56 protein-coding genes and 1 pseudogene are annotated in these 57671 nt (G+C 41.4%); 25 read left to right on the top strand and 32 right to left on the bottom strand.

What is annotated here, in order from left to right; genetic code table 11:
* Window positions 1-205: 205 nt before the first annotated feature.
* The 5 genes from ENH88_RS12265 to ENH88_RS12245 are packed head-to-tail and all read left to right on the top strand — an operon-like array spanning window position 206 to window position 6340.
* Window positions 206-1396, top strand: coding sequence for an amidase family protein (locus tag ENH88_RS12265; protein WP_304182536.1), 1191 nt, complete (start codon window positions 206-208; stop codon window positions 1394-1396).
* Between the two features lie 14 nt (window positions 1397-1410).
* On the top strand, window positions 1411-2994 hold the full coding sequence (locus tag ENH88_RS12260) for a gamma-glutamyltransferase family protein (protein WP_304182535.1): 1584 nt from the start codon (window positions 1411-1413) through the stop codon (window positions 2992-2994).
* A complete protein-coding gene (locus tag ENH88_RS12255) occupies window positions 2982-3806 on the top strand; it encodes a sulfite exporter TauE/SafE family protein (RefSeq protein ID WP_304182534.1) in 825 nt (274 codons plus the stop codon). Before ENH88_RS12260 ends, ENH88_RS12255 begins: the two co-directional genes overlap by 13 nt.
* Before the next feature lie 2 nt (window positions 3807-3808).
* Window positions 3809-5038 (top strand): pyridoxal-phosphate-dependent aminotransferase family protein, encoded by a 1230-nt coding sequence (locus ENH88_RS12250; RefSeq protein ID WP_304182533.1) that lies wholly within the window; start codon window positions 3809-3811, stop codon window positions 5036-5038.
* Between the two features lie 15 nt (window positions 5039-5053).
* Window positions 5054-6340, top strand: a complete 1287-nt coding sequence (locus tag ENH88_RS12245) for an allantoate amidohydrolase (RefSeq protein ID WP_304182532.1) — start codon at window positions 5054-5056, stop codon at window positions 6338-6340.
* 129 nt (window positions 6341-6469) lie between these two features.
* Here the strand turns inward: ENH88_RS12245 and ENH88_RS12240 are convergent, their stop codons facing one another.
* The 3 genes from ENH88_RS12240 to ENH88_RS12230 all read right to left on the bottom strand — a co-directional run bounded on the left by ENH88_RS12240 (window position 6470) and on the right by ENH88_RS12230 (window position 8809).
* Window positions 6470-7204, bottom strand: coding sequence for a DUF5020 domain-containing protein (locus ENH88_RS12240; protein ID WP_304182531.1), 735 nt, complete (start codon window positions 7202-7204; stop codon window positions 6470-6472).
* Between the two features lie 29 nt (window positions 7205-7233).
* Complete coding sequence (locus ENH88_RS12235) at window positions 7234-8610, bottom strand: uracil-xanthine permease family protein (RefSeq protein ID WP_304182530.1); 1377 nt, start codon at window positions 8608-8610, stop codon at window positions 7234-7236.
* Between the two features lie 76 nt (window positions 8611-8686).
* Entirely contained in the window at window positions 8687-8809 is a 123-nt protein-coding gene (locus ENH88_RS12230) for a hypothetical protein (protein ID WP_304182529.1), read from the bottom strand.
* 417 nt (window positions 8810-9226) lie between these two features.
* Here ENH88_RS12230 and xdhA point away from each other — a divergent pair, with 417 nt between their 5' ends.
* Genes xdhA through puuE form a run of 8 tightly spaced genes read left to right on the top strand, consistent with a single transcriptional unit; the run spans window position 9227 to window position 18278 of the window.
* A complete protein-coding gene (gene xdhA / locus ENH88_RS12225; protein WP_304182528.1) occupies window positions 9227-10729 on the top strand; it encodes a xanthine dehydrogenase small subunit in 1503 nt (500 codons plus the stop codon).
* A complete protein-coding gene (xdhB, locus tag ENH88_RS12220) occupies window positions 10716-13055 on the top strand; it encodes a xanthine dehydrogenase molybdopterin binding subunit (protein ID WP_304182527.1) in 2340 nt (779 codons plus the stop codon). Before xdhA ends, xdhB begins: the two co-directional genes overlap by 14 nt.
* Window positions 13048-13938 carry a xanthine dehydrogenase accessory protein XdhC gene (gene xdhC, locus ENH88_RS12215; RefSeq protein ID WP_304182526.1) on the top strand — a complete coding sequence of 297 codons (891 nt, stop codon included), beginning with the start codon at window positions 13048-13050 and terminating at the stop codon, window positions 13936-13938. The genes xdhB and xdhC overlap by 8 nt, the downstream gene beginning before the upstream one ends.
* Window positions 13935-14435 carry a 2-oxo-4-hydroxy-4-carboxy-5-ureidoimidazoline decarboxylase gene (gene uraD, locus ENH88_RS12210; RefSeq protein ID WP_304182525.1) on the top strand — a complete coding sequence of 167 codons (501 nt, stop codon included), beginning with the start codon at window positions 13935-13937 and terminating at the stop codon, window positions 14433-14435. The genes xdhC and uraD overlap by 4 nt, the downstream gene beginning before the upstream one ends.
* Window positions 14432-14770, top strand: a complete 339-nt coding sequence (gene uraH, locus ENH88_RS12205) for a hydroxyisourate hydrolase (RefSeq protein WP_304182524.1) — start codon at window positions 14432-14434, stop codon at window positions 14768-14770. Before uraD ends, uraH begins: the two co-directional genes overlap by 4 nt.
* 2 nt (window positions 14771-14772) lie before the next feature.
* Window positions 14773-16137, top strand: coding sequence for a guanine deaminase (gene guaD, locus ENH88_RS12200; RefSeq protein WP_304182523.1), 1365 nt, complete (start codon window positions 14773-14775; stop codon window positions 16135-16137).
* A 4-nt stretch (window positions 16138-16141) separates the two neighbouring features.
* On the top strand, window positions 16142-17341 hold the full coding sequence (locus ENH88_RS12195) for a urate hydroxylase PuuD (RefSeq protein WP_304182522.1): 1200 nt from the start codon (window positions 16142-16144) through the stop codon (window positions 17339-17341).
* 1 nt (window position 17342) lies between these two features.
* Complete coding sequence (gene puuE, locus ENH88_RS12190) at window positions 17343-18278, top strand: allantoinase PuuE (RefSeq protein WP_304182521.1); 936 nt, start codon at window positions 17343-17345, stop codon at window positions 18276-18278.
* Between the two features lie 48 nt (window positions 18279-18326).
* Here puuE and ENH88_RS12185 read toward each other — a convergent pair whose 3' ends face one another.
* The gene (locus tag ENH88_RS12185; RefSeq protein ID WP_304182520.1) at window positions 18327-20828 is read right to left on the bottom strand and encodes a S8 family serine peptidase; all 2502 of its coding nucleotides are present in this window, start codon (window positions 20826-20828) and stop codon (window positions 18327-18329) included.
* A gap of 599 nt (window positions 20829-21427) precedes the next feature.
* Between ENH88_RS12185 and ENH88_RS12180 the strand changes: the two genes are divergently transcribed.
* The 5 genes from ENH88_RS12180 to ENH88_RS12160 all read left to right on the top strand — a co-directional run bounded on the left by ENH88_RS12180 (window position 21428) and on the right by ENH88_RS12160 (window position 25049).
* Window positions 21428-22942: a curlin gene (locus ENH88_RS12180; RefSeq protein ID WP_304182519.1), complete on the top strand. Its 1515-nt coding sequence runs from the start codon at window positions 21428-21430 to the stop codon at window positions 22940-22942.
* 72 nt (window positions 22943-23014) lie between these two features.
* Complete coding sequence (locus tag ENH88_RS12175) at window positions 23015-23380, top strand: curli production assembly/transport protein CsgE (protein WP_304182573.1); 366 nt, start codon at window positions 23015-23017, stop codon at window positions 23378-23380.
* Window positions 23370-23810 (top strand): curli assembly protein CsgF, encoded by a 441-nt coding sequence (locus tag ENH88_RS12170; RefSeq protein WP_304182518.1) that lies wholly within the window; start codon window positions 23370-23372, stop codon window positions 23808-23810. The genes ENH88_RS12175 and ENH88_RS12170 overlap by 11 nt, the downstream gene beginning before the upstream one ends.
* Complete coding sequence (locus ENH88_RS12165; RefSeq protein ID WP_304182517.1) at window positions 23811-24584, top strand: CsgG/HfaB family protein; 774 nt, start codon at window positions 23811-23813, stop codon at window positions 24582-24584.
* A gap of 78 nt (window positions 24585-24662) precedes the next feature.
* Window positions 24663-25049: a DoxX-like family protein gene (locus ENH88_RS12160; RefSeq protein ID WP_304182516.1), complete on the top strand. Its 387-nt coding sequence runs from the start codon at window positions 24663-24665 to the stop codon at window positions 25047-25049.
* Here ENH88_RS12160 and ENH88_RS12155 read toward each other — a convergent pair.
* The 6 genes from ENH88_RS12155 to ENH88_RS12130 all read right to left on the bottom strand — a co-directional run bounded on the left by ENH88_RS12155 (window position 25046) and on the right by ENH88_RS12130 (window position 30816).
* The gene (locus tag ENH88_RS12155) at window positions 25046-25417 is read right to left on the bottom strand and encodes a hypothetical protein (RefSeq protein WP_304182515.1); all 372 of its coding nucleotides are present in this window, start codon (window positions 25415-25417) and stop codon (window positions 25046-25048) included. The genes ENH88_RS12160 and ENH88_RS12155 overlap by 4 nt on opposite strands.
* A gap of 44 nt (window positions 25418-25461) precedes the next feature.
* Complete coding sequence (locus ENH88_RS12150) at window positions 25462-25923, bottom strand: HIT family protein (RefSeq protein ID WP_304182514.1); 462 nt, start codon at window positions 25921-25923, stop codon at window positions 25462-25464.
* A gap of 139 nt (window positions 25924-26062) precedes the next feature.
* A complete protein-coding gene (locus tag ENH88_RS12145; RefSeq protein WP_304182513.1) occupies window positions 26063-26755 on the bottom strand; it encodes a response regulator transcription factor in 693 nt (230 codons plus the stop codon).
* A 195-nt stretch (window positions 26756-26950) separates the two neighbouring features.
* Complete coding sequence (locus ENH88_RS12140; RefSeq protein WP_304182512.1) at window positions 26951-28450, bottom strand: trehalase family glycosidase; 1500 nt, start codon at window positions 28448-28450, stop codon at window positions 26951-26953.
* The gene (locus ENH88_RS12135) at window positions 28447-29697 is read right to left on the bottom strand and encodes an MFS transporter (protein ID WP_304182511.1); all 1251 of its coding nucleotides are present in this window, start codon (window positions 29695-29697) and stop codon (window positions 28447-28449) included. The genes ENH88_RS12140 and ENH88_RS12135 overlap by 4 nt, the downstream gene beginning before the upstream one ends.
* Before the next feature lie 111 nt (window positions 29698-29808).
* Window positions 29809-30816, bottom strand: coding sequence for a LacI family DNA-binding transcriptional regulator (locus ENH88_RS12130; protein ID WP_304182510.1), 1008 nt, complete (start codon window positions 30814-30816; stop codon window positions 29809-29811).
* A 256-nt stretch (window positions 30817-31072) separates the two neighbouring features.
* Here ENH88_RS12130 and ENH88_RS12125 point away from each other — a divergent pair, with 256 nt between their 5' ends.
* Window positions 31073-33340, top strand: a complete 2268-nt coding sequence (locus ENH88_RS12125; protein WP_304182509.1) for a TonB-dependent receptor — start codon at window positions 31073-31075, stop codon at window positions 33338-33340.
* A gap of 56 nt (window positions 33341-33396) precedes the next feature.
* Here ENH88_RS12125 and ENH88_RS12120 read toward each other — a convergent pair whose 3' ends face one another.
* The 3 genes from ENH88_RS12120 to ENH88_RS12110 all read right to left on the bottom strand — a co-directional run bounded on the left by ENH88_RS12120 (window position 33397) and on the right by ENH88_RS12110 (window position 38800).
* Window positions 33397-34602 (bottom strand): sugar efflux transporter, encoded by a 1206-nt coding sequence (locus ENH88_RS12120; RefSeq protein WP_304182508.1) that lies wholly within the window; start codon window positions 34600-34602, stop codon window positions 33397-33399.
* A 176-nt stretch (window positions 34603-34778) separates the two neighbouring features.
* Window positions 34779-37937, bottom strand: coding sequence for a M1 family aminopeptidase (locus ENH88_RS12115; protein ID WP_304182507.1), 3159 nt, complete (start codon window positions 37935-37937; stop codon window positions 34779-34781).
* Window positions 37928-38800: an ABC transporter ATP-binding protein gene (locus ENH88_RS12110; RefSeq protein WP_304182506.1), complete on the bottom strand. Its 873-nt coding sequence runs from the start codon at window positions 38798-38800 to the stop codon at window positions 37928-37930. The genes ENH88_RS12115 and ENH88_RS12110 overlap by 10 nt, the downstream gene beginning before the upstream one ends.
* 517 nt (window positions 38801-39317) lie before the next feature.
* On the opposite strand from ENH88_RS12110, the gene ENH88_RS12105 reads away from it, so the two are divergent.
* Window positions 39318-40598 carry a sensor histidine kinase gene (locus tag ENH88_RS12105; RefSeq protein WP_304182505.1) on the top strand — a complete coding sequence of 427 codons (1281 nt, stop codon included), beginning with the start codon at window positions 39318-39320 and terminating at the stop codon, window positions 40596-40598.
* Window positions 40595-41269 (top strand): LytR/AlgR family response regulator transcription factor, encoded by a 675-nt coding sequence (locus ENH88_RS12100; RefSeq protein WP_064664580.1) that lies wholly within the window; start codon window positions 40595-40597, stop codon window positions 41267-41269. The genes ENH88_RS12105 and ENH88_RS12100 overlap by 4 nt, the downstream gene beginning before the upstream one ends.
* On the opposite strand, the gene ENH88_RS12095 is transcribed toward ENH88_RS12100, so the two are convergent.
* The 3 genes from ENH88_RS12095 to ENH88_RS12085 are packed head-to-tail and all read right to left on the bottom strand — an operon-like array spanning window position 41266 to window position 42902.
* On the bottom strand, window positions 41266-41865 hold the full coding sequence (locus ENH88_RS12095; RefSeq protein ID WP_304182503.1) for an SGNH/GDSL hydrolase family protein: 600 nt from the start codon (window positions 41863-41865) through the stop codon (window positions 41266-41268). The two genes, ENH88_RS12100 and ENH88_RS12095, sit on opposite strands and share 4 nt — an antisense overlap.
* Window positions 41865-42389: a DsrE family protein gene (locus tag ENH88_RS12090; RefSeq protein ID WP_304182502.1), complete on the bottom strand. Its 525-nt coding sequence runs from the start codon at window positions 42387-42389 to the stop codon at window positions 41865-41867. The genes ENH88_RS12095 and ENH88_RS12090 overlap by 1 nt, the downstream gene beginning before the upstream one ends.
* 48 nt (window positions 42390-42437) lie before the next feature.
* Window positions 42438-42902, bottom strand: coding sequence for a flavodoxin family protein (locus ENH88_RS12085; RefSeq protein ID WP_064664583.1), 465 nt, complete (start codon window positions 42900-42902; stop codon window positions 42438-42440).
* A 99-nt stretch (window positions 42903-43001) separates the two neighbouring features.
* Between ENH88_RS12085 and soxR the strand changes: the two genes are divergently transcribed.
* Window positions 43002-43484, top strand: coding sequence for a redox-sensitive transcriptional activator SoxR (gene soxR / locus ENH88_RS12080; RefSeq protein WP_304182501.1), 483 nt, complete (start codon window positions 43002-43004; stop codon window positions 43482-43484).
* Window positions 43485-43721: 237 nt separating this feature from the next.
* Here soxR and ENH88_RS12075 read toward each other — a convergent pair whose 3' ends face one another.
* Entirely contained in the window at window positions 43722-44165 is a 444-nt protein-coding gene (locus ENH88_RS12075; protein ID WP_304182500.1) for a GNAT family N-acetyltransferase, read from the bottom strand.
* Window positions 44166-44174: 9 nt separating this feature from the next.
* Window positions 44175-44762 (bottom strand): LysE family translocator, encoded by a 588-nt coding sequence (locus tag ENH88_RS12070; RefSeq protein WP_304182571.1) that lies wholly within the window; start codon window positions 44760-44762, stop codon window positions 44175-44177.
* Window positions 44763-44889: 127 nt separating this feature from the next.
* Between ENH88_RS12070 and ENH88_RS12065 the strand changes: the two genes are divergently transcribed.
* Together ENH88_RS12065 and ENH88_RS12060 are read left to right on the top strand one after the other, a co-directional pair.
* Window positions 44890-46284, top strand: coding sequence for a PLP-dependent aminotransferase family protein (locus ENH88_RS12065; protein ID WP_304182499.1), 1395 nt, complete (start codon window positions 44890-44892; stop codon window positions 46282-46284).
* A gap of 334 nt (window positions 46285-46618) precedes the next feature.
* Complete coding sequence (locus tag ENH88_RS12060) at window positions 46619-47704, top strand: rhomboid family intramembrane serine protease (protein WP_304182497.1); 1086 nt, start codon at window positions 46619-46621, stop codon at window positions 47702-47704.
* Window positions 47705-47744: 40 nt separating this feature from the next.
* On the opposite strand, the gene ENH88_RS12055 is transcribed toward ENH88_RS12060, so the two are convergent.
* Both ENH88_RS12055 and ENH88_RS12050 read right to left on the bottom strand, forming a co-directional pair.
* A complete protein-coding gene (locus tag ENH88_RS12055) occupies window positions 47745-48941 on the bottom strand; it encodes an iron-containing alcohol dehydrogenase (RefSeq protein ID WP_304182496.1) in 1197 nt (398 codons plus the stop codon).
* 44 nt (window positions 48942-48985) lie between these two features.
* Window positions 48986-49345: a DUF1294 domain-containing protein gene (locus tag ENH88_RS12050; protein ID WP_304182495.1), complete on the bottom strand. Its 360-nt coding sequence runs from the start codon at window positions 49343-49345 to the stop codon at window positions 48986-48988.
* A 51-nt stretch (window positions 49346-49396) separates the two neighbouring features.
* On the opposite strand from ENH88_RS12050, the gene ENH88_RS12045 reads away from it, so the two are divergent.
* Window positions 49397-49924, top strand: a complete 528-nt coding sequence (locus tag ENH88_RS12045) for a hypothetical protein (protein WP_283708945.1) — start codon at window positions 49397-49399, stop codon at window positions 49922-49924.
* Window positions 49925-50023: 99 nt separating this feature from the next.
* On the opposite strand, the gene ENH88_RS12040 is transcribed toward ENH88_RS12045, so the two are convergent.
* The 12 genes and pseudogenes from ENH88_RS12040 to ENH88_RS11985 form a co-directional block, all read right to left on the bottom strand.
* Window positions 50024-51190, bottom strand: a complete 1167-nt coding sequence (locus ENH88_RS12040; RefSeq protein WP_304182494.1) for a lipase family protein — start codon at window positions 51188-51190, stop codon at window positions 50024-50026.
* A gap of 32 nt (window positions 51191-51222) precedes the next feature.
* Complete coding sequence (locus ENH88_RS12035) at window positions 51223-51738, bottom strand: DUF6795 domain-containing protein (protein WP_304182493.1); 516 nt, start codon at window positions 51736-51738, stop codon at window positions 51223-51225.
* Window positions 51739-51923: 185 nt separating this feature from the next.
* Entirely contained in the window at window positions 51924-52712 is a 789-nt protein-coding gene (locus ENH88_RS12030) for a hypothetical protein (RefSeq protein ID WP_304182492.1), read from the bottom strand.
* 60 nt (window positions 52713-52772) lie between these two features.
* Window positions 52773-53039, bottom strand: coding sequence for a hypothetical protein (locus ENH88_RS12025; protein WP_304182491.1), 267 nt, complete (start codon window positions 53037-53039; stop codon window positions 52773-52775).
* Window positions 53040-53112: 73 nt separating this feature from the next.
* A complete protein-coding gene (locus ENH88_RS12020; RefSeq protein WP_304182490.1) occupies window positions 53113-53715 on the bottom strand; it encodes a hypothetical protein in 603 nt (200 codons plus the stop codon).
* On the bottom strand, window positions 53712-54479 hold the full coding sequence (locus ENH88_RS12015; RefSeq protein ID WP_304182489.1) for a ChaN family lipoprotein: 768 nt from the start codon (window positions 54477-54479) through the stop codon (window positions 53712-53714). The genes ENH88_RS12020 and ENH88_RS12015 overlap by 4 nt, the downstream gene beginning before the upstream one ends.
* 47 nt (window positions 54480-54526) lie before the next feature.
* Window positions 54527-54973 (bottom strand): hypothetical protein, encoded by a 447-nt coding sequence (locus ENH88_RS12010; RefSeq protein WP_304182488.1) that lies wholly within the window; start codon window positions 54971-54973, stop codon window positions 54527-54529.
* Window positions 54970-55788, bottom strand: coding sequence for a TIGR02594 family protein (locus ENH88_RS12005; RefSeq protein ID WP_304182487.1), 819 nt, complete (start codon window positions 55786-55788; stop codon window positions 54970-54972). The genes ENH88_RS12010 and ENH88_RS12005 overlap by 4 nt, the downstream gene beginning before the upstream one ends.
* Before the next feature lie 284 nt (window positions 55789-56072).
* On the bottom strand, window positions 56073-56429 hold the full coding sequence (locus ENH88_RS12000; protein WP_304182486.1) for a hypothetical protein: 357 nt from the start codon (window positions 56427-56429) through the stop codon (window positions 56073-56075).
* A gap of 51 nt (window positions 56430-56480) precedes the next feature.
* Window positions 56481-56900 (bottom strand): tetratricopeptide repeat protein, encoded by a 420-nt coding sequence (locus ENH88_RS11995; protein ID WP_304182485.1) that lies wholly within the window; start codon window positions 56898-56900, stop codon window positions 56481-56483.
* The gene (locus ENH88_RS11990; protein WP_304182484.1) at window positions 56900-57322 is read right to left on the bottom strand and encodes a hypothetical protein; all 423 of its coding nucleotides are present in this window, start codon (window positions 57320-57322) and stop codon (window positions 56900-56902) included. Before ENH88_RS11990 ends, ENH88_RS11995 begins: the two co-directional genes overlap by 1 nt.
* Window positions 57323-57324: 2 nt before the next feature.
* Window positions 57325-57671: pseudogene (locus ENH88_RS11985) on the bottom strand (GH-E family nuclease); the annotation flags it as partial.

The raw sequence follows: 57671 nt of genomic DNA, 5'->3' as shown, positions 1-57671 counted from the left end.
CTTTATTGTTTTTGGCATCGCTCTTGCTTAGCCTTTAGTCAACACGATAAACAAACCGATTAAAAAGCGAACTTAAGCTCTGTTAAATAAAAAATAATAATACTACGCAGTAGGCTAAAAAATAAGAATAGGTCGCCTTTTTAATCACCCCCTAAATCTGGTCGAATAACCATTTGGTCAGATTTATTTCATAACGAGTGGTGACATGAGTACCAAAAAAAACAACAAACAGAGCGGTATTTTTTGCGACCATGGCCCTAAGGCATGGCAAACACATAGCCAAGGGCAACTTAAAAATAAGCGCCTTGTTGTAAAAGATGTTTTTGCAATAAAAGGCGAGCTTAATAGTGCCGGTAATCCAAGTTGGTTTAAAACGGCAAAACCTGCACAACACACAGCAAGCGCCGTTGCAAAACTGATGCATGCAGGCTGTAATTTTATAAGCTTTACGCATACTGATGAACTGGCCTATAGCCTAGAAGGCAATAACACTCACTATGGCGCTGCACAAAATCCAAAGCTTGCAGGCCATTCTTGTGGTGGCTCTAGTATGGGATCGGCCGCTGCTGTGGCTGCGAACTTAGCGGACATAGGCCTTGGTACTGATACTGGCGGTTCGATTAGAATACCGGCGAGTTATTGTGGCTTATTTGGGATTAGACCCAGTCATGATGTAATTGCAAAAGACGCGCTAATACCGCTAGCTCCTGAGTTCGATACAATAGGCTGGCTTACACAAGATGCTGAGCTATTAAGTGAGGTTGGCGATACCCTATTACCACAACAAGCTATTCAGCCTGTAACTACATTAGTTATTTGTGAGCCATTATTTGAGCTTATTGAGCCCGGTTTGCAAGCGCCCCTTGAGCAGTTACTTGCCACAGCAAAACCTCACTTTCGTGATCATAAAGACTTTGTCTTACCAAATAAAACTTTGCTAAGCGAGCTGGCCGACACCTTTAGAATATTACAAGGGCGTGCTATTGCAAAAACCCACCGAGACTGGCTTGAGCAATCAGAGCAAACGCTTCAATTTGCGCCAGCTATTGCTGCGCGTTTTAACATGGCGCTCGCTTTAACGGCAAAAGAAGAACAAGAAGCAAGGCAAATACAAACTCAGTGGCAAACTATAATTGCTAAAAACTTAAATTCAAACGCCTGTTTGTTTTTGCCATCAAGCCCCACAACCGCACCTAAATTAGGCGCCGACACCAGCGCTTTACGTATGCAAATAATGACGTTAACGGCAATTGCAGGCTTGAGCCGATCGGCACAAGTGCATTTGCCATTGGCCAATTTAGAGAATGGTCACCCTTATGGATTTTCATTAATGATGAGCCATGGTAACGATAAAAGTTTACTTGCCTGCGTTAAATATTTAGCCGCACAATTTTAACAGGACCCACTTGCATGAGCACACACAATATTGCATTCACCGCGCCGCATTTTGCCGCTACAGAGGCTGGCACATTAATTTTAAAACAAGGCGGTACAGCAACCGAAGCAATGGTAGCCGCGGCCGCCGCAATTAGCGTTGTTTACCCCCATATGAATTCGATTGGCGGCGACAGCTTTTGGCTAATCGATAACCCCAATCAACGGATCCCCACTGCCATTGATGCGTGTGGCCGCGCAGCGAATGATATTAGCGCTTATGACAATTTATCACAGGTGCCTGAACGCGGTGGACTAAGCGCATTAACCCAAGCGGCTACACTGCGCGGCTGGCAACAAGCACTTGCACTCGATAAACATGCAGCACTTGAACTCAGTGATATCTTAGCGCCAGCAATCGAGCTCGCCCGCAACGGTTTTACAGTCACTGCTAGCTTGCAAGCAGGCTGCGAAAAATTAGCTACAGTAGCAAACGCCAACGATGCCTTTAAAAACTTATTCATCCCCAATGGTAAGCCTTTACAAGCCGGGCAACATTTTAAAAATCCAAAGCTTGCAGATACCTTTGCGCACCTTGCTAAAAATGGCTTAAATGCATTTTACCATGGTGAACTTGCCAACTCTTTTGCTGGTGACTTAAGCAAAGCCGGAAGCCCTATTACGCTACACGATATAAACCAAACTCAAGCAAGCGTGGTAACTGCACTTAACGCTAATCTCTCGGGAATAGAGTGTTATAACTTACCCGCTCCAACGCAAGGTGTTCATTCACTGCAAATAATTGCTGCGGTTAATAAATTAAAACATTTGGCTAAAACACCAGCCGATTGGACTCACTTAATTGTTGAGGCAACAAAACAAAGCTTTGCGCAGCGCCCTGCTCTTTGGGCTGATCCACAGGCACTTGGCGGTGCTTACAAAAATGCCTTAACTGATGCACGCTTAACTGAGCTTGCCAATAATATTGATATGAACAAAGCCCAGCAATGGCCATTTAATGCCGAGCCTGGAGATACTGTATGGATGGCAGCAAGAGACAAAAACGGTCAACTGGTGAGCTTTATACAAAGTGTCTATTGGGAGTTTGGCAGCGGTATATTGATGAGCGAAGGCGGCTTTGTATGGAATAACCGCGGGCTAAGTTTTAATTTAAACAATAATGATAACAACGCCCTCGCTGCGAACAAAAAACCTGCGCATACTTTAAATCCTGCTATGGCCAAATTTCCCGATGGTCGGCGCTTAGCCTACGGCACCATGGGCGGTGAAGGTCAACCGCAAACACAAGCTACCGTGTTTGCAGGTTACGCATGGCGTGGCAAATCTATCAACCAAGCAATCAGTGATGCTCGCTGGTTACTGGGCCGAACCTGGGGTGATACTAGCAGCAATTTAAAAATTGAAGAAAGCTTAGCAGCTAAGATTAAAAATGAATTAAACCAACGCCAACACGATTGGGTGAGTGTTGCCAACAACAATGAAATGATGGGCCATGCAGGCGCTATATTAGATGCTGCTAACAACCTTGAAGCCGCAACAGATCCTCGCTCAGATGGCCGAGCAATAGTAACTACAGCAGGAACACCATGTCAGAAATAATTAATCAATGGCCGATTATTGCGGCCCTAATCGCAACCGGAATATTTGCCGGTATTTTAGCGGGGCTATTTGGTGTTGGCGGCGGCATTGTTATTGTGCCTGTTCTGTATTTTTTATTGCAAGGTTTTGCTGTTAGCCCTGAATCGGCCATGATGGTAGCAACAGCAACATCACTTGCGACCATTGTCCCTACGTCAATTTCATCGATTCGATCACATCATTTAAAGGGCAATATTGATGTTGCGTTAGTTAAATTTTGGGCCCCCTTTATTTTAGTTATGGCAGTCATTGGCAGTTACTTAGCACACTCTATTCGTGGCAATGCATTGGTACTTATGTTTGCATGTATTGCCATTTTGGTGAGCTTAAATATGCTCTTTAGAGCAGGTGCTCCCGCTTTGGTCAATCAATTACCAGGGAAATTTGGCCAAGCGATTATGGCAAGTGTTGTGGGTGGGTTATCAGTCATGATTGGCATAGGCGGCGGCACAATTGGTGTGCCTTTGTTAAATGCATTTAATGTTCGCGCTCACGTTGCAGTTGGCAGTGCTGCGGTATTTGGCTTGCTCATTGCACTTGCGGGTGTAATTACCTTATTAAGTATTGGCACTATGCCAACCGATGCTCCCCTAGGCACCTGGGGTTTAGTTAACCTGCCTGCCTTTTTTCTAATAATTCCGCTGACTATTTTGTTTGCGCCCATTGGCGTAAAAATAGGCAGTAAGCTGGATCAACAACAATTAAAACGCGCCTTTGCCATTGTGCTGATGATCACAGGTATTCGTATGCTTATTCAAACTCTTGGAGCATAAACATGTTCAATAACACGCAAATTCAAACTTTAAACCCACCGCAACGCTTATTAATGGGGCCTGGGCCAATTAATGCCGACCCTCGTGTATTACGAGCCATGTCAGCACAACTTATTGGTCAATATGACCCTGTAATGACCGGGTTTATGAACGAAACCATGGCACGCTACCGAGAAGTATTTAACACCAAAAATCAATGGACCATGCTAATAGATGGTACCTCTCGGGCAGGTATCGAAGCCGTGCTTTGCTCTATTTTGCGCCCTAACGATAAAGTGCTGGTGCCGATTATGGGCCGTTTTGGTCACTTACTTGCTGAGATTGCAGAGCGTGTAGGAGCAAAAGTACACACCATTGCAGTGCCTTGGGGTGAAGTATTTACACCTGAGCAAATCGAAAAAGCGATTGTCGATGTAAAACCACAGGTGCTCGCTATGGTACAAGGTGACACCTCAACAACCATGAACCAGCCACTTGAATACATCGGCGATATTTGTCAAAAACACGATGTACTATTTTACTGTGATGCCACCGCCTCCATCGTCGGTAACAAACTACCTGCAGATGAATGGCAACTCGATGCACTGTCTGTGGGTTTACAAAAATGTTTGGCCGGTCCGTCGGGATCTGCACCTGTAACATTGAGCGATAAGTGTGCCGATTGGATCCAAAAACGTAAAAAAGTCGAAGCGGGCATTCGTACTGCTGATCATAAAGATGGCAGCGAGCCTTTTGTTCGCTCTAATTATTTTGATTTAGGCATGATCATGAATTACTGGGGTGAAGAGCGTTTAAACCACCACACCGAAGCCACCAGCATGCTGTATTGCGCGTCTGAATGTGCACGCATTGTGATTGAAGAAGGTATAGATAACTGTGTTGCACGACATAAATTACACGGCGATGCCATGCTCAGCGGTATTCAAGCTCTAGGTTTAGATGTGTTTGGTGACTTAAACCATAAAATGAATAACGTGTTGGGGGTTTATATACCACCTGGGATCAACGCAGATCACGTTCGTGGACAAATGCTAACCGACTTTGGCATCGAAATTGGTACTTCGTTTGGCCCTTTGCACGGCAAAATCTGGCGTATCGGTACTATGGGTTACAACGCAAGAAAAGACGCCGTACTGCAAACTCTTGCAAGCCTCGATGCCTGCTTGCATGCCAATGGCTATAAAGGCCCCAAAGGCGAAGCAGCTCTGGCAGCTCTAGCTCATTATAAATAAAAATCAAGGACTAGCATGACCCCTGTAAGCCCACAACACAGCCCTTTATTAGCCAAAGAACTGGCGCAAAGCCACGCAAAACGCTCATTAGAGCGCTGTAAAATACTCAGTACACTGTCGCAAATGCAAGGGGGAATTCATCGCGAGTATTTATCAAAACAGCATAAAGAATGTAACCGTGTTACTGCAACATGGATGAGTGATGCGGGCATGCAAACATGGCAAGATGAGGTAGGTAATTTATGGGGCCGTTTAGAGTCAACTGATCCGAATGCCAAACGTTTAATTATTGGCTCCCACCTAGATACGGTGCCCAATGCTGGCGCATACGATGGTATTTTAGGTGTGCTGTTAGCGATTGAAGTTGCCGCACTTGCTCACAAACTTAAACTCGAGTTACCTTTTCACTTAGATGTAGTCGGGTTTTGTGATGAAGAAGGCACGCGCTTTGCCACCACTTTAATTGGCTCAAAAGCATTGGCTAATGAGTTTGACCCGCAATGGCTAAATATTGAAGATACAAGCGGAGTCACAATGCGCCAAGCCATGCTGGATTTTGGCCTAACCCCTGATGACTTCACAAAAGCCGCGTTAAATAAAAACCAGCTACTCGGCTATTGGGAAACCCACATTGAGCAAGGTCCTGTACTTGAATCAGTTAACCAAGCATTAGGCGTGGTAACCGCTATTGCCGGTGCCAAACGCGCCATGATCAGCTTAACGGGGCAAAGTGGTCATGCGGGCACAACCCCGATGAATTTACGCCAAGACTCATTAGCCGGCTGCGCAGAACTGACACTGGCAATTGAGCAACTTGCAAAACATGCTAAAAATGGGGAGGTGGCTACCGTTGGTCAAATACATGCCCGCCCAGGAGCCACAAATGTCATTGCCGGTACAACCACGATAAGTCTAGATGCACGAGCACAAAATGATCAAGACTTAACTAAGTTACTCACCGCGATACAAAGTAGCGCAGAGCAAATAGCAAAGCAGCGTAATTTAACCCTCGATTGGCAATGGACTCACGCGGCCGATGCGGTTGCCTGCGATGAAAAAATTCAACAGTTATTTGCAAGTGCCTGTAAGTTTAATCAACAAGCATCCCCTGCTTTAGCTTCTGGTGCTGGCCACGATGCCATGGCAATCGCCGCTATTTGTCCGGTTGGTATGTTATTCATACGCAGCCCTGGTGGTATAAGCCATCACCCAGCAGAAGCTGTGATCGATGACGATGTAACCAAAGCGCTGAGCGTTTTGTATAGCTCGCTGGTGCTTTATGTAAAAGAGCTAAATAGCTAAGTTATTATAAGCTTTACACCGATAAACAACTCTTACAGGCTCTTAATTTACATGTTGCTCTTAGTTAAAACTAAAAAGGCTACTTAAAAATAGCCTTTATTTAGCATGTAATAGGTTGTTATTTAACGATTAAAAATGCCATTTAATTAACAAGTTTGGGTTGTTTTCTGTTTCACCATCTACACCAAATTTGTTTTTCCAAAATACATATTCAATACCAATATCTAAACGGCCTGTGTCTAGGCCAAGCATCGGGGCAATGTTGTATTTGATTTGCGAAGTAAAGTTAAAACCCCCTTCATTTTTACCAAACATAGTATCGGCACCATCGACAATATCTAAGAAGCCATCGTAGCGAAAATTACCTTCATCAATCCCCCAAACCACGGTTATCTGGTTGTTATCGCCTCTATCTATCCCTATATCATCTTGCAAGCGTCGATAATAAGCCACTTTAAAGTATTTAAATCCAGGTACATCCAAGGACACCCCGCCTCCTAATAAGTAGTTGTTTTGATCAGTTGCACCTGAGCCATATTCCGTTTGCAGCCCTAAAAACACCTCTGTAACAAACCCATCTTCTGGTTTGTAAAGCGTTGGATTAATGTTCAGCTCACCATAAACATCATCAGGGTTACTCAACCTATCCATGAACAAGAATGTGCTTCCCCAAGTATGGCCTGACGCATGCTCAATAGTGACAACCGTTCGGTCATCTTCAGTGCCCGAAAAAGGCTCTAAGTAATCAGCTCCTTGTAATCCAGTAATACTAAAATCCGACCACAACTGCTTAGCCGACACACTTGTTGAGCAAAGAGTAATTACAGTTACTAATGCTAGTTTTTTTATTATTTTGATTTCCATTGGTTTCCCATCTGTTGCTATAAAACCGTTTAGTTAAGGCGGTCGGTACTTGCAGAATAGTTTTCTGGCAACAGCAACGTCATGATGATGGCGGTGATACCGGATACCGTTACAGCACTACCAAATATAGCGGTTACTAACTTAGGCGCGTTGACGAATAACTCCGGAACAAAACTCACGCCTAGGCCTAGCCCTAAGCTAACGGCTATAATAAGTAAACTTCTACGGTTTATTTTTTCACTGGCAAGAATTTTTACTCCAGCGGCGGCAACGGTGCCAAACATCACCAATGTGGCTCCGCCTAATACCGGTTTAGGTATATTTTGCAGTACCGCTCCAATCACGGGAAACAGACCCAAAATAGCTAAAATACAGCCAATCCATAAACCTATGTGCCTACTGGCGACACCGGTTAACTGAATAACCCCATTATTTTGGCTAAAGGTTGTATTAGGAAAAGTATTAAATGCTGCAGCAATCATCGAATTTACGCCGTCGCCTAAAATGCCGCCGCGTATTCGTGCTAAGTAGCTAGGCCCTTTGACGGGTAATTTAGACACCGCACAATTAGCGGTAATATCGCCCGTTGATTCTATTGCCGTAATTAAATACAAAAAGCCAAAGGCTATCAGTGCACCAAAATCAACATTAAAGCCATACTTAAATGGTAGCGGAATGGCTATTACGTCAAACTCGCCGATTTTAAATTCGCTAATACCCAGTAAGATTGCCAGTAACCAGCCTACCAGCATAGCAACCACAACCGCGGTTAGCCTTACCCATTGGTTTTTACTCGCGTTGAGTAGCACAACCAATGCAACCACTGAAAAGCCAACGATTAAGTTGCTAGGCGATGCAAACTTCTCAGGCATATTGGTCAGTAACCATTGCCCGCCACCAATATCGGTCATACCGACTTTAATAAGGTAAATGCCTATCGTGGTGATCACCACACCAGTGACAACCGGTTTGATTACTTTTTCAAGCTTCTCTATAAAAAAGCTAATCAAAATTTCCACTATTGCCGCTAAAAAACACACCGCAAATATGGTTGCCAATACTTCATCATTCGTGCCCCCCGTTGCTTTTACGGTAAACCCCGTTGCTAGGATAGTGCCTAAAAAAGCAAAACTGGTTCCTTGTACACAAATGAGTCCTGCACCGATTGAGCCAACACGCTTGGCCTGAATAACGGTGCCCACGCCCGATACAAATAGCGCCATACTGATCAAATAAGGGATTTCACTGCCTAACCCGAGTATTCCACCTATAATAAGAGTGGGTGTGATAATTCCCACAAAGCTTGCTAATACATGTTGAAGTCCTGCAAAAAATGATTCTGTTTTTCCTGGTATCTCGTCTACCGCGTAAATAATATCGTCAGACGAACTTACTTTATGAGACATATAAACCTCTATGCTTGTCGCAAGTCAGCTGTGTTTTTAGGTGGCTAACTCGCTATTAATTAAGATAGCTCGCTATTTAAGCTGCCCTTGGAGCTTCCACATAAAAGCCCATAGCTAATAAAGTCTTATCGGTTATGGTTTTATCTGCATCAATAATTAAGCTTAGCGCCACGGCTATTCCCGCAATCAATTTTTTCATTGTTTTTCTCCGTATTATATTTTTTATGCTGTTGAAAAAGTTTACTTTTTTAACTATTTTTCATTTACTTAATGACCTTTATGCCAAGGTTTACCCAACCACATGGGTTGGTACATTTTCAGTTTTTGTTTATTTTTACTGAGCATAATCAGCACGATTAGCGTTGCACCGTAAGGCAGCATGGCAATACCTGCCTAATAAGGCGGTATTTGTTATTCATTCTTTTCACCTTTTGTACTTATTAGCTAATTAGTACATCCAAAAACACAAACTGACCAAGTGGTCAACAATGGCATGGTATCTGCAATTAACTTACCAAGATGAAAATGTTTTTTACTAATGTGCGTAATAACAACAGCAGAAAATAAACGCCAAGCCTTTAAAAATCAGGACTTTATAAAAGTTAAGGGGATATGTGTGATCCAGTTTTTATTAAATGACACGCCAATTGCAGTGCAGGAATGCTCGCCAAGTCTCACCATGTTGGACTGGCTTCGCACCAAAAAAGGGAAAATAGGCAGCAAAGAAGGGTGTGCAACAGGCGACTGTGGCGCGTGCACAATTTTAGTCGGTGAAGAACATATAGATGCAAATGGACAACTAAGTTGGCATTACAAAACAATCAATGGTTGTTTACTGCTACTAGGTAATGCCAATGCTAAACATATAGTTACAATAGAAGCGGTCACTACCGGGCTTTATCCTACGCTTAGCGATCTACACCCTGTGCAGCGAGCATTAGTTGAATGCCATGGTTCACAATGTGGATTTTGTACACCGGGCATAATAATGAGCATGCTCGCTGTGTATATTAATCACCAAACATACCCAGGCAAAAAAGCCATTATTCACGCCCTTGGAGGTAATCTGTGCCGCTGCACTGGTTATCGCCCTATCTTGCTTGCTGCCGAAAAAGCATATAGTTATGAGCGCAGCTATGAACCGTATTCTGCAATGGCTGCCAACTTTAAAGCCACGCTATTTGCAGACTTAGATGACATTCCTTTTTTAAAAAATGGCCCACGAAAGTTTTATTTACCACAAACTGCACAGCAACTTGTTGAGTTAAAAACACGCTATCCCCATGCTCACCTTGTCGCCGGTGGCACCGACTTTGCTATCGAGCTGAGTCAAAACATGCTATTGCCCGACATCATCATCTCACTTTGCCAAGTGCAAGAACTTAGTCAACTAACTGATAATAATGGTGAGCTACAAATTGGTGCAGCCTTGCCCTATAGCCAATTTGTTGAGCTGTTTTATCGCTATTATCCAGAGTCTAAGGAATTGTTTGAACGTTTAGGCTCAAGCCAAGTAAGAAATAGCGGCACCTTAGGTGGCAGCTTAGGTAATGCCTCGCCAATTGGCGATCCAGCGCCGCTTTTAATCGCACTTAATGCAACGATGGAGTTACTCAGTAGCGCAGGTTCGCGCACCATTAACGTGGCAGACTACTTTGTTGATTACAAAAAGACCCTCATAAAAAGTGATGAAGTCATCAGCAAAGTGACCATCCCCAAGCGCCCCGAGTCATTAAAACTTGCTTGTCATAAAATTTCCAAACGATTCGAAGATGATATTTCCACAGTCTGCTTAGTGGTTGCAGTCGAGCATGCGCAAAACATCATTACCCAAGCACGATGTGCAATGGGCGGAATGGCTGCAATCCCAAAACGCGCAAAATGTGTGGAGCAGCTCCTGCTATCTCAGCCACTGCACGTGAGTCACTTCATAGATGCCGCAAGGGCTATCAGCGATGACTTTTCACCGATGAGTGATGTCCGTAGTAGCGCTAATTACCGTCTAACGGTGAGTAAAAATTTAATGCAGCGAATTGGCATTGAATTTTGCCAACAAGTAGCACCAATCAACAGCAGTAACAACATTGCCATTACGAGGATCTCTCATGCGTCACTTTGAAATGGATAAACTTAAAGCGCAAGGCGGCAGCGTAGGCCAATCTAAATACCATGAAAGCGCCATTAAACAAGTGTGTGGCAATGCGAATTACGCCGACGACAACCCTGAGCCCTATGGTTGTTTACATGCTTACCCAATACTTGCCCCGATCACCAGTGGTTTTATTAAATCAATCGATACCAGTAAAGCACTGCAAGTTGCAGGGGTTAAACGGATATTATCGGCAGCAGATGTACCAGGAAAATTAGATATTGGCCCAGTATTCCCAGGCGATGTGCTGCTTAGTAGCCATGAAATTCAATATCATGGCCAGCCTGTCATGATAGTGGTGGCCGATAGTTACGAAATTGCTCGACGGGCAGCTCGGTTAGTGGTTGTTGAATGCGAGCAAAGCACACCAATACTCGATATAAAAGAAGCGATTAGCAAACAACATTGGGTTAGGCCACCACACTCACTAAAACGTGGCAATAGTGAGCAAGCGATCAATAATTCGGTTCATCAGCTCAAAGGCGAAATACACATAGGTGGGCAGGAGCATTTTTATTTAGAAGGACAAATTGCCCTTGCTCAGCCCGACAACGATGGCGGTATCCACGTGCAATGCTCAACCCAGCACCCCACAGAAGTTCAACACTTAGTCGCGAAAATTTTAAAAAAGCCATTTAATTTTGTAAATGTAGAAACCCGCCGCATGGGCGGTGCATTTGGTGGTAAAGAAACCCAAGGTGCACCTTGGGCATGCCTAGCTGCACTTGCTGTTTATCACTTAGGTTGTGCAGTGAAGATGCGCTTGGCACGTAGTGACGATTTTAAATTAACCGGTAAGCGTCACCCATTTTATAACCATTACCATGTCGGTTTTGACGAACATGGCTTAATTTCCGGCGCTGATATAACTGTCAATGGGTTTTGCGGTTACTCGCCTGATTTATCAGATGCGATAGTCGATCGCGCAATGTTTCATACCGATAACGCTTACTACTACCCAGCGGCCACCATTACAGGTAACCGCTGTAAACTAAACACCGTAAGCCACACCGCTTTTAGAGGATTTGGCGGCCCGCAAGGGATGATCATGGCTGAGCTGATTATGGATGATATAGCAGCCAAGTTAGGTAAAGATCCACTCGATATTAGAAAACTAAATTTATACGCAAAAGGCCGTGACACCACTCCTTATCATCAGAAAGTAGAGCAACATATTTTACAAGATATGCTCGCAGAGCTTGAGCAAACAGGCGATTACTGGGCACGTAAAGCGGCAATAAAAACATTTAATGCCTCATCGCCCATTATTAAAAAAGGGTTGGCGATGACCCCAGTTAAATACGGTATTTCGTTTACCGTGCAGCACTTAAACCAAGCAGGGGCACTCGTTCATGTTTACAGCGATGGATCAATTCATTTAAATCATGGTGGCACCGAAATGGGCCAAGGCTTAAACACAAAAATAGCCCAAATAGTGGCCCATGGATTTGGCGTTGATTTTGATGCGGTTAGCATCAGCGCCACCAGAACAGACAAGGTACCCAACACCTCCCCCACTGCGGCATCGAGCGGCACCGACTTAAATGGCATGGCCGCACTGAATGCCGTAAATACCATTAAAGAACGGCTAATTGGTTTTGTCAGCTCTCACTTTGATACGCCTAGTGAGAGCATTGTATTTCAAAATAATTTAATTACTTTTAGCCAAGGTGAAATCAGCTTCACTGAGCTTGCTAACCTCGCTTATATGAACCGTATATCATTATCGTCAACCGGTTATTACGCCACCCCAAAAATTCATTACGATAGAGCTAAAGGCGAAGGCCGACCATTTTTTTACTACGCCCACGGAGTTGCGCTGAGTGAAGTAGAAATAGACACGCTTACCGGTGAGAATACCGTTACCCGCGTTGATATTTTGCATGATGTCGGCAGCTCAATTAATCCTGCCCTCGATGTGGGTCAAATTGAAGGGGCTTTTGTTCAAGGGATGGGTTGGCTGACAAGCGAAGATCTACAATGGAATGACAAAGGACAGTTAGCAAGCTTTGGACCTGCCAACTACAAAATCCCTGCAATTGGCGATACTCCAGCTGAATTTAACGTAAAGCTTTATAACTCAGCCAACCCAGAGACCACCGTTTTTAGATCAAAAGCAGTGGGCGAACCCCCTTTTATGTTGAGTTTTAGTGTATGGAGTGCAATACGAAACGCGATTAGCAGTATTGCAGATCACAAATACGCCCCAGTCCTTGATACACCAGCCACACCGGAGCGTGTACTTAACGCGGTAGAGCAAACCCAGCGCTGGGTTAAGGAGCATCAATATGGCTAATTTGAATGACTCCTTTCAAGGTTTTCATACCCAAAGTTGGGCTCAAGCAATTAACGAGCATGAACAAAGCGGCACTAATTATGTCATTGCTACCGTACTTGGCACCAATGGCTCGACTCCGCGTGGCATCGGCTCAAAAATGGTGATTAGTGGCGAGCATATTTACGACACCTTAGGCGGTGGGCATTTAGAATATGTGGTTATTGCAAAGGCTCGAGAACTACTGGCAAAAAATGAAGCTACACACGTTATTGAGCAATTTAACTTAGCTGCAAATTTAGGCCAATGTTGCGGCGGCGCAGCAACCGTAATGCTCGAATGCATGCTATGCGAGCGCTTTACCCTTGATATCTTCGGCGCAGGTCATGTCGCACACGCCTTAATAAATATCCTAGCCCACTTACCGATGCGGATCCGCTGGATAGACAGCCGTGCAGAGCTCTTCCCTGCGTTTATTGCAAATAATGTCGTCAAAGTTATTGATGAAGACCCCGTCTCACAAGTTAAACGTGCGCCAGCCGCTAATAATTACTTAATTCTTACCCATAACCATCAGCTCGACTTTGCGCTCACTCAAGCCATTTTGCAGCGCGGCGATGCTAACTGGTTAGGGGTTATTGGTTCAAATACTAAGGCACAACGCTTTAAACAACGTTTATCACACCGTGATTTTACAGCGGCACAAATCAGCCTAATGACCTGCCCGGTAGGGCTTGAAAATATCACTGGCAAGCTGCCGATGGAAGTGGCTATTTCGATCAGTGGGCAACTTATTGGTTTGTATCAAGCCATGCATAAACAAGCACCTAAGCGCCAAGGACTACAATGGCGCACATTGAAGAATGCGCTTATTAGCACATCGCAAGAGGATATCGACGCGTGAAGAGCATAAAACTAAATACCTTAACCAAGACGCAAGCTCAGCAAGCGTTAATGCACTGCTGCGCCGCCCCAAATTGGGTCGCAGGGATGCTAAAAGCGCTGCCATTTGAGAATAAACAGCAAGTGTTTGAATGTGCACAAAATGTGTGGGAAGGCCTAACTGAGCCTGACTATTTAGCTGCATTTGAAGGCCACCCACAAATAGGCGATTTATCAACGTTAAGTAAGAAGTATGCTGCTACAGCACAAAAAGCAGGCCATGAACAAGCAGGAATGAACAAAGCAAATGAACAAACCTTACAAACAATGATTGCCCTAAATAAACAATACTTAACTAAATTTGGCTTTATTTTTATTGTTTGTGCTAGCGGCAAAACTGCCGAGCAAATGCTGACGCTGCTAGAGCAACGGATAAACAACACTCGCATCACTGAACTAAACATAGCGGCTAACGAGCAAGCCAAAATAACAAAAATAAGATTGGAGGCACTACTGTGAATAAAAGTCCGATTACGACCCATATTTTAGATACCAGTACAGGTAAACCCGCTGCAAATGTTGGCGTTAAGCTATTTAAACTTTTGAATAACGAATGGGTTTTATTAACGCAAGGGCAAACCGATACTGATGGCCGCATTACTGATTGGCTTAAACAAGAAGTCGAATTTGGTACTTATCAACTCGTTTTTGATTTAGATAGTTATTATAAAAACCATAGTGCACCGGCTTTTTACCCGCAAGTGCAAATTAGTTTTAGATTACAAGATTCTAAACACCATCATATTCCCTTATTACTTAGCCCATTTGGCTACTCAACGTATAGAGGCAGCTAATTATGAATAGCAAAAACAACAATAATTTAACCGTGATCTGCGCCGACATTTTAGACTTTATTGACGACCCTGCCATAGCGGGTGAAAATGCGCATCGGTTCTTTGCCAAAGGGGCATTAGTAATACAACAAGGCAAAGTAAGCAAACTTGGCTTTGAGCAAGACATACTGCCAACCCTCGATAACACAGCCACCATTATTCGCCACGATGGTAAACTTGTTATGCCAGGTATGATAGACACCCATATTCACTTACCACAAACAGAAATGATGGGAGCCTATGGTGAACAACTGCTAACTTGGCTTACCGAATATGCCTTTGCGACCGAAAAAAAGTTTGCTAATGAAGCCTATGCGACACAGGTTTCAAAGCTATTTTTAGATCAATTATTACGCAACGGCACCACCACCGCCCTTGTGTTTGGAACAGTGCATCCACAATCGGTTAATGCCTTTTTTAGTGAATCACAACAGCGCAATTTACGCATGATCGCTGGTAAAGTCATGATGGACAGAAACTGTCCTGATGATTTATCTGACTGCGCACAAAGCAGTTACGATCAATCAAAAGCATTAATTGAGCAGTGGCATAATAAAGGTAGATTGAGCTACGCAGTCACACCTCGCTTTGCACCAACCTCAACCCCAGAGCAATTGCAAAAGTGTACTCAACTACTTAAAGAATACCCAGACACATACTTACATACCCACTTATCTGAAAACAAAGATGAGTGTCACTGGGTGAAAAGCTTATTCCCAGCAGCAACCGACTACTTAAATGTTTATGAACAGGCCGAGTTGGTTCGTAAGCGCTCAGTATTTGCTCACAGCATTCATTTATCTGAGCGTGAGCTTTGTTGCTTAGCGGATAATAACGCCGCTATTTCTCACTGCCCTACGTCAAACCTATTTTTAGGTTCAGGGCTTTTTAACCTAAAGACCTGTGAAGATCACGGTATCAATGTCGGCATGGGCACCGATGTCGGTGCGGGTACTAGTTTTTCAATGCTACAGACTGGCAACGAAGCCTATAAAATTCAGCAGCTGCAAGGTCAAAAATTCTCAGCATTTAAAGGGTTTTATTTAGCAACACTGGGGGGAGCTCGCGCGCTGGATTTAGAAGGCACCATCGGCAATTTTGCCATTGGCTGCGAAGCCGATTTTATCGTGATGGATTTTGCCGCAACCTCATTCTTAAAGTTTAGAATTAGCCATGCCAAAACCCTCCACGAAAAGTTATTTGCGATGATGATGCTAGGCGACGACCGCTGTATTGAGCAAACCTACATTATGGGTAAAAGTGCTTATAAACGAGACGCGAATGAGCCGTTTTTATCTAGCCAAGCCCCCAGATCAGCAGAGGCTTAAATCGATGGAAAATTACATTTTTGAGCTGGCCCATTTGGTGCTGCGCTTTTTTCATGTCATAGCGGGCATCGCATGGATTGGTGCCTCATTTTATTTTGCTTGGCTTGATAACAATTTACAAACCCCACCACAATGGAAATTAGATAAAGGTATAAAAGGCGATTTATGGGCAGTCCACGGTGGTGGGTTTTACGAGGTTGCCAAATATCAACATGGCCCAGAGCAAATGCCACACACCCTGCATTGGTTTAAATGGGAAGCATATACGACATGGATCACTGGCATCTTACTGTTTAGCTTGCTTTATTATGTGGGTGCCGATGTTTACCTGATTGATAACAGCAAAACTGCACTCGGTAAATTTGCAGCGATTGGCGCATCAGTTGCTTTTATTGGCTTAGGCTATGGCGTATACCGTTTATTATGCAAAGGCCAGCTAGTCAAAAATAGCATTGCTTTTGTTGTGGTAGTTATTGCGCTACTTGCAGTGTGGACCTTTGCAGTCGATCAACTATTTAGCGACCGTGCTGTGTATATTCATGTTGGAGCACTGATTGGTACCTGCATGGTGGGTAATGTTTATCACATTATCATGCCCGGCCAACGTTACATGGTTCGTGAAGTAGAAGCTGGGCGGATCCCTGACTCAGCGCCAGGCTTAAAAGCAAAGCTCTGCTCTATTCATAATAACTACGCCACATTGCCTGTGGTATTTATCATGTTAAGTAATCACTTTCCTTATACTTATAGCCATGATTTTGGCTGGCTAATTTTGATAGCGCTGTTTGTAATTGGCATGTGGATACGCCACTTTTTTAATTTAAAGCATCAAGGTATCAACAAACCGTCGGTATTAATAACTGGTATCGCGGCATTTTTTGCGCTTATGTTAGCGATTGCACCTTGGCCTACGAGTTCTGGCAGCGCGACTGAAACCGCCAAGATCAGTGATTCGCAAGCGTGGGATATTATTAATAAACATTGTACTGGCTGTCACAGTGAATCACCTACCTCGGCACTGTTTCAAACAGCGCCACTTGGCTTTAAACTCGACTCAATTGAGCAAGCTAAACAGGCGCATGCTTTGATCCATACCCGCGCAGTTATCAGCAAAGATATGCCGCTTGCTAACATGACCAAAATGAGCGATGCAGAGCGAGAAACGTTAGCTAATTGGCTAGCTAAATTAAAACCGGAGCAATAACATGAGCCAATATAGTAACAGCAATTATCCCCGTGATTTAATTGGCTATGGGCCAAACGTACCCCATGCTAATTGGCCTAATAAAGCCCGTATTGCCGTACAGGTTGTGCTAAATTATGAAGAAGGGGGCGAGAATTGCGTGCTGCACGGCGATCCTGGCGCCGAAACATTTTTATCTGAAATAGTCAGCGCCCCTCATGTTGAAGACCGCCACATTAGTATGGAGTCTATTTACGAGTATGGCTCACGAGCAGGTGTATGGCGATTGCTGAGATTATTCAAAAAATACGATATACCGGTCACTATTTTCGCGGTTGCCATGGCGCTTGAACGCCACCCCGAAATAGCCAAAGCCTTTGTAGCCGCTGGCTTTGAGATAGCCTGCCATGGTCTGCGCTGGATCAACTACCAACATATTGATAAACAGCTTGAGCGCGAGCATATGCAACAAGCCATTGCAATAATTCAAAAGCTCACGGGTAACAAACCACAAGGTTGGTACACAGGAAGAACGAGCCCAAATACTGCCGCCTTGGTGGTTGAAAACGGTGAGTTTTTATATGATGCCGACGACTACAGCGACGACCTGCCCTTTTACAGTATTAAAGAAGGTAAGCCACAACTTATCGTGCCTTACACGCTCGATGTAAACGACATGCGCTTTGCAGCTGTGCAAGGGTTTAATGCGGGGGATCAGTTTTTTAATTATTTAAAAGATGCATTCGACACGCTTTATGAAGAAGGCGATCCAAAAGCTGAAAACGCACCAAAAATGATGTCGATAGGATTGCATTGTCGTTTAATCGGCCGACCAGGAAGAATAAAAGCACTCGCGCGGTTTTTTGAATACGCTCGTTCATTTGAGCATGTATGGTTTGCAAAGCGTATCGACATTGCCGAGCATTGGCTTAAAACGCACCCTTATAAGCAAACTTAATCTATAAAAAAAGCCCAGCAAGGGAGCTGGGCTTCACAAGCTTAAAAATTAATTAAATGACACTGTAACGATATTCGAACATACATTTTCCGTTACACACACTTGGTAATCGTATGCTGGTAACGTTGCATTGCGCATAAAGTCGCGATAGCGGCCAGTATCTGCGGTTGTACCAACCAGCTCGCCATTTCTATACACACTAAGTGTTTGCTCGCCAAGCTGCGGCCAACTTAACTCTACGCGCATAGTATTAAGGCGTGTTTTGTTGGCACGTACTAAGCTCAGTTCAATCTCAACGTCACTCACAACCACTGTTTGCATTACTGTATCGGTATTGCCTTCGCTATCAGTAACCGTCAGAGCTACTTCATAATTGCCGGCTTGTGCATAGGTATGAGCGGGGCTTGTATCGGTTGACGTTGCACCATCACCAAAGTCCCAGCTCCACTGCGTGATATCATCATTTGCATCACGGCTCGTGTCTGTAAAGCTCACTGCAAGACCTTGTGCATCAAACTCAAAACCGGCCTCTGGTGGCTGCGGGCTGACTTCACCAATGGCACTAAAAGTTAATGACCAATTATTTAAAGTACCCGTGTCTGCTGCATAGGTATCTTCAACATATAATGTCCAATCACCCGTTGCCACTTCACCATTAAAATCAGCCAGCGCATAACTTTGTACTAAATCATCAGCACTACCGCCCGATTGGCTATGCAGAGTTGACGTTGTGCCTGTTGGTGAGGTTAACGTAACAATCAGATCGCCAATATAGCTATGTGAAATATTAATGTCTGCTTGGGTCGCAAAAACAGTCAGCGGATCATTGACTGTGATCACTGAACTGATACCTGCTGTATCGTTATCTGGAATATCAACTGGGGTTTCATTGCTGTAAGTGAAATCATTTAAGCCCACCGGATCAACCAATAAACGTACTGATTTTTGCTTAGCAAGCTCACCGGAGCTGCCATTTACAGTAAAGTTATAGCTTCCCCATTGGGTTGACTCTAACGTAGGCACCGTTAAGATCACGGTATCGCCCGGCATCGCAGTGGTTGCTGATAAACTCGCCTGCGCCAAATCACTCACTAATTCGAGATCGACCACGCCATCCCACTCGGCTATCGAGCCAATTTCAAAGGTATAGGTTGCGGTCTCGCCAGCCGTAATTTGTTGTGAGGTCGGTGTTACTGATAACTTAAAGCTTGGCGTTGGATCCGCTTCTTCAAGTGCTCTATTAGCATTGAGGCGTTTACCTGATACTGTTTTACCTTGTAACTGGGCGTTGTCATCACCACTGCTCATCAGCAGCTGTTTAAGCTCACTTGTTGATAGCTCAGGATTAAGTGACAGTACCAGTGCAGCAACACCAGCAACATGTGGCGTAGCCATTGATGTACCAGAGTAAGTTGCATAACTATTACCCGGTACGGTTGAATAAATAGCGCTGCCTGGTGCGCCAAGATCAACACTGGTTAAACCCCACTGCGAAAAATCAGACATATTATCGTTACGATCAGTGCTGGCTACTGACAACACGCTTTCATGCTCGTAATTTGATGGATAATGTGGATTTTGGTCGTTATCAACGGCGTCATTACCTGCCGCTGCAACAAATAAAATGTCCGCTTGTTCACTGGCTGTGATCGCATCAGCAAGTGCTTGGCTAAAACCACCACCGCCCCAGCTATTATTCAATACGCGCACATTAACACCTGCATTTTTCAGGCTCACCATATAATCAATACACTTAATTGCATCGGATGTAGAGCCAGAGCCTGACGCATCTAAGAATTTACAGCCGACAATCGCCGCTTCATGGTTAACACCCACGATCCCGTTATTATTATTGCCTGTGGCGCCAATAGTCCCTGATACATGGGTACCATGACCTTGATCATCCATTGGATCGCCGACATTAGTGATGGCATTAATACCATGCACATCATCTATATAACCATTGCCGTCATTATCGATGCCGTCACCAGCAATTTCATCCGGATTTACCCACATATTAGCCAATAAGTCACTATGGCTGTGATCAACACCGGTATCAATAACACCAATGACAACATCTTTACCACCTGTGGTGATTGACCAAGCTTCTAGTGCATCAATATCCGCATCTGCGGTGCCACTAGATTGGCCTTCATTATGTAATCCCCACAGCTTTGAAAAATCAGGATCGTTAGGCGTACTGGCAATACTGACGCGATAATCAGGCTCAACGTACTCTATCGCAGCGTGGGTTTGCAGTAATTTAATCGCTTGCTTAGTGCTCATTCCTGTCACTTCAAATTTAGCTAAGCGACCCGATAAAATAGACGCATAGTTGTCGTCAATCCCATCTTTATTTAAATCACTCACTTTCGCTTTTACTAAACTACGTGCTTGGCTACGCATGGCCTGCGAAGTGCCTTTTTTATACATTACGAGTAACGAATTTTCAGCAGCGCGCACAGTTGGCTCTGCGGTAATGGTTGTCACTTGCGCTGCAGCTAAACATGGCAAAAGTGCCAAACTTAAAATAGATAATTTAGTTTTCATATTCTGTATCCATAGTTAGAAATATCAACCTGTCGCATAAATGCAACTAAGATTTGCTAACTTCACTACTTTTGAAATATCACATGGCAAGCTTTATAAATGAACAGAAAAATCACAACACACAAGAAAAATTCGTGTGATTAATAAAAAATCAGTCATTAACACTATTTTTACAGCCTTAGTTGTTAACAACACATTCATTTTTATGAGTTAAAGCAGCGAATGCAGCGTCTGCTGGATCCCATCATTTATTACCAATTTTTATCTAAAACCGCTAAAAAAACTCAATAAAAACCATAACCAACTGAAAAACAAGCCAATTAAAAACCCTAAAAAAAGATGATTTAAGTCTTTTTCAATTCACCATACAGTGATCATTCGTTGATAACTGTTACCACCTAGTGCAAGCAGTTTATTGCCACCACTAGGGTGCTGTTATCAGCATCACTCTTCACTCTCTTTTGCAAGAGTGGGCTTTTTTGCTCTTGATATCACAAAACTTAATCAGCAAGGCATGCTGAAATACAACAATGCAGCTTATTTTGATGCTTAATAGCACTGAAATAGCCGCTTTAATAATTATAAGTTAAGGAAAAATCATGACGTTAAAGAAATCATTATTGACATGTGCAATCGCAGTTGCATTAAGTTCAAGCTTTGTTGCACAGGCAAATATTGATGATAAAAATCAATCAAGCTCGGTATTAGCAAGCCAAGTATCTAGTACTGCGGTGGGTAATGTACTAACAATTGAACAAACCTCATTACAAGGTATCGGTAACGATGTAATGGTCACGCAACAAGGTGATGGCCTTGAAGCAAACGTGACAAGTTTAGGTGATAACAACAGCATTACCGTTGATCAAAAACAACTTCAAAACTTGTCGTTAACCTACACCACTGGCGATAACAACACATTAAATCACAGCCAAGATGGCGAGTTTAACGGTGCATTATCTGAAATTACAGGCAATGATAACACTGTCACAGTCGCGCAATATGGTACTGGCTTTTTTGGTATTAATAACGAAGCGATTAACGTAGTCCAAGGTGACAGTAACGACATTGCAGTAACCCAACAAGATGGCGGCCATTGGTTCTATAATTTTGATTTGCAAGGCAGTGGTAACCAAATTACCGCATCACAAGCGGGTCTTTTAAATGAAGCGACGCTGTCGCTGATCAGCGGTGACGAAAACACCATTGAGGTGACTCAAAACGGACTGTTTAACGCATTTACACTGAATGAGCTGGTTGGTAGTGCCAATGAAGTTGTGATCGATCAAGATGGTAATTTCAATGCCGTTACCGCTTTATCTATGCGTGGCGATGATAGCAGCTTAGAGATTGAGCAAGCGGGTGACTCTAATACAGCATCATTCGCGGCTGTTGAAGGTAACGATAACGACCTAGCAATCGATCAAGAAGGCGATAGCAATACCTTCACTTCAGAGTTATTTGCCGGTAATGACAATCAGGTTTCTGTTGCTCAGCAACAAGATAATAACCAAGTAGGAGCTGATGTACTCGGTGCTAACAATGAACTCACTGTTATGCAAAATGGCTCAATGAACGAGACCTACTTGGGCACAATTGGCGCTGACAATGAATTCTCAAGCATTCAAATTGGTAACCAAAACAGCGCCCATATCGCTAACTTTAATGGTGATGGCAATGATGTTGATTTAACTCAAGCTGGTGATATGAACACCGCATTGATCCAATCGTCATACCCTGACACATCGCTTACATCAAACGATAATGATATTAACATCAATCAACTAGGTAGCACTAACGAGGCTACTATCACCTTTGCAAGCGTAATTGACAGTAATAATAACACGGTCGATTTTGTGCAAAGTGGCGACCTAAATGCGATAGATTTAGTCATGGAAGGTAGCAACCACTCAATTGATATTGCCCAACAAGGTGATATGAATATGGTTGCCGGGATTGATGGCGGGGCATTTGTCGTTGGTGGTGACAATATCAACTTTGAAGTATCTCAAGTAGGTAACGGCAATTTGGTCGAAGGCTATATTACCAACTCTAATAGCTCAGTGATCATCACCCAAGTAGGTGATTACAACACGGCTACGGTGACCCAAGAATAGGGATATTGGGGGGCATGCCCCCCATATTTATTTAAACAGATGTTAGTGAAAACCTTTATTACTGCCCTAAGCATGTTGTTTTTAACCACATTCACTGCCTTATCTCAAGGTGCTGAGGAGTTAGAAATAGATGGCCTAGTGCTTGATCGCAGCATTAGTCGTTTTGGTCACCAGTTTTATTTTGAATTTTCAAACCTTTGGCGCGATCTACCTTCAACCGCTGGTTTTAATATCGAAATAAAAGAAACCGTACTTCCTCGTGCGGGCACACAACTGACCTTAGTAATGAATAATCAAATCGTGTATGTCACCTATTTAGGCCGTCGCTTAGAGCCAATAGATGAACGTGTGGAACACGCTTTATACAGTGTAATGGATGCAATGGCGCGCTCTAATTTGCATCAAGCTTCGCCTGATATGGCAAAAAATGGATGGTAAAATGACCCCCTACTCAATAAAAAATATAACAACAATACTAGTCCTGTTATTCCCTTTATCAATCTCTGCCACAGAACTTGTGTATACCCCCATTAATCCAAGTTTTGGTGGTAGCCCGCTCAATGCCAGTATGTTGCTTAACAAAGCACAAGCACAGAACAAACATAAAGCGCCGATCATTGAGCAAAGCTATGCGGAAAAATTTCAAGACTCACTCGAGCGAACTTACCTAAACCGTATGGTCAGAGAGATCACCGATATTGCCTTTGGTGAAGAGCTGGATGAAAGTATTTTTAACCAAGACTCTATATTCTTAAGCGGCGATTATGAAATTCAGGTGATCACCAGCACCGTAGATTCAATAACAGTGCGCATCACCAATACCACCGACAACAGTGTTGTGGTGATTGAAGTACCGAGGTTTAGCTAAATGAAATCGCTATTCATTGTCGTGCTCAGCCTTGTGTTATCCGCATGCAGTAGCATGGGTAATTTGCTCCCACCATCACCACAACAAGCAAACAGTTTAGAGCCAACCGAAACCTTTCAAGCGCTACAGCAATTACCAACACCTGCTGGGAGTATTGCGGTTTCAGTGTATTCATTTCGCGATCAAACAGGGCAGTACAAACCACAAGGTAACGTTAGTTCATTTTCAACTGCGGTCACCCAAGGCGCAAACTCAATTTTAATGCAAGCGCTGCACGAATCAGATTGGTTTTTGCCCGTTGAACGTGAAGGTTTACAAAATATCCTGACCGAACGAAAAATTATCCGCGCAGCACAGGCTGAACAACCCAATGCGGTTGAATTACCGCCATTGACCACCGCTAAAATCATTTTAGAAGGCGGCATTATCAGCTACGACACCAATGTAAAAACCGGTGGTTTTGGCATGGAATATTTTGGTATCGGCGCATCTGAGCTGTACCGTGAAGATGCAATTTCAATTTACTTACGGGCTGTAGATGTGCGTACCGGTCAAGTATTGCTCTCCGTTGCCACTAGCAAAAAAGTGCTCAGCCAAGAAATGCGCGCTGGTTTTTTTCGTTATGTAAGTTACAAACGCTTAGCCGAAGCAGAAGCTGGCTATACCGACAACGAACCCATGAGTATTTGCGTTACCCAAGCAATTGAAAAAGCCCTCAGCGATCTAGTCATTAAGGGCATAGATAAAGGTATATGGGCCACCAAGCGTAGTTGATCCCCCCAACGACAGCCTTACTGTTGCTAAGGCTGTATACTAATAACTAGCATCAATTGCATTTACCAAGGAAAGTATATGTCATCAGTCCAAATTGCCCGATACATCATTAGTTTTAGCTGGCTATATCACGGTATCTTGCCAAAACTGATTCATATCGCCCCACTTGAAAAACTGATGACGGCAAGCCTTGGCTTGTCAGAATCGATGTCCTACTTAATCACTAAATCGGCGGGTGTGGGTGAAGTTATCTTTGCCATACTGCTATTTGTATATTACCAATCAAAAGTAATCATTGTATTAAATATCATGGCATTGATTGGGTTACTACTCTTTGTTGTCGCGCTACAACCACAGCTTTTAATTGAAGCATTTAATCCCGTAACGACAAACTTGCCAATTATTGGCCTAAGCCTAGTGCTATTAAACAGTCTTAAGGCTCAACCGGAAAATAACCGCCGCTAGTAGTTATTGCCAACTGCAATGCATAATCCTGCGATGCCAAAAAAACATATCCACGACAAGTGCTTACCTCGAGTAAACGCCAGCGACAGAATGCCACTTAGGATAAACATCACAGCAATAATATGCAGAATATCAATGCTGTAATTGCCGCTTGGATTAAGTATGAAATAAATAATGGCAGCAAAGCCCCACCAAGCTATGGTGGTTAAATGCCAAGCAAATCGCAACACCCGCTTTGTAAACCAATCACTGCCTAATAATTTTGGTAAGTTGTCACGCTTAAATAAGCGGATCAAAATATACTTTTCACCCAAGTATGAGTGAACAACTCCGCAAAATATCAATAAAAGTGCTGCAGCCTCTAACATAGTGTTCCTTACATCCGCTCTAAAATAATCTAACGACTAAAACGCTAAGCATGCTCTCGAAGTAATTGAGCTAACGCGGCAAGCTCACTGTCGTCGGCTCTTTCACAATCATGAGATGATAAATAACCCTCATATTTTTCTATAAAGGGCCCGAATGTGGGTTCTATATGATGAAAATCAGAGCCACTGCCAGTGCCATGCATTGGTGATAACTTACTATGCAGGTGATCAATTTCATACCCTTCTAAAAACATCCCGGTTCGCCCCACTCCATCTAGTGCTGCGTCTAAAATAAGGGCTACTTTTTTAGTCGCTACTATCAGTTTTGCAAGTACTTGATCAGATTGTGCAAAGGCATAACTTGAAAGGTGCTGTTTAGGAATAACTACAGTCGCCCCTTTAGTATTTGGATAAATAGTTAAAAAAGCCAAATGTTCATCGTCTTCCCACACTTTATGGCAAGGCTCTTTACCCGAAACAATATCGCAAAATACACATTGCGTCATAATTCATTCCTTGAACTTCTCGATGTTTATAGCTATTCAGTGGTTAAAATAGCCATAAAGGTTTAAATTGAAAACAGTATAGTAAGCAGCAAATGTACCGATTGCAATTACATCCATATTTTTGCTTTACGCTGTTCGGTTAATTTTGCAATGGTAGCCTAATCGCCATATAGCGCTGCGCCCAATTAGATAACTCGATGCGATTGCGAGAGTTGGTTTTTTTAAAGGCGCTATAAAGGTGAGTTTTTACAGTATGATCACTAATATTCAAACGCTCTGCGATACTATGATTATTCGCTCCTTGTGCGAGTAAATAGATCACTGATTTTTCACGTTTAGTTAGATTTGATAATGCTTCATGTTCACTATCAGTATCGTGGTTAGCTTGCGGCTCAAAACGACTTACCATGGCCAGCACTTCATTAAATGTTGATGAAATAATTTTACGGCTAAACCAAAGTTCATCATTGATTATCCGCATTAATCCTGTGAACACATCTTCAGGAAGGTCATTATTATAAAAAACACCTTTAAAATTATTAAGTAACAGGTTTTTTTCACAAATAGCGTCCGACTGCGCATTAAACACAATAACCGGTTTCACTTTAGCCAAAGCCAGTAAGTCCGCTGGAATTAAGTTTTGCCAATTGCAGCCATTGCTATCAATTAAAAAAAGGTCAAACTCATTGCGATTGTTACAGTGCGGTAGACTATCATCCATTTTCACTTTGCTAAAAAATGCATCTAACGTTTTAATTAAATAGGGATAGCACTGAGATCGCACTGGCATTTTTAAAACGGTTTTGATAAATACAGAGGTTGGTTGAATCATTGCATCTCATCCTTGAAACATTTTGTTTACAATACCTAAATCAACTACAATATTCAACCTGTTTTTTTTCAAATCCATTGATTTATAAAGAAATAAAAATAGCTAAACGTCTAGACGTCTGACCATTAAAGGGTTTTCATAATAATCCCTTTTCATTAAGCCAATACAAAAACACAAACCTTTGTTACCAATAAATTATTTAGCTAAATTATAAAATCGTGACGTAACGCCATTGGTCCAACCAAAACCTTGCTGTACTTTATATTCACCCCCACCAGCTTGGTTTGCTAAATCGCAAACATTGTATTTTTCTAATAGACAACCATCGACCCTAAAGCGTGCTTCTATCATTTGCAGCCAATGAGATATAATAGTATTTGCATCAGCAACAAAGCCATACTGTCTTAAGCCCTGCACCGCAAACCACTGTAATGGTGCCCAGCCATTGGGGCTATCCCACTGTTGTGATGTGTCGTGTAAGGTCGTCACTAAACCGCCTGGTTTTAAAAAGTCTTGCATTACTTTACTGCTAACTTGCAGGGCTTGTTGCTCATTTGCACAGTTCACAAATAATGGTACCACCCCCGCAAGCGATAAAACGTTTGATTGCACGCTTTGCTTAAAGTTATAGTCGACAAAAAAAGCCTGCTCAGTACTAAATAAATACTTATTAATGGCAGCTTTTCGACGCGTGGCTTGAAGCTCAAAGTATGCCTGTTTATTCGTGTCGTTTACTATTTGGCAGTAAACACTCAGTTGTTTTTCAAGGTGATAAAGTAAGCTGTTTAAATCGATAGGGATAATATCGGTGGTTTGAATACTCGTTAGTTCACTGCTGTCTGCTAACCAACGGCTACTAAAATCCCAGCCTGATTCGCAAGCAGCACGAATATTACGATAGTAACTAGCTCGCTGCTGCTCAGGCAATAAAGCAGCATCGTGTAAATCTTCACGTAGCGATTCCGGCCTTGGTGTCGCTTCATCATCCCAATAGCGATTTAGCAAAGCGCCACACGGCATTTTAACCACACGGCGATGGGCAGGTATTTGCGCTGAAAGCAGCTCACCACCTTGCATCCAAAATTCATACTCGTGCTGCAACGCAGCTATACAATCAGTTAGCCAATTTAAGTCATGCTCATCGCGGTATTTAGCCTGCCAAAGTAAATCCACCATCAGCGCTAAAATAGGTGGCTGCGAGCGCGAGCTGTAGTAACTACGGTTACCATTTGGAATACAGCCATTACGGTTTTGCAAGTCAATAAAATTAGCCAGCATTGCGTCGATACTGTCAATATCACCAATGTCTTGTAAACCGAGCGCAGTGAAATAACTATCCCAGTAATATATTTCTTGGAAACGGCCACCTGGCACTATGTAGTTGTGCTTAAGCGGCATTAAAGAGCTACTTTTGACTGTGTCGGCATTACGCTGCAAGTATGGCCATAAACTGGCGATATAGCTTGGTGCATCGTCACTGCTAAGCTGCATTTTCGGTAATGCGGTAGACTCTAAAGTAAAGTGCTGTGCTACAAATTCTGCTAGCTGTTGCGTGGTTAATGGCTTTACTTGCAAGTAAAGTTGCGATGCACCTTGCCAGCTATCGTTAGCAATTGCATCTGCAAAAGTCTTACTGTCACTAAATATAGCCGCCAGTTGCACATCTAAAAATAATTGGCTGTTTACAAAATTCATATCATTCCTTTTTCTGGCACTGCGCCTAAATTCACTGTCATTTTTTTAAATAAAGTCACGCTTATCAATAATAAGCTGATGGGGATCAGCGTGAGATAAAAAGCATGTTGGCCGCTAAATTTATCAAAGATAAAACCGGTGATAACCGAACCTGTAGTTCCACCAAGTGCAGAAAACACCACGATGAGTCCGGTCATCGGCGCATGTTGGTGTTTAGCAAGTGAGCTGAGCATTACGGAGTTAAGTAATGGATAGAGCGGCGCCATAAAAAAGCCAATCAGCGGTAGCATATACGCTGCAAAGGGCACCTCAAAAACACTGGTTATGTGGCTGCCATCAACATCATGGGTCAATGGCAAAATTAACAGCACCAACGCCGCCATTGCAATTAAGCAAGTTAACAACAAGCTATACCAGCCCACAACGCGCAATAACTGCCCTGCCACTAATCGGCCAAACGCTAAAGCAGCGGCAAATAAACTTGCCAACTGAATGCTGACATCAACAGGTAATTTCAGCACTTGGTTGTTAAAGGTAGGCAACCAAGTCCCCACCCCTTGCTCGATCAGCACATACAAAAAAGCACTGATAATAAAAATAATCACTAACGGTTTATAAGCAAGCCTGAGCATGTCGATAAAAGCACGCCATTGATTACTTTGTAATGTTGCTTGTTGCGGCGCTTTTATCGGCGCGAGTAACACACTGACAAAAGCAACGCCGACTAGCACGGCTAATAAGTAATATACGTTCAACCACGAGGTACTTTGTGCGTTAGTAGGGTCAATAAACCCTGAAAACACCCAATAGCCCAATAACACCCCGAGCATAAATATACCTTCAATGGTGTTAAGCAGTGCGGAGTGCTTATTAGCGCTATCAGTCACTTGCCCTATGACCGAGTAAACCGAGATTTTCATAATCGCAAAGCTACAACCAATCACAGCAAACAGCAGTTTAAACGCATAAAACTGCGCAATTGATGGCATTATCAAGCACATCAGCGTTACCGCCCCCAGCGCCACTAACATCGCTAACTTATACCCTACGCGGGGAATAAAAGAGGCGACAACAAATGAAACTATTGCGATGGTTAGATCTTTATAGCCTTCTAAAACAGAGGCTTGAGTTTTAGATATGTCAAAACTATTGATGGCTTGTAAAATGACCGTGCCAACACTATTGAGCAAAATAGCAAACACGAAATAGCTACATGCCAACGCTATGGTTATTCTTATTGGATTCATACACGTTAACCTGATGTTGATTTCTTTTAGCATAGTGTAGCGGAAAATAAAATGCAAACGTTTGCATTTTAAATTTCAAAAATGAGTTAATTCACCCTACTGATCACCAGCTTAACCTTTGCTAGATTGACGGTTAATTAACTCTATTTCAACAACTTGCGATTCAGCTGGCTGGCCTTGCAATTGTGCTAATAATTTTTCAACCAGTAATACTGAGGCTCGCTGCGTGTTTTGTTTAATACTCGAAAGCGATGGATGGCTCACATCTGCCATCGCAATATCATCAAAACCAACCAAAGCAACGTCATTTGGAATACTGATATAGCGCTCTTTTAACGCTTTCATTGCGCCTAATGCCACCATATCACTACAGGCCATAATGCCATCAAAGCATAAACCTTTTTCAACCAACAATTGGTTGATCCCTTGGTACGCTGCACGACTGGTAATATCGATGGAAACTACGTGTGGTGTAGCTTTCGCGGTAGTTATTGCAGCAAGATAACCTCGATAGCGCTCACCTATTTCAGCATGCCCTGGATCTCCTAAAAACAGGATGTTTTTAGCCCCCCCTGTTAATAAGTGCTCAGTCGCTAAGCGCCCACCAACAAAGTTATCACTGCCTACAATGGGATAATTACTGGGGGTTTTTGGGTCACCCCAAACAACTAAGGGCACACCGGCATTAGCGGCGGCTTCAATGTTTGCCGGATCTTTGCCTTGTCCAACCACGATAATGCCATCGGCACGGCGACTATTGATAAAGTAATTCGCCCAGTCATCACCGGCCATAAAGGAATTTGACAGCAACAGTTCTAACCCTTGTTTATTCAACGCGAGGTTTATTTCTCCGACGACTTTGAGTAAAAATGGGTCATTAATTGATTGCTCTGTGCCACTGTCAAAATTAATGATCACGGCGACTACATTGGTTTTTTGCGAACGAAGGCGACTCGCTGCGGTATTTAAACTGAAGTTATGTTGCTTAGCTAATTGCTTTAATTTATCTCGCGTTTCTTTTTTTATCAATGGGTTATCATTTAATGCGCGAGAAACTGTCGAGGTTGATACACCCGCAAGCTTGGCTAGATCCGCTAACTTTAGTTGTTTGTTATTCATTGCTAAGTACGCAGCCTTCCTTAAATCGTGAAGCTGTAATATACCACCATTATTAAAATTAGGCTGCGCCAAGGCTTAAATTTCATAATAAACATCAGGGTGTATAAAAATAATACAGAAAGTTGTAAAAAATAATTGCAAACGTTTGCATAAAGTTCTAAGGTTTAAAAGAACACAGCATTAACATTTTATTAAATTAGTTAGTGCTTTGTTATTTATAGTTTTTTAAATAACGAACAAAAAATGGGAAAGCAACATGACAACAACACACACACCAAGCAAACTTGCTGGCGCTATTTTTTTAGCGCTATCCAGCCAAGCTGTATTTGCTGATCAAGACACAAATAGCAAGCAAACGACCACAGATAAAAAAGTTGAACGCATTGTCGTCTCTGGTACACCTGCGGGTATAGGCGTTCGTAAAATTGATGCCAGTTACGCGGTTACCAATATTGATGCCGAACAAATAATTAAACTTTCACCAAAAAGCACCGCTGATTTGTTTAAAGCCGTACCCGGTGTGTGGGTAGAAAGCTCAGGCGGTGAATCGGGTGCTAATGTGTTTGTACGCGGCTTTCCTGGTGGTGGCGACGCGCCATTTTTAACTTTAAGTCTTGAAGGCTCACCCGTTTACCCTGCGCCAACATTATCGTTTTTAGAAAACTCGTCACTCTTTAGAATCGACGAAACCATCGAAACCATGGAAGCACTGCGTGGCGGTCCAAACCCTGTGGTTTCTAACGGCCAACCTGGTTTAACCACTAACTTTCGTTTAAAACGTGGCAGTGAAGACACCCAAGGTTTGTTTAAATACACCACCTCTGATTACGATTTGCAACGTGTTGACGCCGTTGTCAGCGGTGAAATATCAGATGACCTTTACTTTATGGTAGGCGGTTATGTAAAAAGCTCACCAGGTATTCGTGATGCAGGCTTTACCTCAGAGAAAGGCAGCCAATTTACGATTAATATCACTAAAGAACTCGATAACGGTGAAATGAATTTCTACACTCGCCAAACCGACGATCATGGCGCATGGTACTTACCCACGCCGCTCAATGTTGATGGCATTGATGCTGAGTACACCCAACTTGGCACGCTAAATCGCCAAGCGACCATTTATACTGGGCCAAATAATGACGCGCACCAAGTTGATATTGGCGATGGCCGCGGTTGGGATGGCCATGTATCGGGTGGTAGCATTAAACTTGAATTTGACAATGGCTGGACTTTTTCAGACCGCTTTAATATCACCAAAGGCGATGCCAATACATTGGGTTTAGTGCCAGCAGGCTCCGCGACTACACTAGGTGAAGTGGCTGATAATGGCCAGTCTGCGACAGGCGCCGCGACAGGCACAACTTACGCTAGCAATACACCCGTGCAGCAATTGGGTCGTTGGGTGGTACTCAAAGAAATTAGTTCATTTACTAATGACTTAGCATTCTCTAAGCAGTTTGAAGAGCTCTCTGTTGCTGTCGGCTATTACACAGCCAGCACTTCAGCCAACGACTGGTGGAGCTTAGGCAATACCGCCTATCATGTATTAGAAGCGGGTGGTGAAATGCTCAATGACATCGCTTGCAACGAAAGCACTGAAGGCTGTGATTTTAATTACGACATTAATTCATCAGGTGATGCACGCACTAATGCTTTTTATAGCACAGCACAATATAAATTAAGCCAAGCTCTCATCCTTGATGGTGGCCTGCGTTATGAAAGCCATGATGTAGAGTACAGCGTAGACGAAGGGCTTGATGGTGTTATTAATCAAACCGTGCAATATGATGAAAGCAAAACCTCATGGACTACCGGTTTAAATTACTCTCTGAATGATGATATGGGCGTATTTGCTCGTGTTAACCGCGGCTACAAAATGCCTTACTTTGATGACTTTAGAGATAACTACGGTGCATACCAAGGTGGCGAAAAGCTAATAAAAGAAGTCACCCAAGCTGAGCTAGGTTATAAGTTGATGACACAAAACACTGACTTTTTTGCCACTTTATTTAGTAACGAAGTAAAAGGCGATACCTTTGTACGCCGCCCAGGTGAGCCTGCGGAAATTTTAACCAACGAAGCCTACGGTATTGAGCTTGATTACAACTTTAATCATCAATCGGGATTTTCGGTTAACTTAAACTCCACCATTCAAGAAACCGAAATTACCGAAAGCCCAACAAACAAAGGCAAAGAAGCACAACGCCAACCGAAATGGCAAGTACGCGTAACACCAAGTTATGACTTTGAAATAAACGGCATGTACGCCACACTCTATGGTACTTTGTCAGCGGTTGATGACCGCTTTGGTAATAACGAAAACACCGTAACACTCGATGGCTACGAAAAAGTTGATTTAGGTTTTATTTTGGAGCCAATGGAAGGGATCAAACTGCAATTAGCCATTGATAACTTAACCGACGAGCAAGGTATTACCGAAGGCGACCCACGTAATGCCGACGCCCCCAATGGCCGTTACATCATGCCGCGTACAACACGTTTAAGTGTCAGCTACGAATTCTAAATTTATCTCCTTAGATCAATACCCAAAGCCGCGGTGGTTAATACACTGCGGCTTTTTTAAATCACGCTTTGCACTAAAAGCCGCTCTTGTGACTCGCTCTCTTGGCGCTTGAAATAACTAAATATTAATAAGCAGCTCAATGCAAGGCTTGCCGCAATAAGCGAGCCTAGGGTAGCAAAGCGAAAACTAAACCACTGGGCAATTAAACCGGTACTAGCGGTGCCGAGCATCACCCCGACTTTAATGGCATTGCCATAAAAAGCAGAGGTAAAACCAATTCGTGATGGCAGTTGCTCTTGTAAAATAGTCAGGCCGATCCCCGCAAAGATCCCATAAAAAATAGCATTAACACCTTGTAGTACAAAGAATTGCCATACTTGAACGGCAAAAAATACGCCAATATAGAACAACATAGCGCAGCTAAAAGCAAAACCTAGCAAGGCTGTTTTAGTGATACGCTTGCTGAGCTTGGCGCTATACAACATCACAGGGATCTCAATTAATGCCACCATGCCCATAAATATGCCAGGCATATTATTAGCAAAGCCCAGTTCATTTATTGTATAAAGTGGTAAAGCACTGGCGTACATAATATTACCAATTGAAGCAAATGTGATAGCAGCCCCTAAGGCCCAAAAAGAGTGATTGATCGGCTGATTGGGCTCTACTTTTTTAGCTCTGTCGTTAGCATTAACGCTGGGCAAAAACTTTATCGCAAAAATTAATGCCAATAACGCAAACGTAGCTGCGGTATAAAATGAGCGACTAAAGGCAACCCCTGACGCAAGCAAATAGCCAAGTGGCGGGCCTGCGATCCATGCAAATGAAATGGCGGCTCTCAGGCGAGTATTAAACTGGGTGATATCAATATGCTCTTGCTCATCAGCCCACTGGCGAGCCATAGTCATAACTTGCGGTATCGCGGCATTGCCCATTGACAGCAACAACACGCCGGCTGCAAACACCTGCCAAAAAGATGTTGCGTTAGCGAATATGACTAACGCCAGAGCCATGCCTGAGACCGCAATCATAAACATTTTTTTAGCACTTACGCCCTTATCAGCCAATCCGCCTAGCCATTGACTAAAGAGAATGCCCATTAGCGTGACACCTGTGGTGTATACGCCCAAATAAATGGGTGGACTTTGTAAGCCTTCCACAATAAACAAACTCATTAGTGGATTAACAAATGCACCAATTAAGCCCGTTAATAAGCTTAACAAGATAAATACCACACCATATTGTTTGCATATCGACTTCAAAAAACACCACACAGACACTAAAAATAGGCCGCGCATTATACGCGGCTTTAAGTAATATTAAAATACAAAGTGGGTTATTTAATAATCACTACAATTTACATTAAGCACATTTTACCAGTCATTAAACTACGCATAAAAACACAGCCACAGCTTATAAACTGTGGCTTTTTGTTCGCTCAAACATCTAAAAAAAGCGTATTGATAAGTGCAATATGCTGTGCTTCAACTTGTTGTTTTAACGCCTGAATAAAATCCATTGCCGTTGCAGGTCGGTTTGGATACGCATACTCTTGCCATACTGATTTAAGTGCGCTAATTATAGCTTCATCGCCTATTTCAGCTCTTAACTTAGCAAATACGATCGTTGCTTTTGAATATTGATCATAGCTTTTTGTTGAATCAATCAACGCCATTTTAGCGGCAATATCCATACGCGATGCTTGCTTGTAGCGCTTTGTTTCATAATCAACTAATGCGTTCATAGCGGCTTTACCGTAGCGCTTTTCTATGATCACTAGTTCGATATATTTGGCCATCGACTCAACTAAAAAAGCACTGTCTGCAGGCACACTATTACCAATATCATGACCAAACCACTGATGCGCAGTTTCATGCACTGCACGGCGATAACGCTGATCAAAGCCAGCATCATCGCTTGGTCGAGCCCTAAAACCCACTTTATCTTCAATTAGTATAATTTGCGGTAAGGCATAGCCAGTACTCCCAAACGGCGCAGTAGCAACTAAGCTCAATTGCTTGGCTTTATATGCAACAATATTATTTTTAAACCAATCAAGTGTGTCGCTGATCGCTTGTAAATTAACGGCGGTTGCATCGGCACGCTCAAACACATCTTGATTTTTTGCGAATACTTGTAAGTTAACACCGTCATACTTTTTAATTTCAGCAGTAAAAGGCACTGACAGCCAAGCTGGTAAGTTATTAATGGCAGACAATGTTTTAAACTTAAAAATTTCACGGCCCTGTTCAAATTGATGTGTAAGTTGCTTTCCCTGTGTCACTATTTGATATCCTGCTGCCGTTGATACTGTGCTCGACATCGTTATGCGCTCATAGTGCTCTGGTCTATTTTGCCCTTTAGTAAGTAACGCTGAAGCTAAAGGGCGAACCTTTGGCTGCAAACCATATTGAGCTCGTAAGCTTGTATCTGTTAACTCATAGTTGATTTGATAGCCAATGGTTGGCAGCACGGGAACTGCTCGAATATAACTAAACTCAGAGGTAATTATTTGATGCCCACCAGCTGGCCACAATTTCGCTTGATGTACTTCAAATTGTGTTGTTAATTGCCGTGTTTCATGCGGTTTTATTGCTACTGCAAACTCATACACAGCTTGATTTAATTCAGGATAAAAAGCGATTTGTGTCGCACCTGCAACCTTCACATTCGCCCACTTATAAAATCCCGCTCTGCCGACTAAAATTTGCTTAATTGCCGTTGGATGCGGATTCTTTAAGGTGTACGTAAGATCAAACTTGGCAAACTGCTGATGTGGATAAAAGTCAATTTTTGCATCAATATGGCTAACCTGAGGTTGCAATTGATGCTGCCAATCTGCAAAGTTTTTTTCATAATTGGCTTTAAAGGCTTCACGTTTATGTGAATTAGTGAGCGGTTTTTCGTCAACCAAACGCATATGTAATTGCACAAATAGACCGATTGAGAGAAGTACAGGCAGTATTAACCATGCATCTTTTCGCTTAACAGCACGCCTGCCAAGCCCTGCACCGCGATGATTAAATGCGCAACTTAGCAATATAAAGCTTATGCAGGCCACCAACCACACCGACATATATGGCCAATAACTATTCAAACTTGCACGATATTGCCAAAATTCATTAGGTGGTTGTAAGGGGGTCCAAGCTAGACTCCAAAATGTATGAGTGAGTCCTAAGTAAGTCATAACTGGTGTAAATTTGAGTAATAACATTACAAAAACAACCAGTGCTGCAATCAGTATTGAACGACAAAGATTAAACACACACACCGTTACCCATGCAATTAGCATCAGCGGCAGTGCCGTTAAACATAGCACATATACATGATCATACGCTTGATATTGACTACCATTAAACCACTGCGCCAAAGAAGCACCAACAAAGCTCATAGTTGAAAAAATAATAACTAATGTAGTCAGTATCAGTAATTGACTAGATAAAATAGTGGCCGTTTTAACTGGCGTTACAGCGATTAACTCAGCCATATTAAAACGCTTTGCATAACAGCTTACCTGCCAGCTCCAAAGCACCATCAATAAACACCCAAACAGTATTTGCATATCAAACGCATAGTGATTAATTGCATCGATGCTGGTTGCGCTTATTACACTCAGCGGCTCTGCATAATCAGCAGAAGAGGCAACACTATTGAAAACCATGGCAGGCCAAACTAATAAAATTAATAGTGTCATTGGGTGTTTTAAAACATTGCAAAGCGCTGCTTTATAAAATGCGAAAAATATCGGCAGTTTATGGTTTATTGCACTCGCAGGTTGATACGAAACACTTGCTACTGTCACTGACTGTGAATAGCTCAGTGCATTTTTTACTGGCTTATTGAACGAGCTAAAAACGCTACTCGCAGCAACCGCACTACAATAGATAACGGTTGTGAGTAACAATATCAGCACCCGATTAACGGCTATAGCCCAGCCCTGAGGCTCAATAAAGCTACCTATAATCGCGGTGTATGCGAAAGGATCTAACCATACAAACAGTTGATAACTGGTTTCACTGATAATACTACTTCCCGCTAATATGGGATTGCCTGTAACACTTGCAAGCAGTAAGTAACCAATCCATAAAACTGAAAATACAACATAGTTCACCAGAGCACTGCTGAATTTTTGGCAAAACCAAAATGCAATTACGCCAAGCAAGCAACTATTAGGAAGCAACACAAACAGGCTGTTCCAAGCCAGTTGGTTGATAATTTGCCAGTCAAAACCTTTGCTATGCATTTGCATAACCACCATTACCAGCGTACTGATAAGCGCAATCACAAACACACACAACACCAACGTACCTACACGTAGCAATGCACTTTGTTTAAACGTGATAGGCGTCACTGCCACCAGCTCTTGCATATTGTGTATTTGATCACGCAAAAAAAATGTCGGTGCTAAAGCTCCTGTAAGTAAAGTTAGTTGCATCATGTGTAGTGCAACTAAATGGAGCTGAAATTGGTTTATAACGTCGCTGCCTTCGACGGCTAAACCTGATGACAATGTAAACGCAAATAGCGGGGCGGCTAAAAAGCAAAGCCACACCAAAGGCTGGCGAAACACATAAGCTAGTTCGTTGATCAGTCGCATGTGTTACTACCTCGCGATCTCAACTCATAAAAGTATGTATCTTGCAGCGTCACTTCAGCAGGTATTGCGTGTTCAGCGGGCGCCACTCTGGCATAAACACGAAATAACGGTTTACCGTATCGATAACTTTGGCTTAATACAACGGCCCCTTGGGGTAATACGGTAGGAAGGCTTTTTAGCAGCCATACATAACCATGTAATAGCTTTATTAGTGCATCTACTTCGCCACTTTGAATTAACCGACCTTGATTGATCATCGCGACAAAATGACACTGATTTTCTATATCTTCCACAATATGGGTAGATAACAGCACCAGACGCTGCTTACTAATCGTTACGAGTAAATTATTGAGACTTTCACGCTCTGCGGGGTCTAGCCCAGCGGTTGGTTCATCTAAAATAATCAGCTTAGGATCACCTAGCAACGCTTGAGCAATACCAAAGCGTTGTTTCATCCCACCAGAAAAGTGACTCACCTTTTTACTTGCAAATTGAGATAAGTTTAACAGCACTAAGAGATCACTTATTTGCTGCTTCCGCTCTTTTCTATCAAGGCCCTTTAAAATTGCGATATGCTCCAGCAAAGCAATACAACTCATATTTGGATAAACACCAAATTGCTGCGGTAAATAGCCTAGTTGCTTGCGCATTTCATCGGGATGTTGCAACACATCTAAACCGTTAAAATCTACCTGACCATTATCAACGCTTTGCAAACAAGCAAGCGTGCGCATTAAGCTTGACTTACCCGCGCCATTTGGCCCAAGTAAACCAACCATTCCGGTTGGTAAAGTAATGGAAATATCACTTAATGCTTGGGTCCCATCTGCATATTTTTTATTAATATTTGTAAGTGTTAGCATCGTTATGTTCCTCAATTGACGAGTAGCCACATTAAGCAACAGCTATACAATCAGCTAGCAAGTAATGATCAACACCTAAAACTAAGGGATAAAAGTAACCATTTGACACTTGTCATTAAAAACCTCACTTTCATCATTATCTGCGTGTTTTAAACAGCATAAACACTAAACTGCCCCAGAGTTTGAGTAATTATGAACTCTAAAAATGTAAATTTACGAGCGCAAAGATGTGTTTTAGGCTCTTAAAGGTTAAAGTAATATATCAACTGAATTTAAATTGGAGTTAAATGTGCAGGCGGTTATTTCCTTTGTATCACAGCGGATTAAGGTAAAATATGTTATTGCATTGCTGCCTCTTTTTGCTGCTGTTTTGCTTGAAGCCCACATACGCTACCTATCTTTAAGGCTCAGCTCACCTACACTTTACTTACAAATAAATGCGCAGCTACTGTTAGAGTGCCTGCCTTTTTTCATTGCGCATGTTATGGCATTTAAGCGATCAGCAAGGCTGGCTGTTATGATCTGGTTGTTAGGCTTTATCGCTTACCCTGCTTTAATGTACACAGTAAATACGGTGTTTTCACAATTTGCCAATTGGCATTATCTTGAACTGCAAGGTTGGATTTTATGCACTGGGGCGAGCATTATATGGCTGATATCTCAACGCACCATAACGATTCAAAAATCACTAATTACCCAATGGCTTAGCTCATTAATATCATTAGATAATGTAGTGCTGATAATACTCTTTTGCTGGTCATTTACCATTGCTGGAGTACTCAATACGCATGATAATCCTTTACTAAATCAACCTTTCGCATTGATTTTTGAACCCAGTAAAATAGTTTCCCAGTTTAGCCAATTTTTTGCTTATTTTTGGCAACTGAGCGTTTATGCAGTGATTATTTATGGCCTGTATCTATTTAACCGCTATATCCTTATTCGTCATTTACTCGCGACTCACGGCGTGTTTACCTTTGTCGCTGCATGCATAATTTTTATAGCGGTTTTGACCCCTTTATTAACCGCAATAGTGCTTACCCTACCTATAAATGATCTACCCACAAGCATTGCAAACCTAACACCCAGTGGCAACCAAAACATTTTTAGTAAGTATAACTATCAGTTTATGCTGCTCTTTCTTGTTATAAGCACCCCCATTATTTTAGCGTTTGAGCGCCAACAGCAACAAAGTAAGTTTAATGAAATCGCCAAGCAACAAGTCCAAACCGAGCTAAAATTACTACAACAACAAGTTAATCCACACTTTTTATTTAATACTTTAAATAACTTATATGCACTTACACTGACAAAATCAGACCAAGCACCGCAATTAGTGCTGCATTTAGCTGATTTACTGCGATACACCGTTTATGAAGGTCAAAAGCCATCTGTTCCATTAGCAAAAGAGCTAGACTATCTTAAAAACTTTATCGAATTACACAAAATTAGAAGTGCTCATCAATGTAAATTTAATCTAGTTTGGCCAAGCAATTCAGAGACGTTTAACATAGCGCCGTTACTACTGATTATTATCGTTGAGAATGCCATAAAACACGGTGTTGAACCCAGCTCAGATGCAGCAGCAATAACGATTAAAATTACTATCAATGACAACATATTAACGCTTTATTGCGCAAACCCAATTAGACCTAAAATGGCCAAAAACAAACGGGGGATCGGGCTTAACAATCTACTAAGACGGTTAAAACTTTTATACCCAAATAAACATTCACTCACAACATATGAGCAAGAGGAAATTTGGCAAACAACACTGACATTGGAGCTGTCAAAATGATAAAAGCAATCATCGTTGATGACGAGCCACTGGCGCATCAAGTAATTCAACATCATTTAACAGCACACAGCAATATTAATCTGATTGGCCAATACTATAGCGCTAAGGATGCCTTATGTGCGCTGGCGAAATCAGACATTGAGTTAGTTTTTTTAGACATTAATATGCCAGAGTTAACAGGGCTTGAGCTATTAAAAGCACTCGCGGATCCTCCGCAAGTGATCATAGTGAGTGCCTATCAAGACTATGCCGTAGCCGGCTTTGAGCTGAATGTAACAGACTATTTGCTTAAGCCTGTTTCAGCACCAAGGCTGAGCCAGGCACTCAACAAAGTGTACCAACGCACTGCACAGCCTTTAACTCAACAACCCAAAACTATTACCCTCAAGGTTGACCGAGAAAAACGTAAATTCACCTTAGATACTATTGAGTACCTTGAAGCCTACGGTAATTATGTAAAGTTGCATCAGGTACACAACACCACACTTGCCACAACAACACTGAAGCAGCTTTCTCAGCAGCTAGCAGGTTCATTTATACAAATTCATAAATCGTACTTAATTAATAAAAGTAAGGTAATTGCTGTTAACAATGAATATGTTGAACTCAGTAGTGGGGCTATTATTAAAATTGGCAAATCATATAAAGAGCTCTCTCGTACCCTACTTTAAAATAATGCTAATAAGCGCTTTGCAAGCAGCTTATGCGTTTTACAAGGCCAATGTACTCCCTCATTAGGACATGCAGAGATAAGTGCAAAGCCGTCTATAAACAAACAATCTTGACGACCTGCCACTATTTTAAACTCTATAGATAATTGCTTTGCTTTATTGCTTGCACCTGCGTAAATGTTTTTGTAGTTGCCCACTTCATACACCTTTGGCGGACTCAAGATGATTATTTTTGGCTGTGTTTGGCCGTGATAAAAAGCTTTAATAGCTAAAATCAACTCCTCCAGCGCCTGTGTAATATCGATAGCAGAAAGTGTAAAGCGTGCTTTTAAATCATTAGTACCAAGCTGAATAATAATTACATCAACTGTGTGCGCTTCCAGATACGCTTTTAAATACTTAATGCCTGATTTATCACCACTAAATGGCGGATCTTTAACTAAGGTTCTATTTGGCTGCCCCGCTTCAATCACTTGGTGTTCTGAGCCTAGCAATTTTGCGAGTATGCTCGACCAGCGCTCAGTTTCAGCCAGCCGTTTACCGTCAACAGGGGAAATTCCAAAGGTATTGGAGTCGCCAAAACACAGAATATTCATCAGAACGGGTTCAGCGTATAGCCTTGCTGCTGTAACTGCGCATGAGCGGTCATTGCAGAAAGCGCCATTTTCACCCCAGGGATAAGCTGCTCCGGCGCTACCTTCATATGCATTGCCGACTGCCCACACACATACACAACGGTGTTATTCGCAAGCAGCTGTTTGAGCAAGGATTGGTTTTTATTATCAGTATCAAAGCGGGCTTTATAAAAACTGTTTTCAAGCACATCAACACTCGCACCACCGTGTATAACTAACGCCAGCTGAATGTTTTCTGGCTTCACACCATGAGCCACATGCATATTAATAAAACGCGCTAACGAATTAATGTGATTATTTTGCGCGCCTTTTTCAGCACCATCCCCTACATCAAAGGCAATTTTAAACTGCGCTTGGCTTAAGTCCGACACATGCTTTGCTACATTGTAAAAATAACCAAAATCTTTGATAACAGGAGTTGGCTCAGCAGCGATCGTTGTTAAGCTAGTTATAAGAAGGCTAAAGCCTAAAAGTAACGTTTTCATAAAGCATCCTTTTTACTTTTTTGTTTAGCCTAACTCGATTACCACTATTTAACTAGCCTGAACATGTGAATGTGCTTTAAAAGTCATCCCTAGATAATTAAAGGTATGTTTAAACATAGCTATAAATGCGTCTGGCGCTGAGGGAGAGGTAGCATTAGACAACAGTGAAAACTGTTTTTGGCGCAAGGTTCTAAGCTTAGGTTTTAACGCCTCGTCATCCATGTAATCTGTGATCCTATCCATAAACGCCTTCATTTGTGGCGTAGTGTTATACCAATACACAGGGGATGCGAACACCCAATGATCATAACGTAATAACACTTCAAACAAATTATAAAAATCATCATTTTTATATTGCTTGTCATAACGATAAGGTGAAATCACATAGTCATCTAAGCAAAAAACAATGCCGCTTTGTTGCTTGCTATACGCATTCGCTTGCGCGGTAGTATTACCATTTTTACGGCCACTTGAATAAATGATTGCGGTGTTATGTGCTGATTTTTCTTGCATTGGGTTAGCTCCTTTTTTTATGATGGAGCAAAGCTTAAAACCTCAAGCTAACTTAAGGTCAACAAGCAATCTGTAAATTTTTTAAAAAGAAGCAAAACTATGACCGTTCAACAAAAACAACTCGTCGAAGCTAACTTAACGGTAGGTTATGTGGCTAAACGCAGCGGCGTAAAAGTATCAACACTGCACTTTTACGAAACCAAAGGGTTGATCCGCAGCTGGCGTAACAACGGCAACCAACGCCGCTATAAACCCGATGTACTGCGCCGCGTAGCCGTGATCAAAGCAGCGCAAACAATGGGCATAACGCTTGAAGAAATCAAACAAACACTGGCAACCCTACCCGAGCAACGTACCCCAACTAAAGAAGATTGGTCAGCACTATCAAAAAACTGGCAAGCACAACTTGATGAACGGATTGCCTTTATGCAGCGCCTACGCGAGCGAGTTGACGGCTGCATCGGCTGCGGTTGCCTGTCAATGACCAAGTGCCCTATTTACAATAAAGACGACTACTTAGGTGAGGAACAAAGCGGGGCTGTGCTTTTGAATAACCCTCAAAAAGAATTAAACAATGGGTAAATTAAAGTAGTGACGCAGTAGCAGGTTTTGCCAGTTCACAATAGGCGAGTTTAACTGCACGCATTAAAACGTTCAATCCGTACTTAATTTTGCCGTTTTATACCAATCGTTTTAAGTTACTGACCATTTATAGCGACAGATAAATGGAGTGATAACAAGGCATAAATTTTGACATATAGTTGTTCTACATGAAAAATTTATAACGCAGTTAGCGCTTTATTTAGCTCGCTAGAATGGTTAAATATTTAAGTCGATTGGTATTAATACAGTTGAGTACCCGCCAACTAAACATTTTTCCATTGCGAGATTGGGGTTTACTTGGCTTTGAAAACCAAATTGTTGATAAAGCGAATGAGCGTCTCTTGTTGTCAGTGTAAAACGGCGCAACGATTGCAACTCAGGGTGGCTCATTACATGATCCATCAGCTTTTTACCCAACCCTTGTCCTCTAAATTGCTCTAACACAAATACATCCAATAAGTTGGCGAAAGTAGCTCGGTCAGTCACCACTCTTGCAAATGCCAGCAGTTGATTATTTTCAATTAATGCAAAGCACAGTGAATGTGCGAACGCTTTTTCTAACCGTTCACGACTAATGCCTTTACTCCAATAACTTCGTTCAGATAAAAACTCAAACGCTTGGGTAAATTGTTGTGCTGACAATTGCTGAGTAAATTTCATTTCAACTCCTTATAACGTGTTCGACTTTGATATAAAGACTAATGGTATTGATGCCGCAAGAAATAATGACATAACCCAATTAAAACGTTTAAAGGTAGTTGGCTTATTTAAAAATTGTCGCATGTATTTGCCAAAGTTTACCCAAAACAAACCTGAGCAAGCCGCGACAAGATTAAAAATAACCACGCCCAAAATTGCAGAAGGCCAATAGGCACTCCCAGGTAAAGTAAGTGCGGTACAAAGTGTCATTAACACGGCATATGACTTAGGATTGATCAACTGAAAAAGCATGCCTTGATAGAAGTTTAAAGGCCTCGCTTGAGCATTCTCCCCTTTCATTTGAGAGCTACTAGCCACCTTGTATGCTAAATATAAAATATAACCACTGGCACAAAGCTGTAGAAAAAAATGCAGTTTTGGCTGCATTAAAAAAAGTTTTCCTAATCCTAATAGCATTGCTAAATGCATTATCGTCATACCAGCTCGAATACCCAGTAGGTGCGGCAGGGTTTTAGTCACGCCAAAATGTGTGCCTGAGTGAGTAAGCAAAATGTTATTAGGCCCCGGCGTGATTGACGCAGCAAAACAAAATAGCATGAGAGCAGGTGCAAGCTCAAAAACATTAACTGTATTCATAATGATTAATTGTATTGATACAATATTGTGGTTGTTTAATAACTATTAATTGTCATAATTATATAAAATCATCAACATTTTTATTGTTATGAATACAATTTACAAACCCGATCACACTCTGTTTAGTCGCCTATGTGACACCCAACCCAAATATCGCGCATTAGCCGCTTTAATTGAACACGCTATTGACAGCAAAATGCTGTCCTTTGAGCAAAAATTACCGGCCCAACGGCTACTCGCTGACAGCTTAAATATTACACATGGCACAGTAACTCGTGCTTATGCATTGCTTGAGCAACGAGGATTGGTTACTGCAAAATTAGGGGCTGGCACCTTTGTAAGTAAAGTAGCGGAGTTAAGTCATTTTGAGGGCGACACAGACTTTGCCTCAAGCATGCAACCGATGATGGGGCAACAGCATGTTATGACGAATGCCCTGCAATCGTTGTCAGAGGATCAAAGTGCATTAACTGATGTGATGGTTTATAAACTCAACGGGCTTGCCTCACATCAGCGATTTTTTAAACAATGGCTGGCAAATAAGGGCTTTGATTGCTTAAATCATCCACTGATATTTACCCAAGGCGCTCAGCAAGGAATATTCACAACACTAGCAACCTTGTGTGAAAGTGGCGATACTGTCATCGCAGAATCTATGTGCTACCCAGGTTTTTATCATGCCTGTCACTCACTTAAACTATCATTAGCGCAAGTCGATATGCATAACGAAGGAATTGATCTTAACCAAATTGAAGCATTGTGTAAGTCGCGCACAATTAAAGCGGTGTATATCACGCCAAACTGTCAAAACCCCACAAATATTCGCTATAGCAGTGACAATTTAAACGCCCTGCTGGCGCTGAGTCGCCGGTATAACTTTTTCATCATTGAAGATGACGTAAATTACTGTTTGCCTGAGCATTGGCGATTACCATTATGGCAGCAAGCACCTGATCGGGTGTTTTATATTTCAAGCTTTTCAAAATATTTTGCAGGCGGGCTTAGAGCCGGTTACTTGTTGTCTCCGATGCTTTGGGAGCAACCGATTTTAAAACAACTGCATAGCGAATGTTGGGCTGTTTCCTCAATGAATTTTGAGTTAATAATGCGCGCCATTAAAAGTAATGAGTTTACTTATAATCAAACTAAGCTTGCAGATGAGATACGCTATCGTATTGAACAAATAAAAAAGCTGCTTGAAACTTATGAGATAGATGCTCAGTTTGCCAGTTTAAATGTGTATATTCCCTTAGCCCAGTCGCAGAATATGTTTGAGTTTTGCGGCGTATTAAAAGCGCATAAGGTAATAGTAAGGACGTTAGACGCCTTTATCCGCGACGTTCCAGCCCTAAAAGCGGATAGTCCAAATGGTGTTCGCCTCACCCTAGGCGGGCCTGCAACTCGAGCTGAGTTTGACTTAGGCGTAACCCGCGTAGAAGCCGCTTTAAAGCAATTTAATCAAACATTTGAGGTGGTTATTTAAAAAATGGGATATACATGAGCTCTCCATAATGTGAATAACCACAGTATTTAGACAACGTAATACTTCTAAATAATATAAATGAATCCAACCCCTTGTATTTTCTTCTAATTCAAAACACCTTACCTAAAATATGCAGCAAATTACCATCAACTGATTGTTAAAACCACAGAATTCAAGTAGCCTATCGCGCTCAAAAAGGAAGCGAAGTGATAAAGGAGATATCAATTGGAATCGATCCAACAAACACTACCACGGCTAAAATTTAGTACATTAAATCTACAACAAGAATTAAAGCAAAACGATATAATTATCGGCTCATTAAAGGAGACTGATAATGCCAACTAAACGCTGCCCGCACTGTAAAGATCACCCTTTGGATATTACTCATTATCAAGGTGAAGAGATAGATATCTGTCGCGAATGCGGTGGCTTATGGTTTGAAAAAAATGAAGTAAACCGTATGATTGCTGAGCTCAACGAAGGGCCAATCGGTGAAAAATACGAAACTCATTTTGGTGAATCATTAGGTATTTCCAAGCTTGACTGCCCTGATTGCAATAAGAACCTTGAACGTTTTCATCTATTAGAAGACTTTCATACTGAGATTGATGTATGCCGTCACTGCAATGGCAGTTGGATTGAAAAAAATCAATTAGAAAGTGTCGAGCATAGCCCTAAGCTCAAAGCCAGCCTCGATAAACTAAATAAAACAATCAGCTGGAAAACCTATCTCTTTCAGTTTTTAACGCAAATGCCTGTTGAATATAATCTCAAACCCAAACAAACACCGTGGGTTACGCGCAGTTTAATCGCTTTGAACGCAATTATTTTTACGCTGTACTTTTTTAACACAACTGCGTTTGCAATGACGCTTGATTTATTTGCTATGAATCCTAGTAAGTTATCGCAAGGCGAACACCTTTGGACGGTTGTAACTTGCGTATTTTTACATGGCTCTATACTGCACTTAGTTGGCAATATGTACTTTTTGTATATTATCGGCGACAACCTTGAAGATGTACTTGGTCATAAAAAGTTTCTGTTTTGGTATATGCTTTGTGGTTTAGCGGCCTCCTTTGCAAGCTTTATCGTTCAGCCAAGCTCCACCATTCCAAGCGTTGGTGCCAGTGGTGCAATCGCAGGACTATTTGGCATGTACTTAATGTGGTTTAGACACGCCAGTCTTACTTTTATGTTTATAATTTATCAAAAGAAATTATCGGCAGTGTGGTTTTTTGTTATTTGGTTAGCAATCAACATTTTTGGCATGCTTGCAGCACCCGACGGCGTTGATTATGGTGCGCATATTGGTGGCTTTATCACAGGGTTGTTAATTGGCTTTGTACTTAAATCAAAAATTACTGAGCATAATCCTATTCTTAAATTACTAAACCAACCCGAAGCACAAATAAAACGCTAACAATAGCTACAACCTTCCTATCGATGATCGGAAGGTTGCTTTATTTATCCGTGCTGACTTTACTAATAATCACTTGGCACTGCGCTTCACTCATAAACTTTGGCACCGGATAATTCCAATTTGCTTCTGCTATGGCTGACTTCGCTAATAAAGGGATGTCAGTGCGTTTAACTTCTTCTAAGTAGCGTGGAATTGCCAAATCAGTGAGTAACTGCTCGAGTGTAACTAAAAACGTTGCGGCTTTCTCAGTGCGCGTTTGCTGCAAACTGGTTAGCTGACAATAATCAGCGATCTCCGCTAATTTATTATCTATAGTACTGCCATAAAAGCGCAAAACCGGCATCAATACCACACTATTAGCCAAGCCATGCGCTGTACCATATTGAGCACCAAACTGATGGGCAATGGCATGAACATAGCCAACCGATGCGCGAGTAAATGCTTGACCCGCATAAAATGAAGCTAATAGCATATTTTCACGCGCGGCTAAATCATCACCATTTTTATATGCGATCAGTAAATTTTTTAAAATAAGCTCAATCGCCATCAATGATCGTTTATTACTAAAGGCCAAACCATTAATACCCACATAGGCTTCTATTGCATGCGTAAGCGCATCAATACCTGTAGTCGCTGTGATATGTGCAGGTACTGATTGAGTAAACTCAGGGATCAATACAGCGTCACTTGGTACTAAAGTAAAATCTGTTGCCGCATATTTTTGCTGTGCATTGGGGTCATTAACCACTGCCGCTACCGTTGTCTCTGAGCCTGTTCCTGCTGTTGTTGGAATAGCGCACAAAGTCGGGAGCTTGTTGATAACTTTAAACAAACCTTTGAGCTGGGCAACCGACTTATTAGGTTGAACCGTTCGAGCAGCAATTAGCTTGGCACAATCAAGCACAGAGCCACCACCTATCGCGATAATACATTCACATTGATACTGTCGGTAGAGTAATAACCCGTCTTCAACGTTGTTGACCGTAGGGTTAGCATTTACATCACTAAATAACTGCCAAGGGATTTGCTGTTCATCGAGGTGAGCAAGAATAGGCTCAATCACCTTTAAATTTTTTAACGTGTTATCGGTTACAACAAAAATAGGCCTAACGGGTTTAAGCAATAGTAGCCATTGTTTAAACCCCGCAATACCTTGATATAAATTAGGATTTGGAATGCCGATAAAGATAACGATGCACTTTAAAATAAAATGGTAACCACGATAGAGAATACGCATAAGCTCAAAGGGGGTTATTCTATGTCAGCTGATAATGCACCAATCTACATGAATTGCCAATAATAGACACTAGTCAAAACGCTGCAATTAATCAAAATGGTTAACCAAAGCACAGCAATAAATGCCCGTTTTTGCGATTTATGCCTTAACCATTGCTGGGCAATAAGCGCTCCCGGCCAACCACACAATAAGGCTAAAATATGTAAACTGCGCTCCGGTACTCTAATAGGTTGCTCAGTTGACTCTATTGCTAAACGTTTATCCCATTTATACACTAAAAACGTAATACTACTCATAGTGCCGTAAATACTCGCCACAAAATAAGGCCAATAGCCAAGCAGTCCGCCAATCACTAATACAGCTAAAAAACTAACAGAAAAAAGCAATAATGTTTTTTTAATCAAAGAACTCTCGCCTATACTACAATAAAATAACTCTAAAAATAGGCTGCAATTATGTCATATCTAAAAACACTTTTACTATCTTTTTGCTTGTTCTGCGCTGGGGCTAGTCACGCCCAAGCGACTGATTTAGCGCCAGAGCTGGAAGTATTTAAACCCTACCTTGGTACATGGCAAGCTGATTTTGATGTTGGCGATAACAAACCAAAAATTCAAGATGTAGGCCGCTGGGAACGTGCGCTCAATGGTAAAGCCATTCGAACCGCTCACTCTATTAATGAAGGGGAATATGGCGGTGAATCAATGATTTTTTGGGACAGCAAAAAACAGTCATTGGTATTTTATTACTTCACCACCGCAGGTTTTTATACACAAGGCACTATGAACGTATTGAGCCCAACTCAGTTTGTGGCGTACGAAACGGTAACAGGGTCTAAAGAAGGGATCACAAAAGTTAAATCGACCAGTGATTTTAAAGATGGGCAATTTATCGTCTCTACCTCTTATTTAAAAAAAGGCGAATGGACAAAACCTGAAAAACGTATTTACACTCGCAGTAACAAACAGGTTATTTTTAAATAAAAAACCAGCAGCTAAGATCTGCAAAGCGCATATAGATTGAGTTAACTATTAGGCGTATTTACAAGGGCTGTTTTATAACTAAACAGCCCTTTTGAAAAATCAACCTAAACCATTTAAGCCGTCTTTAGCTGCTTGATATAAAGCACCTAAGGTTGAATCGAAAACCCAACGAATAAAACTGTAAGTTAATTCTACGGCTGTACTAATAACCTTTCCGGCAAACACTAACATATGTCCGAGTAAACCGAGTGTTTGTGATGCAAAAGAAGCCGAGGCTTTCGCTATTTTATCTAAAGTGCGCGCCAACATATCGTAAAAGGTTAAACCTGTGCCAATACTTGCTTGTGCAACAACAGCACTGTAATAACCCGCATCTTTTAATAAAGTGATTAAGGCCGCACTTAATTTATCTGACCAATGTGAATTAAATGAAGCTTGATTTCTGTCAGCAAAATCTAAACGTACAGGCGTTGCTAAAAAGTGATTAGCTTGTACGGTTAAATTTCTCCAATCATTGCTATTAGCGGTGTTGATATAGCCAGGTGTGCCATTTAATTTATGCGCAGCTCCTTTTAAGCCTTGGCCATTATCCAGACGGATCTCTTGGCCATTATATGGTACGTGTGAAAACGGCCATAATGGCACTTTAGCAACCGGATCCGCACCATGTGTGCAGCGATAAACCTTATCAATCCTTGATGTTGCGGCTCTGGCAAAACCATCTAAACCTACTCGAGGTGAGCCAAAGGTATAAAGCTTAACAGGCAAAGAGTATTCAGCTTTGATCCAATCCGCAGATAAACTTGCTAAAGCACCACCTAAGCTGTGGCCAACAACATGAACACAGCCATTAATTTTATCTCTAATATTAGCAGTAATAAATTCTTGAAGTGCCGGTTTCATCGTGTAAAACGTTTTATTAAACCCAGCATGCACCATGCTACCATTTGAGCCACCACTTAAACCAAAGTTGCCATCAGTTAAGCCATCACGTAATGACGCTGTGCCTCTAATAGCAATAACGGAGTCACCTTTAAAAGCACCTTCCCCGTGTCCAACTAATCCAAAGCCAGTACTTAAATTAAATAAGTGTGAAAAAAAGCCACCCGATACACCTTGTATCGCGCCCGAATTAACAGAAAAATTAAAATTTCCACGCAAAGAGGAATGTAAAAGCCCATTCACTAATTTTGTGCTTTTCATTTCTTTTGCGTCATAGGCTAAAGACGCCAATTGCACTGCTTGTGTAGGTGTTAAAGTATTCATATAAGTTCCCTTTAAATGATTATGTCAAAAGGTTAAAGTTTGCATGATGTATAGATTGCGAAAGTATGACTTGTATCTTCTTTAATAGGTATATCGTATGTCTTTGGTTGTTCAGAAACATCACAAACTAAATCTGCAAGTAGTCTTTCTAATGTTTCACTTTGTTCATGTAAAATAACTCTAACAGCCCACAAAACAATACCTTCAGGTGTGCCATTTTCTAAATAGATGTGCTGAATCAACGATTCATTATCAAACATGCTAGAAGGTTTAGCCGTTTTAATGGTTTTTTCTGCAAAAGAAAAATAACCATTCGCATCCGTTATTGCTTCATCTACATATTCATCACCATAAGTGAGTGAACGAATAACTTTAGTGTTAGCAATGGGCTGCCCATCATCCAATAACTGCCCTTTTACAGGAGCTGATAAAACAAATTCTTGTTTATTAAAAAAACCAAACATATCTGCCAAAGCCTGTGTTGAAGTAAAAAAAACAATGGTAATAGATGCAATTACCAATAAAGAAACTTTTAAACGTGTTAACAAGATACACAATCTCCTTAAACTAGCCTCACAATACACTTTTCATATTGCTGTTTAATAGTGTTTTAGGCTCTACATTATTAATGTTTTAAGCTTAATGGCATTACCGCCCGACTAAAATCAATTCTAATTAGGTACAAGGTTAACTGCAAGTGTTTAGCATAAAAAATAAGCATTAATAATGACACTTAACTAAAAAACACCTCATAAACAAACTTACAAATCACACTAAACCCAAGCCCCATCATCAATATATAGCCATACAAAAACGCAATAGCTCCACCTGATGCATCCGCTATTTTATCTATTTCGATACACATAGAACAAAAAATGAAAAAGATAAAAAAGTTAGCAGTTAATCCTAAAATAAAGGCATCACCAAATAAGGGGGAAATACCCGCCAATAAAGCACAGAGCATAATGAGTATGCCTGATAGAGCATCTTTTAATGAAAACTTATGCTCGATAATTTTGAGTACTAAGGTCACTACCATTAATGCTAAAAAATAAACCGTAGGCTTAAACTGGCTATACAAATAATCCACACTAAACATTTGGCTAATCGTCAATGAGGGTTCTTCTGCTGGGTTTAAATTTTGTGTTATCGCATTTGTAGAGTCATCGGTAAAAAAATAAGCTGTCGCAACAATAATTAACTTTATTATTCCAAAAAAGATAAAACTTGCGACCACAAACCCTATTGAGTCATCTCTGGTCAATCGCTTGTTTGCTTTACTTTCTACAATTTTAGCTAGCAATACACCCAATAAGCACACACTACCTAAATAAAGCAGTGCGACCCAAAACTGATCAAGGTAAAAAACCGATAAACCTGGGGCGATAAATAAAAACATTGAATCTTCATTATCTAACGAGCTTTTGGGCTCAATACTGTGTTTTGACTGTTTAAAAAGTGCTAAATAAACAAATAAAGGCTGTAAAAACAACATTAAAATACAGGTGGTTATAAGGGTCATTGATCATCCTTGATTGCAGCCAAAACAATACTCCCAGTGTTTTGGTTAATACTTAACTAATTAACGATTTATTTTTTGAAAGTAGGTTTTCAGCTTTAATAAACCCGACTCAAGCTCAAATTTTTGTATTTTAGGGTTTTTAAACTTAAACCCGTTTGAAACGTGGGTATTAATCATCGTCGCCATGCCTTCAAAGCCCGTGGGCGCACTTGCGACTAAATCGCTAAGTAACGGCTGAATAAGCGGTTGATGCTCTTCAATTAAGTTAGGGTTCTCGTATATATCGTATACAAGATTGGTTAGTGTTTGTTGGTGTTGTTGTTCCATAGTTATTTCTATTCGAACCTTTTTAGTTGATTAATAGTTTCATCTAAACATATCCAGCAAGCTCTCGCGTAAATTAATTACTAGCTTTATTCATCTCAATTTGTGCTTCTGCTTTCAATGACTTCGCTAGTGAATCGCTACCATCACCTTCATTATGATCAATCACATATTGAGCATTCTCGATAACTTTAGGCCAATTTTCTAGTCTTTTATAGATTTCAGCTAAGTCATAATGTACAGACATCAAACGACGAGGGTGGACGTTTTTGCCTTGCTTCAAAAAAAGCTCGTACAAACGAGCCGATTCTTTAGGATTATTTTCTACAAAGAGACCACCGTCATAGAGCCATGCTAACTTTTCGATAGCTAAAAGCTCATTTTTTAGAACGCGTGAGCGCAACTCTTTCACATAACGTGAGCCATCACCAGTATGGTACCCAATATATAACAAGGAATCCCAAGCCCCCATCTTGTAGGCTTTTTCACACCATGCTTCTAATTGCTCAGGCGCATACATCAAACTTTTTTGGCATTGTCTAGCCACTGTATCCATAGATAATTTGGGGTCATTGATATTTAGATCAGGCCATAAAGTGCTTGATAAAGATTTAGCCTGTATTTGAAAGGCATAAAAGCTTAAAATAAAACTTAATATGAATATTTTTCCTAACATCACAGCGAACCATCCCTCATTAACCCACTTTCAGGAATATGAACTTGGTAAGACTGAACGGCTGATTTAAAAGGTAACCCTCTACGGAAGAAATACAGTTTTTTAAGTGAACTAGCCTCATCAGAGTAACCTTTACAGTCTCTTTCAGTTAGACACGCAATTCCCCCTATAAAATCAATATATCTTATATGATTAACCCCCAGCGTTTTAATAATTGTATCGATACCTAACTCATACTCAGATGCCTTAATTGCATGCCAACGATGCATAAACGCAATCACACGATACTCTTTACTGTCACTCAATATATTAGCAATAAGACCTGCCCAGTTTTCGTTTCGGACACTGTGAGTGCTTTTGCATTTTCCAGTTGTATATTGGCTATAAGAGCAAGCTTTATCCATCTCTTCCATTAGCTCAGGTGTCACATCCAAAGCTACAATTTTTAAACCTATATCTCGAGCAACTTTAACCAATTCACCATAAGCTTTAGGAACTAAATACCCCCAGGCCCAATTTTCATTGAAATATTGCTGAATTTGATTAAAACCTTTACCTGTGCGTTGATAAAACTCTATTTTTTCTTGCATAGAGCGAGGTAGCATTTCCATTGCAAAATGAGTGAAGCCAGCGGCTTTAAGTTGCTTAAGCGCCTTAATCGCTTCATATTTGTAAATTGCGGGATTATGGCTTGATTCGCCCAGCATAACTAAACGAGCATTACTGGCCATTGTTCTGTAATTTACATCCGTGTTTATTTTATTCATTGTATTTCCATATAAGTTTATTTAACTTTTATAATTACTGCACAGCGCTATTCGCACCAATCTGCGTCTGTACTTATTTTTTCTACATTACTTTTATTTTCAGTTAGCCACGTATCAATAACTAATGAAGGTTTAAATTCAGAGCCTGTGCCTGGCCAATAATATGTTCCCTTTTCATCCAAACAAAGCGCTACATAAACAGGTGCAGAATTAAAAACAACATCTTCACCTTGCTCCACAACCATCTCATAGCTTAGCTTTTTATGAGTTTTACCTTTGTATGTTGCTAGCACTTCAGCAAAGTAAACGTGCTTTTCAGATTCATCCTCTTCACGTAAAATTTCAACATTTGTGATTTTTACTTTAGCCAAATAGTGCACATTTTTAATTACTTCTTTAAAACCTTTCAATTCCAAAAGTTCAGCACTTTTGGCATAAACAACGTGAGTTGAAGCAAATAAAACAAAAAGAATGACAAGTACTTTTTTCATCATGCCTCACTCCCCGCAACGGATGCTTTTTGAGTATAAATAGGTAGACTAGCCGATGAAGGGTCAAAATTAGCAGGCACTACAAAGTCATCCCACAATTCCTTTTTATACTTTGCAACATTAACACTGTTACTTTGATTACCTCCGAGCATATATAAGTAATTTCCATCAGCACTTTGACCTACGACAAAAGCAACATGACCTCCCCCCTTTCGAGATTTAATGCCTATAGCCCCGTAAACAGGTTTATCAAGAGGCTTGCCAAAACTAGCCCATTCTTTTGCTCTAAAAGCATTTTTAACAGGCTCCATATTATTCTGCTTCATAACCCAAGCAACAAAAGAGCCGCACCATGCATTTTGACCACCACTATCATCACTCCCCCAGAATTTTGATGCTTTAAAGTATTCCAAAATCTGTGGATTTGCTTTTATACCCGGAATTTCAGCCTCACCAACCTCTGCGATAGCCGTTTTCATCCAAAATGCATTTGTAGCTGGCATTTTTAGTGCAGTATTTACACCACTAATTGCAACCTGACTTGCTAATTTCTCATTTATTTTTCGATGTGTTCGTCCATTAGGATCTATTTTTCCATCGGGGCGAACCATGTTTAATACTTTGCTTTGGAATAATTTAATGGCTGCAATAGTTTTTGAGTTTTCAGGGCGAGGGTTTAACCGACCATCCACAATTAAAGCTTGTGTAGGTGGGATAAGTTTAAGTAATTTATTCAACGCCGTTTGCACCGCTTTTACATCGTTTAAGCTATTTGTTCCACCAAGCCCTACGGCTTGAGTTATTCTTATTGCTGACATTAAAAAATCCTTTTTCTTTGTTATGTTTTTATATTACTGATTGAGCTATATGGACCAACTGCATATTCATAGCTCATTGCAAATAACAGCTCTTATGCGGTGAAGTTACATTCTTAATTCTTTGAATAACATTCCTTAACTTCGTCCCATAATTTCATTGCGCCACTTACATACTCGTCACCCCACCTTTCTTTAAATTGCTTGCTGGGGTTGTTTTTTAGCGTAAATGAAGCAACGTCTTGAAGTGTTAAGTGAGTCGTATTTATACACATCAGAATAAACAATTAACTTTTTGGTAACTTACAATACAGGTTTTCTAGAGCAGTAATCACGGAAGAGTCAGGTACTAAGCAGTGCACTGAAACCAAATGTAAAATAGATGAGTCTACAATTAAATTTATTTCTCCATTGGGGATTCTGTACTCATATTTGGATATAACTTTATTTTCCTCATGTAATAAAAAATTTTTTTCATTACATATAGGACAAATTGCTATATGGCGTCTTTTATTAATTACCTCTGTCTTATCTAGAGCATCCAAAAACCATTTCAAAAAAGCTTGTTTCTCTGAATTTGATTTAAACTCATTACTCATTAAATCTAAATTGATCTTACGATCATTTGGCTTACGTGAAATCACTCACAGCTCCTTGTTAATAACTAGTCATGCATCAAGCACAGCTCATATAGCCTATAAATTCACTTCAGAAGACAGAAAATCATAAAAAAACTGCCCTTCTTCTTCATGATCATCAAAAATCTCTTTACCAGTAAGCATGTAGGCTTTTAACAGTGAATTTTTACTACTATCTTTATCACCAAGTTGGTAATAACATTGCCCTATTCTAAAGTGGATAAATGCATTTTCATTTGCTTCAGGATAATTTAAGGCGTCTAATAAAGAGTCTAAAGACTTTTCATATTCATCAATCATGTAAAAACTATCACCAATCGAAACCTTGAGCCACAGTGCTTCATTCCAATCTTCATCAGGATCAACAATTAAATCAAATGCTTTTTGCCAAATGGCTATAGCACCTAAAAAATCGTCTTCATCGAACAAGTCATTACCTTGTTCGCAATACCGCTCTATTTGATCATGAATATCCATTATTTATACTCACTATAGAAAGTTTTATACTTCTTCGGCTGACTAACAAAGCAGCGCCCTTTAGATATTGTATTCGCTTTATCAAACCACACTTTTGCTAGCTCTAGTTCACCTTGCTCAAAATAAATGGTTCCCTTTAAGAATATAGGACCATCTTGATATGGCTTTAAATTTCCAAATTCAAAAAGTTCATCCAAAATCGCATGAGCTTCATTATAAAGCTCTAACTCTTTGTACATATCACATATTCCAGATACAAAGCTGAGAGTTACGTCCCAGTCGAATTTAGGCTCAGGTAATAACTCCCATGCTTTTTCTGCTTGCTCTTTCGCCGTATTAAAATCTTTTTTTTCTAATGCTTCATAGGCCGCGATATAGAGTGCATCGATTTTATCTCTCAAATTTACAGGTAAGTTTTTCATATCTATCCTAAAGGTGGTTCATAACGTTCTTTCAGTTTGGCTCCAGCGGAGCGATTTAAACTGTAATGATCTAGAGTATAATTATTTGAATCTAACATCCATTTTCGAACTTGTTTAGATTTAGCGCCATGTTTACGCCCAGTCGTATTCCAGTATTTTACCGCATCCATTGGCTCATGCGCCATATCAGCTTCGGATAAAGGATACCATTCACCATCACTCGCTTGGAATTCAGGACCTTTAAAAGAGGATCTTATTTTCCCCTCCGCTTTCATTCTATTAATCACTTCTTTGCCTGTTTTTGATTTTTTACCCGGCGTGCGACCTAGGTACTTCAGGCGTAATGATT

Origin of the sequence: Pseudoalteromonas prydzensis, from assembly GCF_011050055.1 — a bacterium.
GTDB classification, from domain to species: Bacteria; Pseudomonadota; Gammaproteobacteria; order Enterobacterales; family Alteromonadaceae; genus Pseudoalteromonas; species Pseudoalteromonas prydzensis_A.
The sequence above is the reverse complement of the archived record's forward strand: the minus strand, read 5'-3'. Positions and strand labels throughout refer to the sequence as shown.

Coding starts and splice junctions, on each gene's coding strand:
- ENH88_RS12155 (WP_304182515.1), bottom strand. CDS start 25,417: ATGTTAGAGGCTGCAGCACTTTTATTGATATTTTGCGGAGTTGTTCAC.
- ENH88_RS12010 (WP_304182488.1), bottom strand. CDS start 54,973: ATGATGAAAAAAGTACTTGTCATTCTTTTTGTTTTATTTGCTTCAACT.
- ENH88_RS12145 (WP_304182513.1), bottom strand. CDS start 26,755: ATGATTCAACCAACCTCTGTATTTATCAAAACCGTTTTAAAAATGCCA.
- ENH88_RS12030 (WP_304182492.1), bottom strand. CDS start 52,712: ATGACCCTTATAACCACCTGTATTTTAATGTTGTTTTTACAGCCTTTA.
- puuE (WP_304182521.1), top strand. CDS start 17,343: ATGAGCCAATATAGTAACAGCAATTATCCCCGTGATTTAATTGGCTAT.
- ENH88_RS12065 (WP_304182499.1), top strand. CDS start 44,890: ATGAATACAATTTACAAACCCGATCACACTCTGTTTAGTCGCCTATGT.
- ENH88_RS11995 (WP_304182485.1), bottom strand. CDS start 56,900: ATGGATATTCATGATCAAATAGAGCGGTATTGCGAACAAGGTAATGAC.
- ENH88_RS12140 (WP_304182512.1), bottom strand. CDS start 28,450: ATGAATTTTGTAAACAGCCAATTATTTTTAGATGTGCAACTGGCGGCT.
- ENH88_RS12195 (WP_304182522.1), top strand. CDS start 16,142: ATGGAAAATTACATTTTTGAGCTGGCCCATTTGGTGCTGCGCTTTTTT.
- ENH88_RS12230 (WP_304182529.1), bottom strand. CDS start 8,809: ATGAAAAAATTGATTGCGGGAATAGCCGTGGCGCTAAGCTTAATTATT.
- ENH88_RS12105 (WP_304182505.1), top strand. CDS start 39,318: ATGATCTGGTTGTTAGGCTTTATCGCTTACCCTGCTTTAATGTACACA.
- ENH88_RS12240 (WP_304182531.1), bottom strand. CDS start 7,204: ATGGAAATCAAAATAATAAAAAAACTAGCATTAGTAACTGTAATTACT.
- ENH88_RS12110 (WP_304182506.1), bottom strand. CDS start 38,800: ATGCTAACACTTACAAATATTAATAAAAAATATGCAGATGGGACCCAA.
- ENH88_RS12125 (WP_304182509.1), top strand. CDS start 31,073: ATGACAACAACACACACACCAAGCAAACTTGCTGGCGCTATTTTTTTA.
- ENH88_RS12060 (WP_304182497.1), top strand. CDS start 46,619: ATGCCAACTAAACGCTGCCCGCACTGTAAAGATCACCCTTTGGATATT.
- ENH88_RS11990 (WP_304182484.1), bottom strand. CDS start 57,322: ATGAAAAACTTACCTGTAAATTTGAGAGATAAAATCGATGCACTCTAT.
- ENH88_RS12250 (WP_304182533.1), top strand. CDS start 3,809: ATGTTCAATAACACGCAAATTCAAACTTTAAACCCACCGCAACGCTTA.
- ENH88_RS12115 (WP_304182507.1), bottom strand. CDS start 37,937: ATGCGACTGATCAACGAACTAGCTTATGTGTTTCGCCAGCCTTTGGTG.
- guaD (WP_304182523.1), top strand. CDS start 14,773: ATGAATAGCAAAAACAACAATAATTTAACCGTGATCTGCGCCGACATT.
- ENH88_RS12005 (WP_304182487.1), bottom strand. CDS start 55,788: ATGTCAGCAATAAGAATAACTCAAGCCGTAGGGCTTGGTGGAACAAAT.
- ENH88_RS12095 (WP_304182503.1), bottom strand. CDS start 41,865: ATGAATATTCTGTGTTTTGGCGACTCCAATACCTTTGGAATTTCCCCT.
- ENH88_RS12085 (WP_064664583.1), bottom strand. CDS start 42,902: ATGCAAGAAAAATCAGCACATAACACCGCAATCATTTATTCAAGTGGC.
- ENH88_RS12235 (WP_304182530.1), bottom strand. CDS start 8,610: ATGTCTCATAAAGTAAGTTCGTCTGACGATATTATTTACGCGGTAGAC.
- ENH88_RS12175 (WP_304182573.1), top strand. CDS start 23,015: ATGTTGTTTTTAACCACATTCACTGCCTTATCTCAAGGTGCTGAGGAG.
- ENH88_RS12070 (WP_304182571.1), bottom strand. CDS start 44,762: ATGCTATTTTGTTTTGCTGCGTCAATCACGCCGGGGCCTAATAACATT.
- xdhC (WP_304182526.1), top strand. CDS start 13,048: ATGGCTAATTTGAATGACTCCTTTCAAGGTTTTCATACCCAAAGTTGG.
- ENH88_RS12255 (WP_304182534.1), top strand. CDS start 2,982: ATGTCAGAAATAATTAATCAATGGCCGATTATTGCGGCCCTAATCGCA.
- xdhB (WP_304182527.1), top strand. CDS start 10,716: ATGCGTCACTTTGAAATGGATAAACTTAAAGCGCAAGGCGGCAGCGTA.
- ENH88_RS12090 (WP_304182502.1), bottom strand. CDS start 42,389: ATGAAAACGTTACTTTTAGGCTTTAGCCTTCTTATAACTAGCTTAACA.
- ENH88_RS12170 (WP_304182518.1), top strand. CDS start 23,370: ATGGATGGTAAAATGACCCCCTACTCAATAAAAAATATAACAACAATA.
- ENH88_RS12040 (WP_304182494.1), bottom strand. CDS start 51,190: ATGAATACTTTAACACCTACACAAGCAGTGCAATTGGCGTCTTTAGCC.
- ENH88_RS12075 (WP_304182500.1), bottom strand. CDS start 44,165: ATGAAATTTACTCAGCAATTGTCAGCACAACAATTTACCCAAGCGTTT.
- ENH88_RS12055 (WP_304182496.1), bottom strand. CDS start 48,941: ATGCGTATTCTCTATCGTGGTTACCATTTTATTTTAAAGTGCATCGTT.
- ENH88_RS12245 (WP_304182532.1), top strand. CDS start 5,054: ATGACCCCTGTAAGCCCACAACACAGCCCTTTATTAGCCAAAGAACTG.
- ENH88_RS12160 (WP_304182516.1), top strand. CDS start 24,663: ATGTCATCAGTCCAAATTGCCCGATACATCATTAGTTTTAGCTGGCTA.
- ENH88_RS12265 (WP_304182536.1), top strand. CDS start 206: ATGAGTACCAAAAAAAACAACAAACAGAGCGGTATTTTTTGCGACCAT.
- ENH88_RS12100 (WP_064664580.1), top strand. CDS start 40,595: ATGATAAAAGCAATCATCGTTGATGACGAGCCACTGGCGCATCAAGTA.
- ENH88_RS12130 (WP_304182510.1), bottom strand. CDS start 30,816: ATGAATAACAAACAACTAAAGTTAGCGGATCTAGCCAAGCTTGCGGGT.
- ENH88_RS12150 (WP_304182514.1), bottom strand. CDS start 25,923: ATGACGCAATGTGTATTTTGCGATATTGTTTCGGGTAAAGAGCCTTGC.
- ENH88_RS12165 (WP_304182517.1), top strand. CDS start 23,811: ATGAAATCGCTATTCATTGTCGTGCTCAGCCTTGTGTTATCCGCATGC.
- ENH88_RS12260 (WP_304182535.1), top strand. CDS start 1,411: ATGAGCACACACAATATTGCATTCACCGCGCCGCATTTTGCCGCTACA.
- ENH88_RS12045 (WP_283708945.1), top strand. CDS start 49,397: ATGTCATATCTAAAAACACTTTTACTATCTTTTTGCTTGTTCTGCGCT.
- soxR (WP_304182501.1), top strand. CDS start 43,002: ATGACCGTTCAACAAAAACAACTCGTCGAAGCTAACTTAACGGTAGGT.
- ENH88_RS12185 (WP_304182520.1), bottom strand. CDS start 20,828: ATGAAAACTAAATTATCTATTTTAAGTTTGGCACTTTTGCCATGTTTA.
- ENH88_RS12015 (WP_304182489.1), bottom strand. CDS start 54,479: ATGAATAAAATAAACACGGATGTAAATTACAGAACAATGGCCAGTAAT.
- ENH88_RS12025 (WP_304182491.1), bottom strand. CDS start 53,039: ATGGAACAACAACACCAACAAACACTAACCAATCTTGTATACGATATA.
- ENH88_RS12135 (WP_304182511.1), bottom strand. CDS start 29,697: ATGAATCCAATAAGAATAACCATAGCGTTGGCATGTAGCTATTTCGTG.
- ENH88_RS12180 (WP_304182519.1), top strand. CDS start 21,428: ATGACGTTAAAGAAATCATTATTGACATGTGCAATCGCAGTTGCATTA.